The 54151-nt window shown below is 68.7% G+C and carries 55 protein-coding genes, 1 pseudogene and 1 riboswitch (1 of these 57 cut by a window edge); of the genes and pseudogenes, 23 read left to right on the top strand and 33 right to left on the bottom strand.

What is annotated here, in order from left to right:
- Positions 1 to 100: 100 nt before the first annotated feature.
- The 3 genes from tatC to tatA form a co-directional block, all read right to left on the bottom strand.
- Positions 101 to 1012, bottom strand: a complete 912-nt coding sequence (gene tatC, locus AC07YH_RS17365) for a twin-arginine translocase subunit TatC (protein ID WP_494748209.1) — start codon at positions 1010 to 1012, stop codon at positions 101 to 103.
- Positions 1009 to 1623, bottom strand: coding sequence for a Sec-independent protein translocase protein TatB (gene tatB / locus AC07YH_RS17370; protein ID WP_494748210.1), 615 nt, complete (start codon positions 1621 to 1623; stop codon positions 1009 to 1011). The genes tatC and tatB overlap by 4 nt, the downstream gene beginning before the upstream one ends.
- A gap of 86 nt (positions 1624 to 1709) precedes the next feature.
- Positions 1710 to 1934 carry a twin-arginine translocase TatA/TatE family subunit gene (tatA, locus tag AC07YH_RS17375; RefSeq protein WP_099579690.1) on the bottom strand — a complete coding sequence of 75 codons (225 nt, stop codon included), beginning with the start codon at positions 1932 to 1934 and terminating at the stop codon, positions 1710 to 1712.
- 282 nt (positions 1935 to 2216) lie between these two features.
- Here tatA and AC07YH_RS17380 point away from each other — a divergent pair, with 282 nt between their 5' ends.
- Positions 2217 to 2534, top strand: a complete 318-nt coding sequence (locus tag AC07YH_RS17380) for a hypothetical protein (RefSeq protein ID WP_494748211.1) — start codon at positions 2217 to 2219, stop codon at positions 2532 to 2534.
- Between the two features lie 7 nt (positions 2535 to 2541).
- Here the strand turns inward: AC07YH_RS17380 and scpB are convergent, their stop codons facing one another.
- The 5 genes from scpB to AC07YH_RS17405 all read right to left on the bottom strand — a co-directional run bounded on the left by scpB (position 2542) and on the right by AC07YH_RS17405 (position 7245).
- Positions 2542 to 3213, bottom strand: coding sequence for an SMC-Scp complex subunit ScpB (scpB, locus tag AC07YH_RS17385; RefSeq protein WP_494748212.1), 672 nt, complete (start codon positions 3211 to 3213; stop codon positions 2542 to 2544).
- On the bottom strand, positions 3210 to 4034 hold the full coding sequence (locus tag AC07YH_RS17390; RefSeq protein WP_494748213.1) for a segregation and condensation protein A: 825 nt from the start codon (positions 4032 to 4034) through the stop codon (positions 3210 to 3212). The genes scpB and AC07YH_RS17390 overlap by 4 nt, the downstream gene beginning before the upstream one ends.
- Positions 4031 to 5071, bottom strand: coding sequence for a beta-N-acetylhexosaminidase (nagZ, locus tag AC07YH_RS17395; RefSeq protein WP_494748214.1), 1041 nt, complete (start codon positions 5069 to 5071; stop codon positions 4031 to 4033). Before nagZ ends, AC07YH_RS17390 begins: the two co-directional genes overlap by 4 nt.
- The gene (gene ftsN, locus AC07YH_RS17400; protein WP_494748215.1) at positions 5068 to 5880 is read right to left on the bottom strand and encodes a cell division protein FtsN; all 813 of its coding nucleotides are present in this window, start codon (positions 5878 to 5880) and stop codon (positions 5068 to 5070) included. Before ftsN ends, nagZ begins: the two co-directional genes overlap by 4 nt.
- Before the next feature lie 180 nt (positions 5881 to 6060).
- The gene (locus tag AC07YH_RS17405) at positions 6061 to 7245 is read right to left on the bottom strand and encodes a deoxyguanosinetriphosphate triphosphohydrolase (protein ID WP_494748216.1); all 1185 of its coding nucleotides are present in this window, start codon (positions 7243 to 7245) and stop codon (positions 6061 to 6063) included.
- 88 nt (positions 7246 to 7333) lie between these two features.
- Between AC07YH_RS17405 and erpA the strand changes: the two genes are divergently transcribed.
- Positions 7334 to 7666 (top strand): iron-sulfur cluster insertion protein ErpA, encoded by a 333-nt coding sequence (gene erpA / locus AC07YH_RS17410; RefSeq protein ID WP_494748217.1) that lies wholly within the window; start codon positions 7334 to 7336, stop codon positions 7664 to 7666.
- Positions 7667 to 7671: 5 nt separating this feature from the next.
- Here erpA and AC07YH_RS17415 read toward each other — a convergent pair whose 3' ends face one another.
- Positions 7672 to 8046: a hypothetical protein gene (locus AC07YH_RS17415; RefSeq protein ID WP_494748218.1), complete on the bottom strand. Its 375-nt coding sequence runs from the start codon at positions 8044 to 8046 to the stop codon at positions 7672 to 7674.
- On the opposite strand from AC07YH_RS17415, the gene xth reads away from it, so the two are divergent.
- The 4 genes from xth to AC07YH_RS17435 all read left to right on the top strand — a co-directional run bounded on the left by xth (position 8046) and on the right by AC07YH_RS17435 (position 12484).
- Positions 8046 to 8834: an exodeoxyribonuclease III gene (gene xth, locus AC07YH_RS17420; protein WP_494748219.1), complete on the top strand. Its 789-nt coding sequence runs from the start codon at positions 8046 to 8048 to the stop codon at positions 8832 to 8834. The genes AC07YH_RS17415 and xth overlap by 1 nt on opposite strands.
- A 63-nt stretch (positions 8835 to 8897) precedes the next feature.
- Positions 8898 to 9413, top strand: coding sequence for a hypothetical protein (locus AC07YH_RS17425; protein WP_494748220.1), 516 nt, complete (start codon positions 8898 to 8900; stop codon positions 9411 to 9413).
- A 44-nt stretch (positions 9414 to 9457) separates the two neighbouring features.
- A complete protein-coding gene (locus AC07YH_RS17430) occupies positions 9458 to 10402 on the top strand; it encodes a hypothetical protein (RefSeq protein ID WP_494748221.1) in 945 nt (314 codons plus the stop codon).
- A 114-nt stretch (positions 10403 to 10516) separates the two neighbouring features.
- Positions 10517 to 12484, top strand: a complete 1968-nt coding sequence (locus AC07YH_RS17435; protein ID WP_494748222.1) for a potassium transporter Kup — start codon at positions 10517 to 10519, stop codon at positions 12482 to 12484.
- Positions 12485 to 12493: 9 nt separating this feature from the next.
- Here the strand turns inward: AC07YH_RS17435 and AC07YH_RS17440 are convergent, their stop codons facing one another.
- Positions 12494 to 13291 carry an SDR family NAD(P)-dependent oxidoreductase gene (locus tag AC07YH_RS17440; RefSeq protein ID WP_494748223.1) on the bottom strand — a complete coding sequence of 266 codons (798 nt, stop codon included), beginning with the start codon at positions 13289 to 13291 and terminating at the stop codon, positions 12494 to 12496.
- A gap of 126 nt (positions 13292 to 13417) precedes the next feature.
- Here AC07YH_RS17440 and AC07YH_RS17445 point away from each other — a divergent pair, with 126 nt between their 5' ends.
- Positions 13418 to 14344: a GlxA family transcriptional regulator gene (locus AC07YH_RS17445; protein ID WP_494748224.1), complete on the top strand. Its 927-nt coding sequence runs from the start codon at positions 13418 to 13420 to the stop codon at positions 14342 to 14344.
- On the opposite strand, the gene AC07YH_RS17450 is transcribed toward AC07YH_RS17445, so the two are convergent.
- Positions 14341 to 15186 carry an NmrA family NAD(P)-binding protein gene (locus tag AC07YH_RS17450; protein WP_494748225.1) on the bottom strand — a complete coding sequence of 282 codons (846 nt, stop codon included), beginning with the start codon at positions 15184 to 15186 and terminating at the stop codon, positions 14341 to 14343. The two genes, AC07YH_RS17445 and AC07YH_RS17450, sit on opposite strands and share 4 nt — an antisense overlap.
- A gap of 100 nt (positions 15187 to 15286) precedes the next feature.
- On the opposite strand from AC07YH_RS17450, the gene AC07YH_RS17455 reads away from it, so the two are divergent.
- Positions 15287 to 16198 (top strand): LysR family transcriptional regulator, encoded by a 912-nt coding sequence (locus AC07YH_RS17455; protein WP_494748226.1) that lies wholly within the window; start codon positions 15287 to 15289, stop codon positions 16196 to 16198.
- Here the strand turns inward: AC07YH_RS17455 and AC07YH_RS17460 are convergent.
- Entirely contained in the window at positions 16195 to 17112 is a 918-nt protein-coding gene (locus AC07YH_RS17460) for a Gfo/Idh/MocA family protein (protein WP_494748227.1), read from the bottom strand. The two genes, AC07YH_RS17455 and AC07YH_RS17460, sit on opposite strands and share 4 nt — an antisense overlap.
- Positions 17113 to 17227: 115 nt before the next feature.
- On the opposite strand from AC07YH_RS17460, the gene AC07YH_RS17465 reads away from it, so the two are divergent.
- From AC07YH_RS17465 to AC07YH_RS17480, 4 genes are all read left to right on the top strand, one after another.
- Complete coding sequence (locus AC07YH_RS17465; RefSeq protein WP_494748228.1) at positions 17228 to 18253, top strand: NADP-dependent oxidoreductase; 1026 nt, start codon at positions 17228 to 17230, stop codon at positions 18251 to 18253.
- 53 nt (positions 18254 to 18306) lie between these two features.
- Entirely contained in the window at positions 18307 to 19158 is an 852-nt protein-coding gene (kdsA, locus tag AC07YH_RS17470; RefSeq protein ID WP_494748229.1) for a 3-deoxy-8-phosphooctulonate synthase, read from the top strand.
- Positions 19159 to 19529: 371 nt separating this feature from the next.
- Complete coding sequence (gene mdoH, locus AC07YH_RS17475) at positions 19530 to 21521, top strand: glucans biosynthesis glucosyltransferase MdoH (protein ID WP_494748230.1); 1992 nt, start codon at positions 19530 to 19532, stop codon at positions 21519 to 21521.
- Positions 21522 to 21664: 143 nt separating this feature from the next.
- Positions 21665 to 22561, top strand: coding sequence for a cobalamin biosynthesis protein CbiG (locus tag AC07YH_RS17480; RefSeq protein WP_494748231.1), 897 nt, complete (start codon positions 21665 to 21667; stop codon positions 22559 to 22561).
- Here AC07YH_RS17480 and AC07YH_RS17485 read toward each other — a convergent pair.
- Positions 22558 to 23958, bottom strand: a complete 1401-nt coding sequence (locus AC07YH_RS17485) for an MATE family efflux transporter (RefSeq protein WP_494748232.1) — start codon at positions 23956 to 23958, stop codon at positions 22558 to 22560. The two genes, AC07YH_RS17480 and AC07YH_RS17485, sit on opposite strands and share 4 nt — an antisense overlap.
- Before the next feature lie 150 nt (positions 23959 to 24108).
- Here AC07YH_RS17485 and AC07YH_RS17490 point away from each other — a divergent pair, with 150 nt between their 5' ends.
- Positions 24109 to 25119 (top strand): SDR family oxidoreductase, encoded by a 1011-nt coding sequence (locus AC07YH_RS17490; RefSeq protein ID WP_494748233.1) that lies wholly within the window; start codon positions 24109 to 24111, stop codon positions 25117 to 25119.
- A 136-nt stretch (positions 25120 to 25255) separates the two neighbouring features.
- Here the strand turns inward: AC07YH_RS17490 and AC07YH_RS17495 are convergent, their stop codons facing one another.
- Entirely contained in the window at positions 25256 to 25693 is a 438-nt protein-coding gene (locus AC07YH_RS17495; RefSeq protein ID WP_494748300.1) for a hypothetical protein, read from the bottom strand.
- Positions 25694 to 25819: 126 nt separating this feature from the next.
- Between AC07YH_RS17495 and AC07YH_RS17500 the strand changes: the two genes are divergently transcribed.
- Together AC07YH_RS17500 and AC07YH_RS17505 are read left to right on the top strand one after the other, a co-directional pair.
- Positions 25820 to 26206 (top strand): VOC family protein, encoded by a 387-nt coding sequence (locus tag AC07YH_RS17500; RefSeq protein WP_494748234.1) that lies wholly within the window; start codon positions 25820 to 25822, stop codon positions 26204 to 26206.
- A gap of 7 nt (positions 26207 to 26213) precedes the next feature.
- Positions 26214 to 27269 (top strand): ThuA domain-containing protein, encoded by a 1056-nt coding sequence (locus AC07YH_RS17505; RefSeq protein ID WP_494748235.1) that lies wholly within the window; start codon positions 26214 to 26216, stop codon positions 27267 to 27269.
- On the opposite strand, the gene AC07YH_RS17510 is transcribed toward AC07YH_RS17505, so the two are convergent.
- The 3 genes from AC07YH_RS17510 to AC07YH_RS17520 form a co-directional block, all read right to left on the bottom strand.
- On the bottom strand, positions 27266 to 27829 hold the full coding sequence (locus AC07YH_RS17510; RefSeq protein WP_494748236.1) for a DUF2239 family protein: 564 nt from the start codon (positions 27827 to 27829) through the stop codon (positions 27266 to 27268). The two genes, AC07YH_RS17505 and AC07YH_RS17510, sit on opposite strands and share 4 nt — an antisense overlap.
- Positions 27829 to 28164, bottom strand: a complete 336-nt coding sequence (locus AC07YH_RS17515; protein ID WP_494748237.1) for a GIY-YIG nuclease family protein — start codon at positions 28162 to 28164, stop codon at positions 27829 to 27831. The genes AC07YH_RS17510 and AC07YH_RS17515 overlap by 1 nt, the downstream gene beginning before the upstream one ends.
- 78 nt (positions 28165 to 28242) lie before the next feature.
- On the bottom strand, positions 28243 to 28629 hold the full coding sequence (locus AC07YH_RS17520) for a hypothetical protein (protein ID WP_494748238.1): 387 nt from the start codon (positions 28627 to 28629) through the stop codon (positions 28243 to 28245).
- A 153-nt stretch (positions 28630 to 28782) separates the two neighbouring features.
- Here AC07YH_RS17520 and AC07YH_RS17525 point away from each other — a divergent pair, with 153 nt between their 5' ends.
- A complete protein-coding gene (locus tag AC07YH_RS17525) occupies positions 28783 to 29595 on the top strand; it encodes a tetratricopeptide repeat protein (protein WP_494748239.1) in 813 nt (270 codons plus the stop codon).
- Positions 29596 to 29598: 3 nt separating this feature from the next.
- Here AC07YH_RS17525 and AC07YH_RS17530 read toward each other — a convergent pair whose 3' ends face one another.
- The 5 genes from AC07YH_RS17530 to AC07YH_RS17550 all read right to left on the bottom strand — a co-directional run bounded on the left by AC07YH_RS17530 (position 29599) and on the right by AC07YH_RS17550 (position 37074).
- A complete protein-coding gene (locus AC07YH_RS17530; RefSeq protein ID WP_494748240.1) occupies positions 29599 to 32334 on the bottom strand; it encodes a TonB-dependent receptor in 2736 nt (911 codons plus the stop codon).
- Between the two features lie 332 nt (positions 32335 to 32666).
- Positions 32667 to 33023 (bottom strand): DUF1428 domain-containing protein, encoded by a 357-nt coding sequence (locus AC07YH_RS17535; protein WP_494748241.1) that lies wholly within the window; start codon positions 33021 to 33023, stop codon positions 32667 to 32669.
- A gap of 42 nt (positions 33024 to 33065) precedes the next feature.
- The gene (locus tag AC07YH_RS17540) at positions 33066 to 34454 is read right to left on the bottom strand and encodes a S41 family peptidase (protein ID WP_494748242.1); all 1389 of its coding nucleotides are present in this window, start codon (positions 34452 to 34454) and stop codon (positions 33066 to 33068) included.
- A 47-nt stretch (positions 34455 to 34501) separates the two neighbouring features.
- Positions 34502 to 36337, bottom strand: coding sequence for a phosphomethylpyrimidine synthase ThiC (gene thiC / locus AC07YH_RS17545; protein WP_494748243.1), 1836 nt, complete (start codon positions 36335 to 36337; stop codon positions 34502 to 34504).
- 74 nt (positions 36338 to 36411) lie between these two features.
- Positions 36412 to 36517, bottom strand: a riboswitch (TPP riboswitch).
- Positions 36518 to 36546: 29 nt separating this feature from the next.
- Positions 36547 to 37074: a hypothetical protein gene (locus tag AC07YH_RS17550; RefSeq protein WP_494748244.1), complete on the bottom strand. Its 528-nt coding sequence runs from the start codon at positions 37072 to 37074 to the stop codon at positions 36547 to 36549.
- Between the two features lie 100 nt (positions 37075 to 37174).
- Here AC07YH_RS17550 and AC07YH_RS17555 point away from each other — a divergent pair, with 100 nt between their 5' ends.
- Positions 37175 to 37696 carry a RidA family protein gene (locus AC07YH_RS17555; RefSeq protein ID WP_494748245.1) on the top strand — a complete coding sequence of 174 codons (522 nt, stop codon included), beginning with the start codon at positions 37175 to 37177 and terminating at the stop codon, positions 37694 to 37696.
- Between the two features lie 3 nt (positions 37697 to 37699).
- Here the strand turns inward: AC07YH_RS17555 and ypfJ are convergent, their stop codons facing one another.
- Genes ypfJ through AC07YH_RS17570 form a run of 3 tightly spaced genes read right to left on the bottom strand, consistent with a single transcriptional unit; the run spans position 37700 to position 39558 of the window.
- Positions 37700 to 38548 (bottom strand): KPN_02809 family neutral zinc metallopeptidase, encoded by an 849-nt coding sequence (ypfJ, locus tag AC07YH_RS17560; protein ID WP_494748246.1) that lies wholly within the window; start codon positions 38546 to 38548, stop codon positions 37700 to 37702.
- A 15-nt stretch (positions 38549 to 38563) separates the two neighbouring features.
- Positions 38564 to 38944 carry a hypothetical protein gene (locus AC07YH_RS17565; protein WP_494748247.1) on the bottom strand — a complete coding sequence of 127 codons (381 nt, stop codon included), beginning with the start codon at positions 38942 to 38944 and terminating at the stop codon, positions 38564 to 38566.
- A gap of 56 nt (positions 38945 to 39000) precedes the next feature.
- Complete coding sequence (locus AC07YH_RS17570; RefSeq protein WP_494748248.1) at positions 39001 to 39558, bottom strand: tetratricopeptide repeat protein; 558 nt, start codon at positions 39556 to 39558, stop codon at positions 39001 to 39003.
- Between the two features lie 148 nt (positions 39559 to 39706).
- Here AC07YH_RS17570 and cuyA point away from each other — a divergent pair, with 148 nt between their 5' ends.
- The 3 genes and pseudogenes from cuyA (at position 39707) to cuyB (ending at position 41547) form a co-directional block, all read left to right on the top strand.
- Entirely contained in the window at positions 39707 to 40708 is a 1002-nt protein-coding gene (gene cuyA / locus AC07YH_RS17575; protein ID WP_494748249.1) for a D-cysteate sulfo-lyase, read from the top strand.
- Positions 40709 to 40712: 4 nt separating this feature from the next.
- Positions 40713 to 40833: pseudogene (locus tag AC07YH_RS17580) on the top strand (hypothetical protein).
- Positions 40834 to 40878: 45 nt separating this feature from the next.
- Complete coding sequence (cuyB, locus tag AC07YH_RS17585) at positions 40879 to 41547, top strand: cysteate racemase (protein ID WP_494748250.1); 669 nt, start codon at positions 40879 to 40881, stop codon at positions 41545 to 41547.
- Here the strand turns inward: cuyB and AC07YH_RS17590 are convergent.
- Entirely contained in the window at positions 41537 to 41719 is a 183-nt protein-coding gene (locus AC07YH_RS17590) for a hypothetical protein (RefSeq protein ID WP_494748251.1), read from the bottom strand. The two genes, cuyB and AC07YH_RS17590, sit on opposite strands and share 11 nt — an antisense overlap.
- Positions 41720 to 42257: 538 nt before the next feature.
- Here AC07YH_RS17590 and AC07YH_RS17595 point away from each other — a divergent pair.
- Positions 42258 to 43895 carry a pectate lyase gene (locus AC07YH_RS17595; RefSeq protein ID WP_494748252.1) on the top strand — a complete coding sequence of 546 codons (1638 nt, stop codon included), beginning with the start codon at positions 42258 to 42260 and terminating at the stop codon, positions 43893 to 43895.
- Between the two features lie 3 nt (positions 43896 to 43898).
- On the opposite strand, the gene AC07YH_RS17600 is transcribed toward AC07YH_RS17595, so the two are convergent.
- The 4 genes from AC07YH_RS17600 to AC07YH_RS17615 all read right to left on the bottom strand — a co-directional run bounded on the left by AC07YH_RS17600 (position 43899) and on the right by AC07YH_RS17615 (position 48724).
- On the bottom strand, positions 43899 to 44474 hold the full coding sequence (locus tag AC07YH_RS17600; RefSeq protein WP_494748253.1) for an SRPBCC family protein: 576 nt from the start codon (positions 44472 to 44474) through the stop codon (positions 43899 to 43901).
- Positions 44475 to 44524: 50 nt separating this feature from the next.
- Positions 44525 to 44791, bottom strand: coding sequence for a helix-turn-helix domain-containing protein (locus AC07YH_RS17605; RefSeq protein WP_494748254.1), 267 nt, complete (start codon positions 44789 to 44791; stop codon positions 44525 to 44527).
- A gap of 89 nt (positions 44792 to 44880) precedes the next feature.
- On the bottom strand, positions 44881 to 47706 hold the full coding sequence (locus tag AC07YH_RS17610) for an ATP-dependent DNA helicase (protein ID WP_494748255.1): 2826 nt from the start codon (positions 47704 to 47706) through the stop codon (positions 44881 to 44883).
- 49 nt (positions 47707 to 47755) lie between these two features.
- Positions 47756 to 48724, bottom strand: coding sequence for an SEL1-like repeat protein (locus AC07YH_RS17615; protein WP_494748301.1), 969 nt, complete (start codon positions 48722 to 48724; stop codon positions 47756 to 47758).
- Positions 48725 to 48870: 146 nt separating this feature from the next.
- Here AC07YH_RS17615 and AC07YH_RS17620 point away from each other — a divergent pair, with 146 nt between their 5' ends.
- Positions 48871 to 51435, top strand: coding sequence for a ligase-associated DNA damage response DEXH box helicase (locus AC07YH_RS17620; protein ID WP_494748256.1), 2565 nt, complete (start codon positions 48871 to 48873; stop codon positions 51433 to 51435).
- Positions 51432 to 52139: a ligase-associated DNA damage response endonuclease PdeM gene (pdeM, locus tag AC07YH_RS17625; RefSeq protein WP_494748257.1), complete on the top strand. Its 708-nt coding sequence runs from the start codon at positions 51432 to 51434 to the stop codon at positions 52137 to 52139. Before AC07YH_RS17620 ends, pdeM begins: the two co-directional genes overlap by 4 nt.
- Positions 52140 to 52146: 7 nt before the next feature.
- Here pdeM and AC07YH_RS17630 read toward each other — a convergent pair whose 3' ends face one another.
- The 3 genes in view from AC07YH_RS17630 to AC07YH_RS17640 are tightly spaced (at most 3 nt apart) and all read right to left on the bottom strand, a layout consistent with a single transcriptional unit that may run on beyond the window.
- A complete protein-coding gene (locus AC07YH_RS17630; protein ID WP_494748258.1) occupies positions 52147 to 52608 on the bottom strand; it encodes a DUF3429 domain-containing protein in 462 nt (153 codons plus the stop codon).
- A gap of 3 nt (positions 52609 to 52611) precedes the next feature.
- Complete coding sequence (locus AC07YH_RS17635) at positions 52612 to 53388, bottom strand: TIGR02186 family protein (protein WP_494748259.1); 777 nt, start codon at positions 53386 to 53388, stop codon at positions 52612 to 52614.
- Positions 53385 to 54151, bottom strand: partial view of a sulfite exporter TauE/SafE family protein gene (locus tag AC07YH_RS17640; RefSeq protein WP_494748260.1) — the 3' portion only. Its footprint extends 157 nt past the window's final position; the window shows 767 of its 924 coding nt (coding positions 158–924); its start codon lies off the right edge, out of view; it ends in the stop codon at positions 53385 to 53387. Before AC07YH_RS17640 ends, AC07YH_RS17635 begins: the two co-directional genes overlap by 4 nt.

The following is a 54151-nucleotide window of genomic DNA, read 5'->3' on the forward strand; positions in this document are numbered from 1 at the left end:
GTTGGGGTGGGGTGAATACGGCGGCTGCCGCCGGACGCTGCGGCCATCTCAGCAGGTCACCCCCATCCCGACCTTCCCCCATCAAGGGGGAAGGAGAAGATCAGGTGGCCACGATGTCCTTGCCGGCTTCCTCGTCGTCGTCCTTCTTGCGGCGGCGCTCGATCAGCCACACGCACCAGATCGAGATCTCGTAGAGCAGGCACAGCGGCACCGCGAGGGTGATCTGGCTGATGGGATCCGGCGGGGTGACCACGGCGGCGACCACGAAGACGGCGACGATGGCGTAGCGACGGCCCGTGCGCAGCATCTGCGAGCTGACCAGACCCGCCAGGCCGCCCAGCGACAGCACCACCGGCAGCTGAAAGCTGAGGCCGAAGGCCAGCAGCAGGGTCGTGACCAGGGTCAGGTACTCCGAGACCTTGGTCTGCAGCACCACCTTCACGCCGTCGCCGACGATCTGCTGGCTCAGCGAGAACCACAGAACGAACGGCAGCATCACGTAATAGACCAGCGACGCGCCCAGCAGGAACAGCACCGGCGAAGCGATCAGGAACGGCAGGAACGCGTTGCGCTCCTTCTTGTACAGACCCGGCGCGACGAAGCGGTACAGCTGCCAGGCGATGATCGGGAAGGCAAGGACGATAGCCGCGAACGCCGACAGCTTGATGTTGGTGAAGAACTGCTCCAGCGGCGCTGTGGCCTGCAGGGTGATGTCCTTCAGCGCGCCCACCGGCACTTTCTTGACGCCGATCAGCGCCAGCACCAGGTCGAACGAGCCATGGTGGGCGCCGCCCGCGTCCTGAATGGCCTTCAGGCCCTCGGCCACGGTGAACGGGCGCACCAGGAACAGGAAGATCGGCTTCACGAAGGCGAAGCAGACGCCGAACGCGACGGCGATGGCGCCGACACAGATGATCAGGCGCGTGCGCAGCTCGATCAGGTGGTCGAGGAGCGGGGCGCGCGAGGACTCGATCTCGTCCTCGGGTTCGTATCCGATGGCCTTGTCGTTCACGAGACGATGTCCGAAGCGGTGGAGCCGCCGGCCTTGGCCGCGCGCTTACGCGGCGCGCGGGCGGCCTTGGGGGCCTCGACCGTGATGTCTTTCTTGGCGGCGGCGCGCTTGCGCGGAGCCCCCGTTGCTTTCTTTGGCGCCGTCTCGACCGGAGCCGGTTCGGCGACCGCGACGGCCTTCTTGCGCGGGGCGCGCTTGGGCTTCTCGACGATCTCGACGCTCGGCGCGGGGACCGAATTGTCGGTGCTCAGGGCCGGATTGTGGATCTCGGCCCCGGCATAGGGGTGCATCTGGGTCGCGCCGCTGGACAGCGAGGCGTCGATGTCGGCGAAGACCTGATCGACATGGGCGCTGCCCGCGTCGGTCGCGGCCTGGACAGGATTGCTGAACTGGCCCGAGCGCATGGCCTGCACTTCGCGGCGCAGCTCGTCCAGCTCCGACTGGCGGGCCATCTCGTCGAAGCTGGCGCGGAATTCCGAGGCCATGCCCCGCATCCGGCCCACGAATTGGCCGAGCTTGCGCAGCAGTGCGGGCAAATCCTTGGGACCAACCACGATCAAAGCGACGGCGGCGATGACAAGGAGTTCTGTGCCGCCGATATCAGGAAGCATGGACGCGCCTTAGAACGGCGGAGCCAGGAGCTCCCCGTGATTGGACAGACGCGCGCGAAGAACCCCTCCCCGCGCGCTTCAGGGTCTTACGACTTGCGGAGCTCTTCGGCTTCCTGCTCGGTGCGCGGCAGGGCGCCCTTGGACTTGTTGTCGGCGACTTCGCTGCTGGTGTCGTCCTTCAGGCCGTCCTTGAACGCGCGAATGCCCTTGGCCGCGTCGCCCATGATGCCCGACAGCTTGCCGCGGCCGCCGAACAGCAGCAGCACCACGACGGCGACGATGATCCAGTGGATCGGACCGAGACTTCCCATAACCGAGACTCCTTGCGACAGCGCCAGATAGCCGCTGAGACGCGTCGTTACAACATGCCGAAGACTATAGGCCCTCAAGGAGCCGGGGGCCATCGTCCACCCTAGGGACGCGAGGCCACAGGCGCCTAGCGCAGCTTGTGGGCAAGTTCTGCTCGGCGGAGTTGACCGACCGGTTCCGCTTCGCTCGCACCCAGGCCCGCTAAGGATTTGTAAAGCCTAGCTTCCTGCGGTTGGCGCGCGCCTTGCACATAGTGTCGCACCCTCAGGTGCGAGAGCGCGTCCATGTCCATTTCGTCGATCGGTTCGTCCAGCTACGCCGGCGCCTATAGCGGGATCACCGCCAGCACGTCGTCGCCTCCCGGCGTCGGCGAAATGTCGGCCAAGGACGAATTCCTGAAGTTCCAGGCCATGACGCCCGCCGAAAAGATGCGGGCCATGATGCTGGCGAAGCTGGGCGTGACCGAGGAGCAGCTCAAGGCGATGAGCCCCGAGGAGCGCGCCAAGATCGAGCAGAAGATGAAGGACATGATCAAGCAGCAGGTCCAGAACGATCCGGACAAGAAGGATCAGAAGGGTCTCGTCGCCGACATCATGGCGTAAGGCCGCCCTAGCTTTCCGCCTTCTCAGGCTCGCCCAGGAAGTCCTGGGCGAATTCCGGCTGTTCGCCGTCGTCCAGCTCCAGCGGATCCTCGTCGTCATTCCGGATGCCCAGCGGGTCGGGTACGCTGAAGCCCGGCGGCAGGTTCATTTCCAGCAGGCCCGCGGCCTTCATCTCGGCGATGCCCGGCAGGTCCGACAGCGTGGCCAGGCCGTAGTGCTCCAGGAACGCGTCCGTCGTCCCGAACGTCACCGGCCGGCCCGGCGTGCGCCGACGGCCGCGCATGCGGATCAGGCCCAGCTCCAGCAGGACGTCCAGCGTGCCCCGGCTGGCCTGCACGCCGCGCACCGCCTCGATCTCGGCCCGGGTGACGGGCTGGTGATAGGCGACGATGGCCAGGGTTTCCTGGGCGGCCTTGGACAGGCGGCGCGGCTCCTCGCGCTCCTCGGTCATCAGGAACGCCAGGTCGGTCGCGGTCTGGAAGCGCCAGCGGTCGGCGACGCAGACCAACTCGATCCCCCTGCCCTCATAGCGCGCCTGCAGGCCCGCCAGGCCGGCGGCGATATCCGCGCCCTCCGGCAGGCGCTTGGCCAGGTCGACGTCGCTGAGCGGCTCGGCCGCCGCGAACAGCAGCGCCTCGATGCAGCGTTCGACGAAGAGAGGTTCCAGCGGGGCGGTCATTCGCTGACCTCTAGCGGCTCCGCCCTGGTCCGCAAGTAGATGTCCTGGAAGTGCTCCATCTGGCGGGCCTCCAGGATGCCCTCCTTCACCAGCTCCAGCGAGGCCGATAGGGTCGAGGCCAGGTAGGAGGCGGGCGTGGGGCCGTCGTCGTCCTCCAGCGCCTTCTCGATCGGGGCGACGGTGGAGAGCACGGTCCAGTCGTCCATCTTCGGCAGCAGGCTGCGCAGGCGGTCGCGGGCGTCTTCCAGCGGATAGGCGGTCGGCGGACGCGGCGCGTAGTGGCGGCTGTGCTCGCGCTTGCGCTGGGTGATGTAGGCGCTCATCAGGCCGTAGAGGTCGCCCTCCAGCCGGGTCGAGGAGACGATCTTCACCGCGTCCGGGTCGCCGCGCATGAAGACGTCGCGGCCCAGGATCGGCCGCTCTTTCAGGGCCTCGACAGCCTTGCGCATGACATCAAGCTTGGCCAGGCGGAAGGCCAGCTGCGCGGCCATCTCCTCGGCGGGCGGCTCCTCGGCCTTGGCGCGTTCGGGCTTGGGCAGCAGCAGGCGAGACTTCAGATAGGCCAGCCAGGCGGCCATGACGAGATAGTCGGCCGCCAGCGAGAAGCGCACGCGGCGGGCCTGCTGGACGAAGGCCAGATATTGCTCGGCCAGCTTGGTGATCGACAGCTGCAGCAGGTCGACCTTCTGGCTGCGCGCCAAGGCGAGCAGCACGTGCAGCGGACCTTCATAGCCGTCGATGTCGATGACCAGCGCCGCGCCGTCTTCAGCCGCTTCATCGGCGGCGGCAAAGTCGAAGGTGGGCTGGAAGCCCGTGCTCAAGCGTACTTGCCGTCGAACGCCGCGTCGAAACGGGCCCGGGCCTCGGCCACGTCGAAGGGTTCTGGAACCTTGACCAGGCGGCCCATGACGGCCTGGGCGCGGCGGCGGGCTTCCTTGCCCAGCTTGCCGACGCCGGACATCACGGCCTTCATCTCGGCCATGTCGCCGTTGCAGTGCAGGACGACGTCGCAGCCGGCCGACAAGCTGTCCTTGGCGCGCTGCTTGAAGTCGCCGCTCAGCGCCTTCATCGACAGGTCGTCGCTCATCAGAAGTCCGTCGAAGCCGATGGATTCGCGGATGATCTTCTTGATGGCCTTCTTCGACGTCGTGGCCGGACGGTTGCGATCGATGGCCGTGTAGACGACGTGGGCGGTCATCGCCATCGGCATGTCGGACAGCACGCGGAACGGCGCGAAGTCGCGCGCGTCCAGCTCGGCCAGCTTGGCCTTCACGACCGGCAGCTCCAGGTGGCTGTCGGACATGGCGCGGCCGTGGCCGGGGATGTGCTTGATGATCGGCAGCACACCGCCGGCCAGCAGGCCCTCGGCGGCCGCGCGGCCCAGGGTCGCCACCTGCTCGGGCGTGTCGCCATAGGCGCGGTCGCCGATGATCTCGTGGCCCTTGGGATCGGGCACGTCCAACACCGGCACGCAGTCGACATTGACGCCGATCGAGCGCAGGTCGTGGGCGATCAGGCGCGAGCCCAGGCGGGTGATCTCGCGGGCGACCAGCGGATCGTTGGCGACCAGGGCGCCATAGGCCCGGCCCGGCGGATAGGTCCGCCAGTGCGGCGGCTGCAGGCGGGCGACACGGCCGCCCTCCTGGTCGATCAGGATCGGGGCGTCGTCACGGCCGACCGTGGCGCGCAGGGCGGCGGTCAGGGCGCGAACCTGCTCGGGATCGGCGATGTTGCGCTTGAACAGGATGAAGCCCCACGGCTTCACGTCCTTGAAGAAGGCGACCTCTTCGGCCGTCAGTGTGGTCCCGGCGCAGCCGAGGATGGCGGCGGAAGAGGAAGCGCCCATCAGCAGGCTCATTTGACGAAGCAGGACTTGCCCGAGGCCGAGATCGCCTCGCAGAAGGCCTTGGCCGCTTCACGCGAAGCAAAGCCCGTCACCGAGGTGCGGTAGAGCGTCGTGCCGTTCTTGTCGATCGCTTCGACCTTCTTGCCCTTGCCGGCGGCGAGGCCCGGCGCCAGGCGGGTGGCGTCGGCCCAGGCCTTGTCGGCCAGGGCGGGCGAGGACAGCGCGCCGATCTGCACGACGGCCGGACCGGAGGCCGTGGCGACGGGCTTGGGCGCGGCGGCGGCCGGCGCCGGCGTCGCGGCGGCGACCTGCACCGGCTTGGCGGCCGGCTTCTGGGTGGCGGCGGTGGCCAGGGATTCGATGGTCGGGGCCGGCTTGGCGGCGACCGGAGCGGTCGGGGCCGGGGTCGTCGGCGCGGGCTTGGCGGCCGGGATGGCGGCGGTCTGCACCGGCGCGGTGTTCAGCGGCACGGCCGGACGGGCTTGCGGCGCCTCGGGCGGCGCGGCGAAGGTCGCCGACGGCTGCGGGTCCTCGTTGTGATAGATTTGCAGGCCCGCGGCCGGGTCCTGCGGCTGGCTGCCGGCCGGCGGCGGGGTCTTCATCTGGGCCACTTCGGTCCCGACGGCCTGCGGCGGATCGTTCGGATTCCGCACGCCGCCGCGATAGACCAGGATCACGCCCACGACGAGCGTGACCAGCACCACCGCGCTGATGATCAGGGTCATGGGCAGCGGGCGCGCGCCCCGCACGGGCTGACGCGCATCGAACGACAACGGCGCGTCGGTGGGCGGCGTATAGGCCCCGCGGTGCGGATCGGACATCTCAGATAGGCTCCAGGTACGCTTGGGCGCCGAACAGGGGCGCACAGGTCGAACGCATCGAATCAGACGCGCGCGACCCTAGGTTACCCAACGGCGGCCCGTCCAAGAAGCGCCCGCCCCGTTCAGGTGGCAGACGATCGGCCGCTCGCGTCCCCGGTCTGAGTCTATCGGCCTTACGGCCTAGTTCCAGACGTCGAGGTGGAACAGCTTACGGTGTTCTTCTATCGCGAAGCGGTCGGTCATGCCTGCGATGTAATCGCACACCACGCGGGCGCGGCCGGCTTCGTCGCGGTTCTGCGACTTGGCGAACCAGACGGTCGGCAGGACCTCCGGCTCCTTCAGGAATAGAACGAACATTTCGCCCAGAATACGGCGAGCCTGGCTGCGGGTGCGGTTGACGCGCCAGTGACGGTACATCCGCTCGTGCAGGAAGGCGCGCAGGCGGGCCAGGTCCTCGGCCATGTCCGGCGAGAAGGCGACCAGAGCGTGGTCCAGGGCGCGGACGTCGTCGGCCGAGCCGACGCCGGTGGCCGCGGCGCGCTGCAGGGTCTCGCCCATCACGTCGTCGATCATCGCGCCGATCATCCGGCGGATGGCCTCCAGGTGGGTCAGGCGCGGCTCCAGATCGGGGCGCTCGCTCTTCACGGCCGCCAGGATCGGGCCGATCAGCGGCACGTCGATCAGCTCGTCCAGGGTGAACAGACCCGCGGTGACGCCATCGTCGACGTCGTGGTTGTTGTAGGCGATGTCGTCGGCCAGGGCCGCGACCTGCGCCTCGGCCGACGCCCAGGTGTTCAGGCCCAGGTCGTATTCGGCGTCGTACTTCTGGATCGCCTTCCAGGACGGCTTGCCCAGCTTGTTGGTCACCGGGCCGTTGTGCTTGATGATCCCTTCCAGGGTCTCCCAGGTCAGGTTCAGACCCAGGAAGTCCGGATAGCGGTGCTCCAGCTCGGTCACGACCCGGAAGGTCTGGACGTTGTGGTCGAAGCCGCCGAACTCCCTCATCTGCAGCTCAAGCTCGTCCTCGCCGGCATGGCCGAACGGCGGGTGGCCGATGTCGTGACCCAGCGCGATGGTCTCGGCCAGGTCGCTGTCGAGGCCCAGCGCGGTGGCCAGCGAGCGGGCCACCTGCGCCACTTCCAGCGAGTGGGTCAGGCGCGTGCGGAAGTTGTCGCCCTCGTGGGCCACGAAGACCTGGGTCTTTTCCTTCAGACGGCGAAAGGCCGAGGTGTGGATGATGCGGTCGCGATCACGCGCGAACGGCGTGCGCGTACGGCTCTCGTCCTCGTTGAACCGACGGCCCCGCGACTTGAACGGATCTTCGGCGTAAGGCGCGCGCGGGACGAAGTACGGGGTCGAGGTCATGAACCGCCTTTATCGCGTTGGACGATTTGACCCCTTCCTTAGAGGCCATGTCACCCTCATATAGGCTCAAGGTGACTTTTCCACAGCCATGACCCAAGTAGACTTAACGCTTTCCGAAAACGCCGCGCGTCGGATCAAGGCCATCGGCGAGACCGAGGGCCGCCCGCTCATGCTGCGCGTCGCCGTCGATGGCGGCGGCTGCTCCGGCTTCCAGTACCGCTTCGACCTGGTCGACGCCGTCGAGGACGACGACCTGAAGGTCGAGCGTGACGACGCCGTGGCCCTGGTCGACGTCGTCTCGATGGCCCTGCTGAAGGGTTCGGAGATCGACTTCGTCGACGAACTGGCCGGCGCGGAGTTCCGGGTCCGCAACCCCAACGCCAAGTCCAGCTGCGGCTGCGGCGTGAGTTTCTCGATCTAGTTCCGCTAGGCGGGCACGAACTGCAGCAGGGTCAGCGTCAGCGCGCCCCAGGCCAGGGGCGCGGCCATCGCGGCCCAGGCCAGTTGCGTCTGGCCCTTGCGCCACAGGATCCAGCCGGCCAGCGGGGCCAGCAGGCACACGACCCAGAACAGCGCCGCGAACGCGAAGCCCAGCCAGGCGATCGGGTTCAGCATGTTGCCCGCCCGGTCGAAGACCAGCGGCGTGAAGATGGCCAGGATCGCGCCGATGGCGGCGAACAGCAGGCATGCGCCGGTGGCCAGCACCATCAACGCCAGCTGTCTCCGATCGATAGGCTTCCTAGCTGACTTGAGCGCGACCTTCATGGGCTCTAGCCTCCCGCCGCAGTCTGGAGCCGTCAATGCGTATCGCCACATGGAACGTCAATTCGATCAACGCTCGCCTGGAAGGCGTGTTGGCGTGGTTCGAATCGGAAGCCCCGGACGTCGCGGTGCTGCAGGAAATCAAATGCGTCGATGAGAAGTTCCCGACCGAGGCCTTCGAGCGGCTGGGCTACAACGTCGTCGTCCACGGCCAGAAGACCTATAACGGCGTCGCCCTGCTCTCGAAGTTCCCGCTGGAAGACGTCCGCAAGGGCCTGCCGTTCCTGTCCGAGGACGAGGTCGACGAGCAGTCGCGCTATGTCGAGGCGGTGATCGGCGCGCCGGTCCCGTTCCGCGTGGTCGGCATCTACCTGCCCAATGGCAATCCGATCGGCACAGAGAAGTTCGACTACAAGCTCGCCTGGATGCGCCGGCTGCACGCCCACGCCCAAGGCCTGCTGGCCTTCGAGGAGCCCTTGGTCATCCTGGGCGACTACAACGTCATCCCCGAGGCCGAGGACGTGGCCAATCCCGAAGCCTGGCTGGGCGACGCCCTCTATCAGCCCGAAAGCCGAGGCGCGTTCCGGGCGCTGAAGAACCTGGGCTTCACCGACGCCTACATGCAGGTCGACGGCGCGCCGGGCGGCTACACGTTCTGGGACTACCAGGCCGGCGCCTGGCCCCGGAACCTGGGCATCCGCATCGACCACCTGCTGTGCTCGCCGCAAGCCGTCGATCGCCTGGAGACCGTGGTCATCCACCGCGACGAACGCGACAAGGAAAAGCCCTCGGACCACGTGCCGGTCGTCGGCCACTTCCGCGACTAGGATTCCACTCGACACACCTCCGGTTTAGCAGCAAGTGTGTGAACACTCACTTCGGAGGTTCGCATGCTTGTCGCCGCCGTTATGATCCTGGCCCTGGCCGCGCCCGCCAAGACCCCTGCCCCACCCCTGTCGGCCCTGGTCTCCCCGGTGGAAGCCACCCGCTACGCCTTGACCCAGGGCTGTCTGGCCGCCGCGCGCAAGCGAGTGAAGCTGGCCGATGTCCCCAACCCCTTCATCGTTCAGGTCGACAAGGCCCACGGCCTCTACATGATGAACGGCGCCGGCCAGGTCGTGCTGTCCGACAGTCCGCCCTATGTCGGCTGCTATCTCCGCGTCGGCCAAGGCAAGGCCGAGGACCTGCGCCGCATGAGCCTGGACCTGCTGGCCGCCGAGGGCCCGCTACGTCCGTTCCAGGACAGCGGTCGAGCCGCGCGCAATAGCCCAATGCGCCAGGAGGGGCATTGCGTGACCGTGGCCGGGCGGACGATGGTGGCGTTGCTGTCCACCTCGGACGAGGCAGGCCGCCCGCCGCTGCAGCTTTCGCTGATCGAGGCCAAGGACATGTGCCCGGCGAAATAGCCCCTCTGTCGGGGAATCAGAACTGCCGCTAGCCTGCCCGGACTATGAGCGAGCTTGCGCGTCTTTTGCTGTTCGTGGCCATCGCCGGCTCGGCGGTGACGTTCCTGGGCAGCCTGGCCATCTGGTACGGCGACGAGGACCGGCGCCTGCGCCGGGCTCTGCGCCATGTGCTGAAAAGCGACCCGGAAGGGTTCGTCGTGGCGCGCGGGCGGGGCCGGGGCGCGGGCTTCTCGTTCTCGACCAACCTGCTGGCCGTGGCCTGGGATCGCGGCGCGTGGTGCCTGATCTATCGGCTGGAGGAGCTGATGGGCGCCGAGCTGCTGGTCGACGGCCAGGTGATGGGCCGCGTGTTCCGGGGTGAGGGCCGCCGGGCCATCGACCACGTCGCGCCCCAGGCCCAGTCGGTCACCCTGCGCCTGATCTTCGACGACCCGCGCCATCCCGACTTCGCCCTGGAGCTCTGGTCGCCCGGCGACGAGCAGCGCCGCGAAAGCCGTTCCCCCGGCGAACTGATGCAGGAAGCCAACCGCTGGCTGGCCCGCTGCGAGGCCATCGTCCGCCGCCCGCTGCCGCCGCGCCCGACCAAGCCAGAGCCCAAGCCGGAAGCCGCGCCGGTCGTGGCCGCCCGTCCCGCGCCGCCGCCGCCGGAAGTGTTTGACGACGAAGAGGACGACGACGACTTCCACGCGCCGCCCCCGCCCCTGCCCGACACTCCGCCGCCGCTGGCCCGGCGCTCGTCGTTCGACGACGCCCCGCGCGCCGCCCCGGCTCGCCCGATCTCGCGCCCGACGACGCCTCCGCACGCCGCGCCGGCTGCCACTCCCAGGCCCGCGGCCGAACCCGACATGTTCGACGACCCGCCGTGGGACAACGAGATGGACGACGAGCCCTACGCGCCGCCCCCGGCCCCGACCTACAAGCCCGTCTCCAAGGCTCGCCGCGAAACGCCGACCGACCAGGACGAGCTACCGTTCGATCTGGACGACTGATCACGCTTCCGGGAACGGGAACGTCGGTCCGTCGTTTTCGATTGCTGCGACGCAGCGACGGGCGTAAAGCGCCGCCGCCGACCGCTCGTCGGCGCATCGGAGCCTCGAGCTTACATGGCGGGTAAAGAACCCCTCGCCGAAACCGCCTCCAGCACCCCCACAACTCAATCTTCCCACCACAGCCATGGCGCGTCGCGCTTCTGGCCGCTGGCGCTGGGCAGCGTGGGCGTCGTGTTCGGCGACATCGGCACCAGCCCCCTCTACGCCTTCCGCGACGCGCTGGCCGAAGCCGCGCGCGACGGCCTGGTGCGCGCCGAGATCATGGGCGTGCTGTCCCTGGCCCTGTGGGCGCTGATCCTGGTCGTGACGATCAAGTACGTCCTGTTCCTGATGCGCGCCTCCAACAAGGGCGAAGGCGGGGTGCTGTCGCTGATGGCCCTGGCCCAGCAGGGCGCCAAGGGCCGAACGGGCCTGATCTTCGCCCTCGGCGCCATCGGGGCTGCGCTGTTCTACGGCGACGGCGTCATCACGCCGGCGGTGTCGGTGCTGTCGGCGGTCGAGGGCCTGAAGTCGGTGCCCGGCTTCTCGCACTGGTTCGGCACGCAAGAGGTGATCGTCACCGCCCTGGTGATCCTGACCGCGCTCTTCTCGTTCCAGGCCAAGGGCACGGCCAAGATGGCCGGCGTGTTCGGCCCGGTCATGGTCTGCTGGTTCCTGTGCCTGGGCGCGATGGGCGTCTGGCACATCAAGGACGATCCCAGCGTGCTGGCGGCGATCTCGCCGACCTACGCCATCTATTTCCTGATGCACCACGGCCTGACCGGCTTTCTCGTGATGGGCGCGGTGTTCCTGACGGTGACCGGGGCCGAGGCCCTGACCGCGGACATGGGCCACTTCGGCCGCGGCCCGATCCAGATGTCGTGGTTCGGCCTGGCCCTGCCCATGCTGACCCTGAACTATTTCGGCCAGGCGGCCCTGGCGTCCAAGGCCCTGGCCGCCGCGACGGCCGCCGGGACCGCCCTGCCCAACGCCGACTGGTTCTTCCTGATGGCGCCGCACCAGTGGCGGCTCGGGCTGGTGCTGTTCTCGGGGCTGGCCACCGTCATCGCCAGCCAGGCGGTGATCACCGGCGCCTTCTCCCTGACCCAGCAGGCGATCCAGCTGGGCCTCTTGCCCCGCATGGACATCAAGATCACCTCGACCACCGAGGCTGGCCAGATCTATGTCGCGCCGATCAACTGGATGCTGTTCGTCGGCGTCGTGCTGGTGGTGCTGTCGTTCCGCTCGTCCTCGGCCCTGGCGCACGCCTACGGCATCTCGGTGACCGGCACGATGGTGGTGACCACCCTGCTGGCCTACATCGTCGTGCGCCACGTCTGGAAGTGGAGCCTGTGGGCGGCGCTGGCCCTGATCGTGCCGCTGTTCGCCCTGGACCTGACCTTCTTCACCGCCAACCTTTTGAAGGTGCTGACCGGCGGCTGGGCGCCGCTGGCCCTGGGCGCGGGCCTGTGCCTGCTGATGTCGATCTTCGTGACCGCCACCGAGCGCCTGCGCACCAAGCTGAACAAGGACGGCCTGCCGTTCGCCGACTTCCGCGAAATGATCGCCCGCCGCCCGGCCGCCTCGACGCCCGGCACGGCGGTCTATCTGACCTCGGACCCGGACACGACGCCGCCGGCCCTGATGCACAGCCTCAAGCACTTCAAGGTGCTGCACGAGCGCAACGTGCTGCTGAAGGTGGTCAACGAGACCACCCCCTACGTCCCCGCCGAGCATCGGATCGAGACCCAGGTGCTGGACGAGCGCTTCTGGCTGGTCACCCTGCGCTACGGCTACATGGAAAGCCCGAACATCCCGCAGGCGCTGGCGGTGTGCCGCAAGCAGGGCCTGAAGTTCGACATCATGAGCACGTCGTTCTTCGTCAGCCGCCGCACGATCGTGCCGTCGGTGGCGGCCGACGCCCTGCCCGCCTGGAAGCGCAAGCTGTTCACTTTCCTGACGCGCAACGCGGCCGACCCGACCACCTTCTTCCACCTGCCGCCGGGACGGGTGGTGGAACTGGGCGCCCAGGTCAGCCTGTAGCGCCCGCCCCTAGGCCGGCACGCCGTAGCGCGCGGCCGGCCAGTTGTGGGACAGGTTCGGGGTCAGCACGCCGCGCGCGGCCTCGAACGCGGTCCAGTCGGCCTGTTCCGGCAGGGCCGGGATGGTGGCGAACTCGCCCTGGTCGAGACCGGCGAGAGCCGCATCGACCATGGCGGTGGCCGGCATGACCCACTCGGTCGGCAGCTGGTGGATATCGACGCCGGCCGTTCCCCAGAAGTCGGTCGCCGTCGCGCCGGGCATCACCGCCTGGACGCGTACGCCCTTGTCGGCCAGCTCGTGCTTCAGGCTCTGGCTGAAGGCCAGGACATAGGCCTTGGTGCCCCCGTAGACGCCGTTGAGGATTTCCGGCGCCACCGCCACGATCGAGGCGATGTTGATGATCGTGCCGCCGCCGCGCGCCACGAAGCCCGGCAGGACCGCATAGGTCAGGCGGGTCAGCGACTCGACGTTCAGCGTGATCATCGCGCTCATCGCATCGACATCGGCCTGCAGGGCGGGCGTGGCCGAACCGACGCCGGCGTTGTTGACCAGCGTCGTGATGCGCGTGTCCGTCTTCAGCACCTGCTCGACCTTGGCCATGCCGGCCCGGTCGCCGAGGTCGGCGACGACCACCTCGACCTTGCGGCCCGTCTCGCCGGTGATCTTGGCCGCCAGGGCCTTGAGGCGGTCCCCGCTGCGGGCCACCAGGATCAGGTCGTGGCCACGCTTGGCCAGGCGGTCGGCATAAACCGCGCCAATGCCCGACGACGCGCCGGTGATCAGCGCGAAACCCTTGTCTTCGCTCATCTTATCTCTCGCTACCCAAGTCTTCAGGGCCTTGCTGGCCCGATGGCGAGAGGAATAGGCGCGGTTGCTTGCGTCTCAAATGTCGTTTATACCACCTTTTAAGACACGCAATTTCGGACATCCGTCATGCACCGCATCGGCTTCGTGGTTTCCTCCGACTTCCAGTTGATGAGCGTCGCGGCCCTGCCCGTGTTCGAGTTCGCCAACCTGACCACGCCCGCCCCGTTCTATGACGTCCAGGTGCTGTCCGAGACCGGCGGGCCGGTGCGGAGTTCCTTGGGGCTGGTCATGGAGACCGAGGCGCTGGACGGCGGGACCTGGGACACGGTGATCTTCGGCGGCGACCTGGATGGCTCGGACGTCTCCGAGAGCATGGTCGCGGCCGCGCGACGCGCCGCCGGCGCGGCCCGGCGGACGGCCTCGATCTGCACCGGGGCCTTCGTCCTGGCCCAGGCGGGCCTGCTGGACGACCGTTCGGTCACCACCCACTGGGCCCAGGCTCGCGAACTGGCGGCGCGCTATCCGACCATCAAGCTCGACTCCGACCGCATTTTCACCGTCGATGGCCCGATCTGGACCTCGGCCGGGGCCAGCGCCGGCATCGACCTGGCCCTCGGGATGGTCGAGAACGACCTTGGCCCCGAGATCGCCCGCCTGGTGGCCCGCAAGCTGGTGATCCACCACCGCCGGGCCGGCGGCCAGTCGCAGCACTCGGTGCTGCTGGAGATGGACGCCAAGTCCGACCGCATCCAGACCGCCCTCGACTACGCCCGCAACAACCTGACCGCCGAGCTGTCGGTGGAGGACCTGGCCGAGGCCGCCCACCTGTCGCCCCGCCAGTTCAGCCGCGCCTTCCGCGCCGAGACCGGCCAGTCGCCGGCCAAGGCCGTGGAGAACCTGCGCGTCGAGGCCGCGCGGCTGATGATGGAACAGACCCGCCACCCGATCGAGGTCATCGCCGACCAGACGGGCTTTGCCGACCGCGAGCGGATGCGGCGGGCCTTCATCCGCGCCTACGGCCAGCCGCCGCAGGCGATCCGCCGCAGCGCCTAGACCAGGGCGCGGAGCACCGCGTCCAGGCCGGTCATGCCAGCGCGGGGCGTCCCTTCGAAGGTCAGCCAGCCTTCGTTGAAGCCGTCCAGCATCTGGATGCGCGGCAGCGGATCGGCCATGCCCTGATCGCGGAACAGCCCGCCCCACGTCTCGCGCGGCACGATCTGAGCCTCGACCGGACGCTCCAGCACCCGCGCGAAGGCGGCGGCGAGGTCGTTAGGACTGACTGGCGCAGGGCCTTCCAGTTCCACGATCCGCTTGCCGGTCCAGGTCTCACGCAGCAGACCGGCGGCGGTGTCGCCGACGTCCTTGGAGGCCACCATCGGGATCGCGCGGTCCAGGGGGGCCAGGAAGCTGCGCAGCACGCCTTCATCGCGCGCGGCGGGGACGTCCCACATCGCGTTGTCCATGAACCAGGCCGGCCGCAAGATCGTCAGCGGCAGGGCGAGGTCCGTGATCGCCGCCTCCATCAGGGTGTGCTGGCTCAGCAGGTTCGGCTGACCGGCCTGGGCGCCGACCGTGGAGAGCCAGAGGACCTTGCCGGGCTGAGCGGCCTCCAGCGCCTGACGCACGGCGGCGACGGTCGCCCGCGCTTCCGGGAAGCCCGGCTGAGGATCGAACACCGGCGGCGGCACGATGAAGACGCCCTCGGCGCCGGCGAACGCCTTGGTTAGCGCCTCGGCGTCGTCCATGGCCGCCAGGGCGATCTCGCAACCCCGCTCGGCCCAGGCCGCGCCCTTGGCGGCGTCGCGGACGACGCCCCGCACCGGCAGGCCGGCCTCCAGAAGACGGCGGGCGGCGGCCCCGCCCACCCGACCAGTGATCCCTGTGACGACATACATGGCGCGCTCCCTTGTTCGATGACGCGCCGAGATATCTACGCTCACGACCTCATTGCCTTAATCGCCATTGAGTCACATCATTGATGACTGGAAATCACGGATGGCGCCTATGGGCTTCGACGGACGGCTGGTGGCCAATATCGGCGTGCTGGCGGCGATCGTGGAGTGCGGCAGCTTCGCCCGCGCCGCCGACGCCCTGGGCCTGACCCCGTCGGGCGTCAGCCGCGCCCTGGCCCGGCTGGAGCAGCGGATCGGCGTGCGCCTGCTGGAACGCACCACCCGCTCCCTCTCGCTGACCGACGAGGGCCGCCGGCTCTATGCCGAGATCGGGCCGCTGCTGAACGGCATCGAGGACGTGGTGGCCGGAACCGCCGGCGCGGCCGCCGCCGTGCGGGGGCGCCTGCGGGTCAATGTCGACGCCTTCTTCTCGCGCCTGTTGCTGGCCCCGCATCTGGCGAGCTTCCTCGACCGCTATCCGGAGATCAGCCTGGAGCTGGTCGCCCGCGACCAGTTGGGCGATCTGATCGGCGACGGCTTCGACCTGGCCATCCGCTTCGGCGATCCGCCGGCCTCGTCGCTGGTGTCGCGGAAGCTCCTGGAGACCCGCACCGCCACCCTCGCCTCCCCCGCCTATCTGGACCGCGCCGGCCACCCGACGCATCCGAGCGAGCTATCGGCCCACGCCTGCATCCAGATGCGCAACGCCCAGACCGGCGAGCCCCTGGCCTGGACCTTCCGGCGCGGCGAAGAGACCCTGACCGTCCCCACCACCGGTCGCCTGGCCGTCAACGAGGTCGGCGCCCTGATGGGCGCGTGCCTGTCGGGCGTCGGCATCGCGCGGGTCAAGGTGATCGGCGTGCAGGACCTGATCGACCGCGGCGAGCTGGTCGATCTCTTCCCCGACTGGACCGGCGAGACCTTCCCGCTTTACGCCCTCTACCCGTCCCGTCACCTGCCGGCGGCCAAGACCCGGGCGTTCGTCGACTTCGTGGCGGAGGTGGTGAGAGCCTAGCCCTCGACCGCCTGCTCGACCGCCAGCGCCAGGTCCAGCGCCCGCGAAGCTTCCTCGCCGGTCACCACCGGACGCGGCGCTTCACCACGCACGGCCTTCAGGAAGCCGGCGACCGACAGGCCCAGCGGGTCCTTGCCGGCCGGGGTCTCGGTGAAGTTCTCGATCAGCGGGAACGGGGTGGTGTTGCGGAAGGTGCGCGCCAGGAAGTCGATCTCGACCTCGCCCGAGGGGTAGACGACCTTCATGGTCCGCTCGCGGGCCTCGGCGACGCGGGAGCTGTCGAACACGGCGATGAAGCCGTTCTCGAACATCGCCTCGACCTTGACCCAATCCAGCGACGACGAGCGGGTGATCGCGCCCTCGCCGTCCACCGTCATCGGCTGGGCCTCGCATAGGGCCAGGGCCAGGTCGATGTCATGGATCATCAGGTCCAGCACAACCGAGACGTCGAGATTACGATCTGACGGCGTGCCCCGGCGTACGGCTTCCAGGCGCAGCGGCTGCTCGGGGATGTCCAGCAGGCCCATGGCCTGGAACACCACGCGCTCCTGGTGCCCGCAGGCCAGCGGCACGCCGGCCTTGGCGGCGGCGGCAACCAGGCGGTCGGCGTCTTCCGGCGTCACGGCAAGGGGTTTTTCGGAATAGACCGGCTTGCCCGCCTTCAGCGCCTTCAGCGCCGCTTCGGCATGGTGGACGGCGGGCGTGGCGACCGTGACCACGTCGACGGCGGCCAGGAAGGCGTCCATGTCGTCGAAGCCTTCCGCGCCCAGCGGTTCGGCCAAAGCTTTGGCGCGCGACAGGTCGATGTCGAACACGCCGACCAGGGTCACGCCCTCCAGCTCGGCGTACTTCTTGGCGTGGTAGCCGCCGAACACTCCGGCGCCGACGACGCCCGCTTTCAGAGTCTGGGTCATGGCGGCTGTCTACTCCGCTTCGGTGACGCATAGAAGCACTGGAGCCTTGCGTAAGGGCGCGCTAAACATCCGTTTAAATTAGCAACGCTCATCAAGAGCCGCCGGAGGAAAGCCCATGACCACCTCGCGTGAGATCCGCCTGAAGAGCCGTCCTGTGGGCGTGCCGCAGGTTTCCGACTTCGACCTGGCCACGGTCGAGCTGGCCGCACCGGGCGATGGCGAGGTCCAGGTCAAGAACCTGTGGATGTCGGTCGATCCCTATATGCGCGGCCGCATGTACGATCGTCCCAGCTATGTGCCGCCATTCCAGATCGGCCAGGCCCTGCAGGGCGGCGCGATCGGCGAGGTGATCGCCTCCAACGACCCCGACTTCAAGCGGGGCGACATCGTCAACTCGATGTTCGGCTGGCGCGAGGCGTTCAACGCCCACCCCAAGTCTCTGGCCGCCGCCGGCATGGGCGCGATCACCAAGGTCGATACGCAAGGCGTCCCGCCCCAGGCCTTCCTGGGCGTGGCCGGCATGCCGGGCCTGACCGCCTATGTCGGCCTGCTGCGCGTCGCGGCGCTGAAGGACGGCGACGTGGTGTTCGTCTCGGCCGCCGCCGGCGCCGTGGGCTCGATCGTCTGCCAGATCGCCAAGCTGAAGGGCCACACCGTCATCGGCTCGGCGGGCGGGCCTGAAAAGGTCGCGTTCCTGAAGTCGATCGGCGTCGACCACGTCATCGACTACAAGGCCACGCCCGACGTGGTCGCCGAGCTGGCCAAGGTCGCCCCCAAGGGCATCGACGTCTATTTCGAGAACGTCGGCGGCATCCACCTGGAAGCGGCCATCAACTCGGCCCGTCCGTTCGCCCGCTTCGCCCTGTGCGGGATGATCTCGCAATATAACGAGACTGGTAAGGCCGAGGGTCCGTCCAACATCATCCTGGCCGTGGGCAAGAGCCTGCGCCTGGAGGGCTTCATCGTCTCCAACCACTACGACCTCTATCCGCAGTTCGCCAAGGACATCGGCGCGTGGATCAAGGAGGGAAAGATCACCTGGAAGGAGACCGTCGAGGACGGCGTCGAGCGCGCCCCCGACGCCTTCATCAAGCTGTTCTCGGGCGAGAACATGGGCAAGATGCTGGTGAAGCTGGGCTAGTTCTCGCCATCGCCTGGGGGTAGATGACGCTCGTCTACCCCCAGGAGAATCCCATGCCCGTCGCCCACCTCAAGCGCTGGAACATCTCGATCGGCGACGGCCAGCCGCTGGCGGTGATCGCCGGCCTGAACGTGCTGGAGAACCTGGACCTGGCGCTGGAAGTCGGGACCGAGCTGAAGGCCATCTGCGCCGACCTCGGCCTGCCCTATGTCTTCAAGGCCAGCTTCGACAAGGCCAACCGCTCGTCGATCAAGAGCTATCGCGGCCCGGGCCTGGCCGAAGGCCTGAAGATGCTGGCCGAGGTCAAGCGCCAGCTGAACGTGCCGATCTGCACCGACCTGCACGAGGTCGAGCAGGCCGAGCCTGTCGCCGCCGTCGCCGACCTCGTCCAGGTGCCCGCCTTCCTGGTGCGCCAGACCGACCTGATCGTCGCCACCGCCAAGGCCACGGCCGCCCAGCAAGGGATCATGCACGCCAAGAAGGCGCAGTTCATCGCGCCCTGGGACTGCAAGAACATCATCAGCAAGGCCCGCGAGGCCGCGCCGGACCTGGAGATCGTGCTGTGCGAGCGCGGCGCTTCGTTCGGCTACAACAACTTGGTGGTCGACATGCTGGGCATCGCCGAGATGCAGGCCCTGGGCGTGCCGGTGTCGATCGACGCCACCCACGCCGTGCAGCTGCCCGGCGCCGACCCGCGCACCGGCGGGGCCTCGACCGGCGGCCGTCGCGCCGGCGTGCCGATCATCGCCAAGGCGGCGATCGCCGCCGGGGCGGACGCGATCTTCCTGGAATTCCATCCGGACCCGGACAAGGCCCTGTGCGACGGCCCCAGCTGCCTGCCGCTGGACGGCGCCGCGCCCTTGCTGGCGATTCTTAAGAACCTGCATCAGGCGGTGCGGGCCTAGGCTCGCGGCTCCGTGATCGCGCGTGAGAATTCGGTCCTCGCGGGTCGAAATCACGCGCGACGAGTCGCCGTTCGGTGGCGAAACCAGGCTAAAAAGCGCTCCCGCAGCGCGCGAACGTGATGTGCCGTATAGCTCAGCTCGATGGCCGATTTCGAATGGCATAGCTTTCCAGTAGCGCTTGGAATGCAATTAATTCAGCGCCTTATTGGAATTCCCCAAACTGGCGAGCGTCCGTAACGGAAAGCGCTGCCAACGTTTTTTCTCGCAACTGCGAAATCCACGTGATTTCTGGTAGCGAATTCGTGATCGAAGTTTTACTCTAGGCGAAACCGGCGACCTTCCACGCCGGAACAGCCCCGAGATTTCAAGACATGAGCGATCGCTCCAGCCTCTTCGACGTGCGCTCCTCCACGAGCGTGACCCTCGATCAGGTCGTTCGCCGTGATACGATAGAGATCCCGGCCGAAGTGCCCCTGGCCATGCCGGTCCAGCCGCTGGGCTTCTGGCAAGGCGGCTCGCGCCGCGCCTCGGCCGTCGTCGCCAACATGACCATGCGCCGCTGGATCGTCGCCCTGGCGACCATCGTCATGGGCTTCGCCGGCTGGAAGGCCACCTTCGACACCATCGCGCTCGGTGGCGTGACCCGTCTGGAAGGCGTGGTCCTGACCCTGCTGGCCCCGCTGTTCCTGGCCCTGTCGCTGTGGTTCTGCACGGCCGTGGCCGGCTTCATCATCCTGCTGGGCAAGCCCAAGGATCCGCTGGGCATCGACGGCGAGGCCCCGATGCCCAAGCTGCACACCCGCACGGCCATCCTGATGCCGGTGCACAACGAGGACGCCGCCGCCGTCTTCGCCCGCCTGCGCGCCATGGACGCCTCGCTGGCCGAGACTGGCCTGAGCCGCCACTTCGACATCTTCGTGCTCAGCGACACCCGCGACGCCCAGGTGGCCCTGGCCGAGCAGGCCTGCTTCGCCCGCTTCCGCCGCGAAGCCCACAGCAGCGTCTACTACCGCGTCCGCAAGGAAAACACGGGCCGCAAGGCCGGCAACGTCGCCGACTGGGTGCGCCGCTGGGGCAGCGCCTACGAGCACATGCTGGTGCTGGACGCCGACAGCCTGATGACCGGCGAGGCCATGGTCCGCCTGGCCGACGCCATGGAGCGTCACCCGGGCGCCGGCCTGATCCAGACCATGCCGATGATCATCAACGGCCAGACGATCTTCGCCCGCACCCTGCAGTTCGCCACGCGCCTGTACGGCCGCGTCGCCTGGACGGGCCTGGCCTGGTGGTCGGGCACCGAAAGCTCCTTCTGGGGCCACAACGCCATCGTCCGCACCCGCGCCTTCGCCGAGACCTGCGGCCTGCCGCACCTCTCCGGCCCCAAGCCGTTCGGCGGCGAGGTGATGAGCCACGACGCCCTGGAAAGCGCCCTGCTGCGCCGCGGCGGCTGGAGCGTCCACCTGGCCCCGTATCTGGAAGGCTCGTACGAGGAGAGCCCCTCGAACCTGCTGGACTTCGCCACCCGCGACCGTCGCTGGTGCCGGGGCAACGTCCAGCACGTGCCGCTGGTCGCCCTGCCCGGCCTGCACTGGATGAGCCGCATGCACCTGGTGATCGGCGTGCTGAGCTACGCCCTGTCGCCGCTGTGGTTCATCGCCCTGTCGGCCGGCATCACCTCGCGCGCCCTGATGCCCGAGCTGAAGAAGGCGGCCTTCACCATGGCCGACCTGCAGGCCGCCGCCCACGCCCTGATCGACTGGCGCGAGATCCAGGCCACCGCCTGGGCCATGATCATCACCTTCCTGCTGCTGTTCGGGCCCAAGATCATGGGTTCGATCCTGGTCTTCAGCCGCAAGGCCGAGATCAAGGGCTTCGGCGGCAAGCGCCGCGTGGCCGCCGGCCTGGCCGTCGAGATGCTGCTCTCGGCCCTGGTCGCCCCGATGCTGATGTTCACCCAGACCCGCGCGATCGTCGAGATCATGGCCGGCAAGGTCGGCGGCTGGGCCACCCAGCGCCGCGACGCCGACAAGGTCGCCTTCAAGGAAGCCTGCGCCGCCATGGGCTGGATCAGCGCCACGGGCCTGGTCCTGGGCGGGGTCTTCTGGTTCACGCCGGACCTGTTCACCTCGACCGCCCCGATCCTGCTGGGCCTCGTCCTGGCCGTGCCGCTGACCATGCTGGGCGCCAACAAGATCGCCGGCCTGAAGGTCAAGACCAACGGCCTGTTCATGACCCCGGAAGAGCGCCGCCCGCCGGCCATCGTCCGCGCGGCCCTGGGCTCGGCCGCCGAGCCGCCGATCCGCTGGTTCGCCCGCGACGGTCGCCCGATCGGCCCGACCACCAAGATCCGCGACGCGGCCTGATCCCGTCGCCGAAACGCTGCTGAAACGCTATAGGGCCCGTCCGCAAGGACGGGCTCTTTTCGTTTGCGAGCCTCGCGTGGGCTGGCCGTGAGGTTCGCGCCGGAGTAGAAGCGCGGCTCCTGTCCTTCCCGGAGCCGCGTATCGTGTCGCGTCTGTTCAGCGCCTATGTGATCGTCGACTGGAGCGCCGCGGCCAAGCCGACGACGGGCGCCGACTCCATCTGGATCGGCGTGCTCAAGCGCGACGTGCGCTTCCGCCTGACCTTCGAGAGCTTCAACCCCGCGACGCGCGGCGAGGCCGAGACCAAGCTGGCCGCCATCCTCGACGACCTGAAGAAGCGCGGCGAGCGGGCCCTGGTCGGCTTCGACTTCCCGCTGGGCTTCCCGCGCGGGCTCTCGGCGGCGCTGTCGCTGCCGGGCGAGACGCCCTGGCGCGCGGTCTGGGACCAGCTGGCCAAGATGGTCAAGGACAAGGCCGACAACACCAACAACCGCTTCGGCGTCGGCTCGGAGATCAACCGTCGCCTGACCGGCGGCCCCTTCCCGTTCTGGGGATGCCCGCCCAAGGACGCGCTGACCACGCTGCAGCCCAAGCGCCCACGTGAGCATGGGGCCGACGACCTGCCCGAGTTCCGCTACGCGGATGAGGCGGCCAAGGGCGCGCACTCGATCTGGAAGCTCTACTACAACGGCTCGGTCGGCGGTCAGGCGATCATGGGCATCCCGGCCGTGCGCCGCCTGAAGGACGCGCGCGGCGACGCCGTCCGCGTGTGGCCGTTCGAGACCGGCTTCAAGACCCTGACCGAGGCCGACCTCGAGGGCGTCGCCGTGGTGGCCGCTGAGGTCTATCCCTCGCTGCTGAAGATCACGGCCACGGCCGGCGAGATCAAGGACCTGACCCAGGTGCGCACCCTGGCCGAGCACTTCGCCAAGCTGGACGAAGCCGGCAAGCTGGGCGCGGTGTTCGATGCCCCCAAGGGGCTGTCGGAGGAAGCGCTGGAAGCGGCCGCGACCGAAGAAGGCTGGATTCTGGGGGCCTAAGCCCCCTTCTCTTCCGCCAGCTTCCGATCCCGCCAGTCCAGCATCCGGAACCTGAACAACAGGAATCCCGCCGCCAGGAAGCTGGTGATGATGATCGAGATCAGCACCCCGTTCAGGCCCATGCCGCGCGGGATCGCCAGCCACCAGGCCAGCGGTCCCATGACCAGGGCGTAGCTGATCAGGTGGGTCACGGTCGGGATCCACACCTCGCCGCGCGCCCGTAGCGCCTGGGCGGCCACCACCTGCACCGCGTCGGGCGCGAAGAACAGGCAGGACAGCGCCATGGCCGGCAGGATCAGCGTCATCGCCGCTGGGTCGGTGGTGTAGGCCAGCGCCACCCAGTGCTTGGCCGGATAGAGCAGCACGCCAAACAGCGTCCCGATCACCGCGATCACGGCGAAGGCGATCCAGCCGGCCCGCTTCATGCCTTCCGGATCACGCGCGCCATAGGCCCGGCCGACCTGCACGGCGGTGGCCGTGGCCACGCCCAGCGGGACCATGAAGACGATGGCCGAGACGTTCAGCACCACGGTGTAGGCGGCCACGGCCAGGCTGCCGATCCAGCCGCAGATCAGGTTCATGCCGGCGAAGGCCGAGACCTCGAAGAAGTTGGACGCGCCGGCGCCGTAGCCGATCTTGCGCTGCTCGATCTCGGCGGCCTTGTTGCGGGCGGGCTTGTCGAAGACGCCCAGCTCTCGGGAGTCCTTCATGCGCAGGACGTAGATCGCCAGCGCGATCGCCAGAGCGGTGCGAGCCACGAAGGTCGACCACGCGCCGCCGACAGCGCCCATGGCCGGCAGGCCGAGGGTCCCGGGCACGAACAGCAGGTTGGCCGCCAGATTCACGACATTGGCCAGCCACATCATCACCGCCCCCGGCGTCGGTCGCGCCAGGCCCTCCAGCCAGAAGGTCAGCACCACCGAGATCGCATAGACCGGCAGCGACAACGAGAAGACGATCAACGGCGCGGTCGCCCCGTCGGCCAGGCCGTCCTTCAGGCCCATGGCGTGCAGGAACAAAGGCCCGAACAGCGCCAGCAGCGCCGCCGAGCCGACGCCCAGCCACGCGCCGTAGCTGAGGCCGCGCCGCAGCACCGCTCCGGTCTCGTGCGGATTGCCGGCCCCGATGGCGCGAGCGGTCATCACCTGCACCCCGACCAGCAGGCCGACCGTGGCGGTGACGAACACCGAGGTCGGCGCCCAGGCCATGGCGTGGAAGCCCAGCTGGCGCGCGGAGAAGTGGCCGACGACGATGGCGTCGGTCAGACCCATGACCATGATGCCCAGGCGCGACAGCACGACCGGCCCCGCCAGGCGGAGCAGTTCGAGCAGATCGGTCATGATGGGGCCGCGCGGCCGCTCCGAGGGGAGCGCCGTTCCGGCCGCGTCGCGCGGCATGGTGGTCACCCCAAGAAGCTAAAAAGAAGGGGGTCAAAGAAGGACGGGCAACCTGACCGATGCCCGTTTTCGAGGCAACCCGCTTTCGGCGAGGCTTGGAACATCGCGAGCGGCCAGCGGTTCTTCGGGTCAGCCCTCCAGGAGCGCCCGATGTCCGAGACCCAGACCCCCGAGTTCGAGCACACCGGCGACCGCGTCGCCGAAGCCTATCGCGACATCCAGGCGCCGCTGGACGCCAAGGAAAAGCGGTCCTTCGAGCCGAAGGAAGACTCCAAGAAGAGCCACGCCATGCAGGCCGGCGCCCGCCCCTACCCGGCCCCGCCCTACCCCGAACAGCACCAGGCCAAGCCGGGCAACGAGGCCGCGCTTGACCCCGCACCGATGTACGACGCGCCGTTCTACAAGGGCTCGGGCAAGCTGGCGCACAAGGTCGCCCTGATCACCGGCGCCGACAGCGGCATCGGCCGGGCCGTGGCGGTGCTGTTCGCCCGCGAGGGCGCCGACGTGGCCATCGGCTATCTGAACGAGGATCACGACGCCAACCTGACCCGCATGGCCGTCGAGGCCGAGGGCCGCCGCGCCATCCTGCTGCCCGGCGACGTCGCCGATCCGGCCTACGCCAAGGCCGCGGTCGAGAAGACGGTGGCGGAGTTCGGCCGACTGGACATCCTCGTGAACAACGCCGCCTTCCAGGAGCACGTGCTCGACTTCGAGGACCTGACCGAAGAGCACTTCGACCGCACCCTGCGCACCAACCTCTACGGCTATTTCCACATGGCCAAGGCGGCGGTGAAGCACCTGCCCAACGGCGGCTCGATCATCAACACCGGCTCGGTCACCGGCCTGCTCGGCAACAAGGACCTGCTGGACTACTCGATGACCAAGGGCGGCATCCACGCCTTCACCCGCTCGCTGGCCACCCACCTGATCGAGAAGGGCATCCGCGTGAACGCCGTCGCGCCGGGCCCGGTCTGGACCCCGCTGAACCCGGCCGACAAGCTGGGCCCGGACGTCGCCCAGTTCGGCGCCAAGACCCCGATGAAGCGCGCCGCCCAGCCCGAAGAGATCGCCCCGGCCTACGTGTTTTTGGCCTCGCCCCAGACGGCCAGCTACATCACGGGTGAGATCCTGCCGATCATTGGGGGGTATGCGGGCGGGTAAACCCCTCTTCCCAAATCCCAATTCTTGTCATCCCGGAAGCGCGTAGCGCTGTCCGGGACCCAGGGGCCAAGCCCAGTGCGGTTGCCCCTGGGTCCCGGCTCTCCGCTTCGCTGCGGCCGGGATGACAAGTTTTGATTCAGTGCGGCCACACCTCCGCCAGCACCTTGGCCTGGCCGTCCTTGAGGCTGACCTCCATCGACGGCTCCTCGGGCTTGCCGGCCGCGAACAGTTCGTAGATCAGCATGCCGTCGGCCTGCTTGCTCTCGATCACCCGCACCGGCTTGATCGCCTTACCCGAGGCGGCGGCCGCATCGCGCACGATCTTCGGCGCATCGGCCCAGGCGACGTCACGCTGGGTCTCGACGATCTCCCAGCCGCCGTTCTTCTCCAGCAGGTCGAACTCGATCTCCGAGCCGTCGGGCATGTGGCCCTCGACGTCGTAGTAGCGGCGATCCTCGCGTTCCTTGAACTCGGCCTCCTTGATGGTCAGGCCGGGCGCGGCCGCCTTGACTAGGGAGACCACGGCGACCGGCAGGTCCTTGGCGGCGACGGGCGTGATCTTGGTCTCGGCCATGGCGCCCAGCGCGAAGGACAGGACCCAGAGGACGGGGTGGCTCATGGCGATCTCCTTGCAGGGACGTCCGACCCTAAACCAACCGCGGCGTGCTATGCACTCGACTCAATCCAGGGAGTCGAAAAAATGGCCCGCCGCGTCGCGCTCGTGTCCTTGCTGGTCGCCGACTATGACGAGGCCATCGGCTTCTATGTCGGCAAGCTGGGCTTCACCCTGGTCGAGAACACCGACATGGGTCATGGCAAGCGCTGGGTCGTGGTCTCGCCCGGCAGCGACGGCACGAACTTCCTGCTGGCCCAAGCCAAGGGCGATCAGGCCCAGGCGATCGGCAATCAGGGCGGCGGACGCGTCTGGCTGTTCCTGCACACGGACGACTTCGCCGGCGACCACGCCCGCATGAGCGCCGCCGGCGTCACCTTCCTGGAAGAACCCCGCCACGAGGCCTACGGGACCGTCGCCGTGTTCGAGGACCTTTCCGGCAATCGCTGGGACCTGCTGCAACCCAAGAGCTGAGACGATGATGCGCCGACTGTTGACCCTGTTCGCGGCGGTCGCCGCGCTCTCCGCTCCCCTGGCTGTCGAGGCCGCGCCGGCTAAAATCCGCGTGCTCTATCTCGATCAGTCGGTGGGCTTCCGGCACAAGCCGGTCACACGTCCGGCCAACAGCAACGGCCCGACCCAGTCCGAGATCGCCCTGGCCGAGATCGGGGCCAAGACCGGCGCCTTCACCGTCGAGTCCACCCAGGACGCCCGCGTGATCACGCCGGCCAAGCTGAAGGACATCGATGTCCTGATCTTCTACACGACCGGCGAACTGCCGATCTCGGCCGAGAACTGGGCGGCGGTGCAGAAGTGGGTCGAGAGCGGCAAGGGCGGCTTCGTGGGCCTGCACAGCGCCACCGACACCCACTGGGACTACAGCGGCCCCGGCCAGACCTACACCGCCTTCATCAACGGCAAGTTCGCCGGTCACCCCTGGACCCAAGGCACGCCGATCACAGTCCAGGCGCTTGGCCAAAAAACGGGGGGCGGCAAGGATCCGGTCAACACCGCCTGGCCGGCCCGCTTCCCCTATGCCGAGGAGATCTATCAGTACTCGGACTATGACCCCACCAAGGTCCGCGCGCTGCAGGCCCTGGACTTCACCGACATGGCCCTGAAGCGCCCGTGGTTCGTGCCGGTCACCTGGACCCGCCAGATCGGCCAGGGCCGGCTGTTCCAGACCAGCATCGGCCACACGCCCAGCACCTGGGACGACCCGCTGTACCGCGCCCAGATCCTGGAAGCCGTGCGCTGGACCGCCCACCGCAAGCCCGGCGCGGCCAAGCCCAATCCGGACGAACAGAACCTGTGGGCCCTGCGCTCGCTGCTGGCCTATGACGGCCGCCCCAAGGCCGAGGTCGAGGCGCGTCTGGCCAAGCTGGCTAAGGTCGATAAGACCTGGCTGCGCGACGCCGCCGCCCGCACCGCCGACTTGCGCGCGCTGTGGCCCGCCAAGCCCGACAGCGACAAGGCCCCGTTCGAGGCGGCCTACAAGGCGGTGCTGGACGACGTCGTGGCGAAGTCGGGCGGCTAAGCCTCCCCGAACGCCTCGGCCGCATAGGTCCGCAATTGGGCGGCGATGTCCGCCGGCCAGGCCTGGATCCGCGCCTCGAACCCGGCGTCGTCGCCAGCGAACAGGGCGCGCATAGCCTCCTCGAAGTCCGGCAGGTCGCCGCCAATCGCCGAGGCGAAACGGTAGGTCGCCTCGCGGGCGGCGCGGATGCGGTCAGGACCTTCGCTGGCCCGGCGCGCGGCCTCGACCAGCTTGCGCAGGGCCACCGAGGCTCCGCCGGGCTGGCTGGCCAGCCAGTCCCAATGGCGCGGGAGCAGAGTCACTTCGCGCGCCACCACGCCCAGCTTGGGCCGCCCACGTCCGCGCGGAGCTTCCTCCGGCGGCGCCAGGCGCGCGGTCAGGGCCTCTGAACCGCCGCTGAGATCGAAGTCCACGCCACGGCCGTCCGGGCCAAAGATCAGCACCCCCGCCTCGCCGACCAGCCTCTGGGCCGCCAGGGCCGCGTCGAGGCGCGAGCCGACCGCCACGCGGGCCTGGCCGTGGAACACGACGTACAGCTCTTCGCCTTCGGCAATTGGCATCAGTTCAGCCCCGTGGCGTTCAGCGTTTCGATCCAATGGGCGCGGCGGTCCTTCAGCCGCGAGGCCCGCATGGAGCCCTCCAGACCCTCGGTGTCGACCACCTCGACGGCCTCGAACACGAAGGCGTCCGCGCCATACGTGTTCCAGGCGGCCTGCAGGGTCTTCTCGCGATGCGAGCCCAGCCGCAGCGAGAACCACACCCCGTTCTGGCGGTTGGACAGGTCCGGCGCCACGCCGACCCACGCCTGGCCCGTCGGGACGCAGCGTACGGCGTAGATGCCGACCTCGACCTTGCGCTCCTTGTATTCGCGCAGCAGCGCCTTGCGTCCGGACATGCTCATCTCCTCGGAGACGCGCCTTTTACCCGGATAAAACTCGAAGTCAATATTGCCCGGGTATTATCCTCCAGACACCTATCCCTCCGCGGCGCGGAAGGCCACATAGCCGCGCTCGACCAGGCGTCGCGTCGCCTCGTAGGCCGCCGCCAGCTCCTCGTAGGTCGTGCGCAGGTGCGCCAGGCGCGCGACCTGGGCCTCGGAGAGCGTGGCGCCGGCGTCGGTCATCGAGGCCGCCTCGGCCACCCACTTGGCGCGAGCGGTCGCGGTGGCCACGGCCAGGCGCTGGAAGCGGGCAGCATCGGCGTGCGGCACGGTAGCGCCCAGCACCGCCTTGTTCGAGGCGAAGGCGGTGTAGTCGATCTGCTCCAGATAGCCGCGCAGGCGGCGCTGGACCTGCGGGTCGACATCGTTGGGCTCGAAGTGGTCGCCGGTGCGGCGGGTGCTGGAAGTCATGATCGCCATGACGGTCTCCATCCGGCCGATAGCGGCCGTTCTGACCGGAAGCGTGCGCCTGACAGTTTAAGGACGGGTTGAGGCGCGATGCGGCGTATCGACTGACGCGGAGGTTGATTTATTACAAATGTAGCATAGGCTGCGGACAACCAAGGAGCCCCCATGCGTTGGATCGCCGCCGTCTCCGCCATCGTCCTGGCGATCGCGCCCCTGCCCGCCTTGGCTGGAGCGACGCAGATCGTCACCCAGTTCAAGGTTTCCCAACAGGAAGCCCAGGACCAGGAGGTCCTGAAGAAGGCCTACCAGGCCGGCTCGCTGCAGGCCGCCAAAGCGTTCGAGAAGGACCTGGCTACGGTGCTAAGCCACGCCCCGGCCAGCTATCCACAGATCGAGCGTCAGGGCGACACGACGATCATCCGTTCGCGCTCGGGCACGGCGGCCATGAGCGGCGCGATCCTGATCAGCGCGCTCAATGGCAAGGAGGGCAAGGCCGGGACCGTCGCCACCAGCCTCAATACCTACGCCATGGCCGCCCTGCTGCTGGGCTCGATCGCCAACGAGCGGCGCGACCCGCGCGCGGCCATCGCCTATCTGGACAAGGGCCTGGCCTTTCAGCCCGACAATCTGGCCCTGATCACCGAAAAGGGCGGCGCGCTGGTGGTGCTCAAGCGCTTCTCCGACGCCCTCGATCTCTACGAGAGCGCCGAGAAGATCGACTTCATCACCAAGCTGCTGGAGCCCGACGGCGAGGCGCGGGTGCTGCGCGGCAAGGGCTTTGCCTTGATCGAGCTGAAACGCCTGGACGAGGCCCAGGCCGCCTATGAGGCGGCGCTGAAGCTGGAGCCCAACCACGCCGGGGCCAAGGCCGAGCTGGAGTACATCCAGAAGCAGCGCCGCGGCGGCCCCCAGGCCGATATCGGCCTGGTCACCGGCGACAAGGCCAAGGACGGCGAGGCCGCCCCGGCCAAGCCGTAACCGCTACAGCAGCTTGCGGAAGCCCAGGCGCACCGTCCGGCCCAGCGGGTCCAGATAGTCGCGCTGATAGGCCTGCGGCGTCACGCCGTTCTGGTCATGCACCGACTGCTTGGCGTCGAAGACGTTCTCGAAGTTCAGCGACATCTGGGCGCCCTTCAGGAACGGATACTTGTCGACCAACGCCTTGCGCGCGGGGCTGTTGAAGGTGGCGAAGAAGTTCACGCCCAGCGTCGCCAGGTCCGAGAAGTACAGGGTCTGGCCGCCGGTCGCGCCGCCATCGACCCAGGTCGAGGCCTTCCAGCTCCCGCTGAAGCGCATGCCCAGGCCGTCCTTGAAGTAGCCGCCCTGGACCTGCACCTCCTGGCGCGCCTGGCCGTTGCGGGCGCTGATCGCCGCGCCGTCCAGTTGGTCCAGCACCGGCATGCCCTTGCGGACGGTGATCTCGTCGCTGAGACGCCAGGTGTGGTAGACCGACAGCTGGAAGAGCCCTTGCCCCGGACGCATCATGCCGGGAGGCGGGCCGGCCATGCCGCCGCCGGGACCGCCGCCGCCCGGAGGACCGCCACCGCCCATGCGCATCATGCCGCCGCCGGGAGGTCCACCGCCCGGACCGCCGCCAAAGCGCGCCCCCGGATTGGCCGCGCCCGGCGTCGGCGTGCCGATCGCCTTGAACAGGTTGAAGCCCCAGCGGATGTTCTCGGTCTGGGCGCTGGCGAAGTTCACCGGCCGGGCGTCGATCGACAGCAGGCGGCCCGAGGCGTCGCGCACGAAGCGGTCCGGGAAGGCCCGCTCCAGGTCCGGCGTGATGGCCGGGAAGCTGGCGATCATGTCCTTGGTCTCGGACCGCGTGTACGTGCCGTTGAAGGTCAACTCGATCTTCTCGAACGGCTTGTAGTTGACGCCGAACTTGGCGACCTGGCGGTTGTCGTTGAGCAGGTTGGCGTTGCCGCCGTCCGTGCGGTTGATGATCACCGTCTGGCCGGTCGTGAAGTCGAACACCGAGACGTTCGGGGTCACCACCGTTGGATCGTTGATCTGGTTGGTGGTCGGCGCGCCCTCTTCGTCGGTGTAGCTGGCGATGAAGCCGAGCTTCTTGTTCGGCGCCCAGTTGAAACCACCGCCCAGGGTGGTCAGCCCGCCCAGGTCCGACAGCTCGTCGTAGCCGGCGTTGAAGTTGGCCGACAGGTCGCCCAGCTTGGCCAGGACGTTCTGGCGGGTGCTGGTGAGCGGCAGGTTGAAGCTGCTCTGGAAGCTCTCGGTCGTGCGCGTGATGTCGCGCTTGGTGGTCACGCCCGAGCGGACGGTCTCCGAGTCCAGGCCCTTGCTGTTGGCCCCGACCTTGAACGTCGTCTGCAGGCCGCCGGCCGGCAGCATGAAGAGGTTGCCGTTCAGCACCAGCTCGGCGCTGGCCGCGGTCGAGATCGAATGGGCCGTGTCGGGCGCCATGGCCTTGTAGAGCGAGGGCGAGATGACGCCGAACGGATTGACGGTCGGGTCGCCCGCCGCCACCGCCGCCTGGAAGGCCGACGCGTCCAGGCCCCGGCCGGTCTCGGTGTCGGTCTTGGTGCGGTCGAAGTCGCCGGTGACGTTCCAGCGCCAGTCCTTCACGCGGCCGTTGGCGGCCATGCTGACCTGGGTGCGCAGCGTGTCGACGTCGCGCGACAGGGCGCCCGGCGCGTCGATATAGCGATAGCCGGTCACGGCCTGCGAGAACGGCGAGAACGGGCTGCCGCCCGGCAGGGCGAAGGCCACGCCCGGCAGGCCCAGCAGCGCGTGGCTGCTGGAGTCTTCCAGGTTGCCGCTGAGGGTCAGCTGCGTCTGCTTGTTCAGGTCGCGGCTGATCGAGCCCTTGAACGTGCCCTTATCCGACTTCGAGATCAGCGACCGGCTGGCCGTCAGGTCGCCGGTGTTGTAGCGGCCGGCCAGCGGACCGAAGTCGGCCAGCGGCGCGCGGCCGTTCACCGCCGAGTCCGGCACGCCCGCGAAGCTGGCGGCGACCGTCGGATCCAGATTGCTCCCGTTCAGGCTGGCGACATTGCCCACCAGGTCGAACGGCTGGCCGTTGGGCGAGCGGACGATGTTGCGGTCGGTCTCCAGCAGGTACGGGTCGTGCGACAGCTGGACGTCGACGTTCCAGCGCTTGTCGCCGTTGATGTTGACGCGGTTGCCGCCGACGTTCGGCGCAGTCCGGCCGCCGTCGGTGGCCACGGTCACCGCCCCCTGCACCTGCAGGGCGTTGTAGTTCTTCTTGAGGATGATGTTCACGACCCGCTGATCGGCCTTGTAGCCGTAGCTGAGCGCGACCTCCTCGGGCAGCACCTGGAAGCGCTCGATGGCTTCGGGCGGGATGCCCTGGATCTCCTGGAAGCCCGAGATGCGGCGACCATTGATCAGCAGAACCGGCCCGCCGCCGCCATCGCGGCCGCGCGTGCTGGTGGTCTGCGGGGTGAGCATGGTCAAAAGCTCGCCGATCGAGCCGGCTCCGAAGCTCTTGATCTCTTCCTCGTTCAGCTCGATCTCGGGCTCGATATTGCCCTCGACCTTGCCGCGCGGGTCGGCCTGGATGACCAGCCCCTCGACCTCGGTGGGACCATCGTCCTTGACCTGAGGTTTCTTCGGGTCGGCTTCGGCGACCGCCTCCGGCGGCGTCGAGGTGATCGCCGGCATGGCCGAGGCGGCGGTCACGGGGTCGAGCGCGGCCGAGGCCAGCCCGTAGAACAGGATCGTCGAAAGGGTCATCAGGCCCACAGAACACGAGTGACAGGGGACGTCGTCGCTCGGCCGCGCCAACGCTGGGTTGCCGCTCCTTACGGGGGTGCGACGCCCTCCGCAACGCCCCCCGGCGTTAAGAAAAAGCAATGCGCTATAAAGCGCACACTCGTGTGTCTTCCAGCGCCTAAACGGCGCTCAGCCATTGAAATATGGTCACATTTTCGGCTGCCGCGTGTTGCACGCGAAACGATGTTGCGGTGCAGAAACAAACTGCGCCGTTGTGCCGCGGCGGCGCCCAAACAGGGTATGGGAAGCGTCGCCCGGCGGCGTCTCCGCGCGAGCGACGCAACTTCCGCGTGCTACTTTTCCAGGAAGGCCTGGAAGCCGCCATAGATCATCCGCTTGCCGTCGAACGGCATGGTGTCGGGCTGATAGGCCTTCATGCGCTCGTCGGCCATGACCTTGGCGTTGATCGCGTCGCGGCTGGCGCGGTCCTTATAGGTGATCCACGAAAACACCACGACCTCGTCGTCCTTGGCCTGGACGGCGCGCGGGAACGAGGTCAGCTCGCCATAGGGCACGTCGTCGCCGAAGCATTCGACGTAGGACAGCGCGCCGTACTCCATCCAGACCTCGGCCCCCAGCTGGGCCATCGCCTTGTAGGCGTCCAGCTTGTCCTTGGGCACCGCGAGCACGAAACCATCGACATAGGCCATGACGTTCTCCCTGGGTTGTCGTCGTTGACGACACAAGGACGTTCAGTGTCCGGGTGTTCCGACACTCCCGTCGCGAATTTTCGTGATCAGGCCCGAGATGGCCTTGGCGTGGCCGCCCGACAGGTCCGAATCCGGGAAGATCGCCAGGGGGACATCGGGGACCAGCCCCCTGCCCTCCAGGTCCTCGCCGTTCGGGCCCTTGTAGAGTTCGGCCGGCAGGGCCAGGGTCCAGCCGTTGGGCAGAGGCTTGGGCAGCTGGTCCGAGAACGCCCCGCGCGTCGTCCCGCCCACCTGGGTGACATTGGGCAAGGCCTTCATCATCAGGGTGAAGGTCTCGCCGGCGCTGACGGTGATGTCGCTGGTGACCAGATAGACCGGCCCGGTGAAGCTGACCGCGCTGGCCGGCTCGACCTTGACCGGCTGCGGCGGCGCCTTGGCCCCGACCGGGACCTTGGCGTAGGCGGCGCGCAGCTGGCCCGCGAAGCGGCCGGCGATCCGCTGGCCGATGACGTCGTAGCCGCCCCGGTTGTTGCTGACGTCGACGATCACCGCCTTGGCCCCGGAGAAAGCCGTGAGGGCCTCGTCCAGCACGGCGTCCAGCGGTCGGGGATCATCCGGCGCGGCGTTGCGGGCGAAGGCGCCCATGGTGACGATGTTCAGGTAGCCGATGTCATCGACCCGCCCCCAGAAGACGCGGTTGTTGGCCGCCTGTCGCCCCTTGCCTTGCAGAATCCCGGTCAGGATGCCTTCGCGATAGGCCTGCAGCCAGGCCTTCTCCTCGCCCTGCGGGTCGGCGGCGTGGACGCGGTTCAGGGTCGGGGACTCGCCCGGCTCCAGGTCGCGCCGAGACCCGCCGACCATGCCGTGCAGCTCGACATGCGGATCGTCCAGGCCGGCCAGCAGGCCCGACAGCGCCGTCCACAGCTGCGCGTCGGTGGCGGTCGGGCTGACTTGGGCCAGGGCCGCGGCCTTGCGCGCCGGCCAGTCCAGCTTGCGCTCGGCCGAGCGCGGATAGTAGGCGGCGAAGGTGTCGGCGGCGAAGGCCACGATGCGGTCGGGCGTCCAGGCCGCCGCCGCGATGCAGGGCGTCGGCAGGTTCGGGAGCTTGTCGAACAGATAGCGCGTGCTATCGGCGCCGCCGGTCAGCGAGATCGTCCCCTGCCCCTCGGCCCGCCACAGGCTCATGACCCCGTCGGGATCGGGCTCGCGGCGCGGATCGGGATAGCAGGCCTCGCCGGCGGTCTGGAACAGCTGAGCCCCGTCCGGCCCGAACTGCACGATCCAGCCATAGCCCCGCGACTTCCAGGCCCCGCGCAGCTCGGCCGCTACGGGCTGACCCTTGGCCTGCACGGGCCAGAACGGGCTATCGGCCAACGCCGGCCCGGCGACAGCAAGAACGGCGACGGCCGCCAGGAGACTCAGACTTTTCATGGCCGCGACGGTGGAGATGTCTCCACCGCCGCGCCAGTGAAATCGGCCTATTCGGTCTTCAGATAGATCTCAGACCCCTGCTCTTTGAACTTCTCGCTCATCTGCGCCATGCCCAGTTCGGCGTTCGGCGCGAGACCGGCGGCGAAGTCGCGGACCTCGTGGCTGATCTTCATCGAGCAGAACTTGGGACCGCACATCGAGCAGAAGTGGGCGGTCTTGTGCGCTTCCTTCGGCAGGGTCTCATCGTGGAACTTGCGGGCGGTCTCGGGGTCCAGGCCCAGGTTGAACTGGTCCTCCCAGCGGAACTCGAAGCGCGCGCGGCTGATGGCGTCGTCCCACATGGCCGCGCCGGGGTGACCCTTGGCGAGGTCGGCGGCGTGGGCGGCCAGCTTGTAGGTGATGACGCCGGTCTTGACGTCGTCGCGGTCCGGCAGGCCCAGGTGCTCCTTGGGCGTGACGTAGCAGAGCATCGCCGTGCCGAACCAGCCGATCATCGCCGCCCCGATAGCCGAGGTGATGTGGTCGTAGCCAGGCGCGATGTCCGTGGTCAACGGGCCCAAGGTGTAGAAGGGGGCCTCGTGGCAGTGCTTCAGCTGCTCGTCCATGTTGGCCTTGATCTTGTGCATAGCCACGTGGCCCGGCCCCTCGATCATCACCTGGACGCCGTGGTTCCAGGCCACCTTGGTCAGCTCGCCCAGGGTGCGCAGCTCCGAGAACTGGGCCTCGTCATTGGCGTCGGCGGTCGAGCCTGGACGCAGGCCGTCGCCGAGGCTGAACGACACGTCGTAGGCGCGCATGATCTCGCAGATGTCCTCGAAGCGCTCGTAGAGGAAGTTCTCCTTGTGGTGGGCCAGGCACCACTTGGCCATGATCGAGCCGCCGCGCGAGACGATGCCGGTGACGCGCTTGGCGGTCATCGGGATGAACGGCAGGCGCACGCCGGCGTGGATGGTGAAGTAGTCGACGCCCTGCTCGCACTGCTCGATCAGGGTGTCGCGGAAGACCTCCCAGTTCAGGTCCTCGGCCACGCCGTTGACCTTCTCCAGCGCCTGGTAGATCGGCACCGTGCCGATCGGGACGCTCGAGTTGCGGATGATCCAGTCGCGGATGTTGTGGATGTTGCGCCCGGTCGACAGGTCCATGACCGTGTCGGCGCCCCAGCGCGTGGCCCAGACCAGCTTGTCGACCTCGTCGGCGACGGTGGAGAGCACCGCCGAATTGCCGATGTTGGCGTTGATCTTGACCAGGAAGTTGCGGCCGATCGCCATCGGCTCCAGCTCGCCGTGGTTGATGTTGGCCGGGATGATGGCGCGGCCGCGGGCGATTTCCTGGCGCACGAACTCGGGCGTCACGAAGTCGGGGATCGAGGCGCCGAAGTCCTCGCCGTCGCGCACGCACGGGCGGTCCTGCTCGCGGCGCAGGTTCTCGCGGATGGCGACATATTCCATCTCGGCGGTGATGATGCCTGCGCGAGCGTATTCCAGCTGGGTGACCAGTTTGCCGGGCTTGGCGCGGTAGATCGTGCGGCTGTTGTCCGGGAACTCGGGGGCCAGGTGCTTGCCTTGGGCGAAGCCGTTGTCCTCGGGCTTCACCAGGCGCGGCGTGGTGACGATTTCGACGTCGCCGCGCGCCACGACCATGGCCTCGCGGGTGCGCGGCAGGCCCTTCTCGATGTCGATGGCCACGCTCGGGTCGCTGTAGGGACCGGACGGGTCATAGATCGTCACCGGCGGCTCGTTGGCCGACGGGTGGACGGCCACCTCGCGGAACGGCACGCGGATGTCGGGGAACAGCTCGCCGGCCTGGTAGACCTTGCGCGAGCCGGGGATGGGGCCGGTCGAGATGGTCTCGGCCACGGATTTGATGGTGGTCTGGATATTCATAGTCGGGCGCTCCTTCGGCTTTAAGGAGACCCGGACGTGTCGCGCTTGAGTCGGTTTACGGGCGGGCTACGAGGGCTCCGACCGCGTTCCCTCCCTTCGCCGGCATGACCCGGATCAGGTTCTACGGGTCAGGGCCAAAGCCCAATCTCAGCCGCGCGAGCGACCCCCCGGTGAACAACGGCCGGACACTAAGCCGAGTTTGATATGGGTCAAGAGCGGAAGGCGCGTCCCGCCGTCCAAGAGGTCAAGCCGGCCAATGCTCCAGACACAGCGCCGGCAACCAGGGAGGAAATCCGGTGATTTGGCGCGAAACCCCAGGACCAGGCGAAACTCCAGCCCAGAAACAATCCAAACAATGCCCCCGCAATCAGGAACCATCCGACGTTCTTAGCCCTTGATCGGCGGGAGACGACGGTCAGTAGGCGTGCGCCCACCAAAGCCGCGCCCCAAAATATCCAGCCGACCAAGAAGGCAAGGCCGATCAGGCTGATCGCCAAACCATTTAGGATGCACTCCAGGATCCAAGCCGCGCCTTTGCTGGCAATGCGGACACCGACCGGGTCCAGCAAATCGCCAGCGGCTATCCAGGTTATGCAGAAGCTGAAATACCCGGCGCTCGCCGCCAACGCCGCGTCGCGCCAAGGACGACCTTCTCTACACGCATTGCCACTGTCTTTCGCCATAAGTGATGGTATCTGAACGGCAAGCTCAACCTCAATACGGTACAGGGCCGGCACGCCAGGAAAGGTGTCGCGACCCGCCGGGTGACGGTTAATTCACTTGCCGCCGGTGGCAGGTCACGCGATCCGGAGACCCACGTTCTTCCGGAGAGCCGCCATGACCTTCCGCCGCCTGGCCCTGCCTGTCCTCTGCGCCCTGATCGCCACGCCCGCCCTGGCGCAGGAGACCTATCCGAAGATGATCCCCACGCCCGGCGGCGAGGTGATCATCCCGTCGGAGCGCAATCAGAAGGCCTATGACGAGTTCAAATACGCCCCCGCCCGCCGGGCCGGCGACATGCTCTACGTCTCGGGCGCCGTCGCCGGGCGCGGCAAGGACGAAGGCACGGACCCGGAGTCGTTCAAGCGCCAGGTCCGCCGCGCCTTCGTCGCCCTGGACAATACGCTGAAGGCCTCGGGCGCGACCTTCGACGACGTGGTGATGATCAACAGCTTCCACGTCTGGGAAGGCCCCGACCAGCCCGCCCCGCGCTGGGAACAGCTGGCCATGGTCAACGCGGTCAAGAGCGAGTTCATCAAGGGCGCACATCCGGCCTGGACCGCCGTTGGCACCACCGGCCTGCTTCCGGCCGGCGGCATCGTCGAGATCCAGCTGATCGCCTACGCCCCGAAGAAGTAGCCCCTAGAGCCGGCGCGCCGAGAAGGTGTCGCAGGCCGCCGGGTCGCCCTGGTCGTAACCGCGCGTGAACCAGCGCATGCGCTGGGCGCTGGAGCCGTGGGTGAAGCTGTCGGGCACGACCTGGCCCTGGCTCTGCTTCTGGATGGTGTCGTCGCCGACCGCGGCGGCGGCGCCCAGGCCGTCCTTGATGTCTTCGCGATTGATGACGATCTTGCCGCCCGAGGCCGGGCCCGCGTGAGCCGCCCAGACGCCGGCATAGCAGTCGGCCTGCAGCTCCAGCCGCACCGAACCGCTCTCCTCGCCGCGCGCGCCCAGTCGGCGGGCCTGCTGGTCGGCGCCCAGCAGGTGCTGCACGTGGTGGCCGATCTCGTGGCTGACGACATAGGCGCGAGCGAACTCGCCCTTGGCCCCGAAGCGGCTTTCCAGCTCCTGCCAGAACGACAGGTCCAGATAGACCTTCTGGTCTGCCGGACAATAGAACGGCCCCATGGCCGACTGGCCCGTGCCGCAGCCAGTGCCGGTGGCCTGATCATAGAGCACGATGGCCTTGGGCGGACGGTAGTCGACGCCCTGGTCGCGCAGCATCGGCGTCCAGACGTCACGGTTGGAGGTCTCGACCACGTCGATGAACTGGCCCTCGCGGTCGGAGACCTGACCGCGCGTACCCTCTTGAGCAGCGGGCTGCTGGAGACCTTGCGTGGCCTCCATCGTCGTGCGCGGATCGATGCCGAACACGAAATAGCCGATGGCCGCCAGGACCACCGCGCCGATGCCGCCGCCGGCGACGCCCACAGGCCCAATGCCGCGCCGATCCTCGATATTGCCGGACCGGCGACCGCCTTCCCACTCCATGCGTAGTCCTCGTCTTTAGCGCTGCTGCTTGGGTTCGCTGGCCGGCCGGATGGCCCGCATGCGCGCATTGCTCTCGTCCAGCGCCGCCTGCGTCAAGCGCTCAAGCTGCAGCGACGACGCGGTGAGGTCGGAGTTGCCCGGGGGCAGCGCGTCCGTCGGCGCCGGCCGCAGGCTCGGCTCGGCGCGCTGCGCCTCCAGGCCGCGCAGCCGGATGGCCGTGTCGGCCCGGGTCTGGGCGTTGGACATCTCGGTCTGGCTGGCCGACTGCGCGCGCCGGGCGTCCTGCAGGGCGTGTTCGGTCATGAAGCGATCCTGCAGCGCGGTCTGCCCCCAGGCGAGCTCGGAATAGGCCGCGCCGCCCAGGGTCGCCAGGCCGGCCGTCAACAAGAGAAACATGCGCGTCATCGAACCTACTCCCGGATACGGAGGCGGCCGACGACGCGCCGGACGCGTCAGGGCCGCTTGACCGTGAAACGCGCGAGTTCGGTCTTCGGCGCCGGCCAGTCGGGCTTCAGCTCGGCCGCCCGCGAATAGTCCTTGTAGGCGGCGGTCAGGTCGCCGAGGCCCTCATTGGCCAGGCCGCGATTGAAGAATGCCTTCTCCGGCGCCTTCACGCCCATGCCCAGGCCCTTGTCGATCTGCTCGACGCCTTCACGATAGCGCTCCTCGCCGACGAAGGTCGCACCGCGGTTCACATAGGCCTCGCCCAGGTTGGGATCGATGTTGGACGCCTGGTCGAAGTCGGCGCGGGCGGCGCCGAACTGCCGCTGGCGCATCTGCAGCACGCCCCGGTTCACCAGGGTGCGGGCCCGGTCGCGGAAGTTCAGGGTCTCGACCTCCAGCGCCGTGGTGCAGGCCAGGACGGCGCGGTTGTCGGTGCGACCCTTTTCGGCCGCGTCGGAACATTCCTGGGCCGAGCCGCCGCCGATCACCATGTTCGAAGCGCCGGCGGCTCCGGCGACGGCCAGCATGGCCGTGGCGCAGAGGGCGGCGAGAGGGATTGCTCGCATGTGTCTTCCTCCCATCGGGCCGGTCTCGATGGCCGGCCGCTTATGGCGCGCGATCATAGCACCGTCGTGTCGCCCATCTAAGCGCCGCCATAGCTTCCCGCGCCGGTCGTGCTAACAGAGGCGGCGAGTCCCCTCAGGAACACGCGTCATGCACCTCGCCCGCTTCCCCCGCGCCCGCTTCGCCCACCTGCCCACGCCGCTGGAGCCCCTGCCCCGCCTGGGCGCCGAGCTCGGTATCGACCTTTGGGTCAAGCGCGACGACTGCACGGGCCTGGCCGGCGGCGGCAACAAGACCCGCAAGCTGGAATTCCTGCTCGGTGAAGCCCTGGAACAAGGCGCCGACACCCTGGTGACCCAGGGCGCGGTGCAGTCCAACCACGTGCGCCAGACCATCGCCGCCGGTGCCCGCTTCGGCCTGAAGACCGAGGTGATCCTGGAAGAGCGCACTGGCTCCAAGGCCAGCGACTACATGGGCAACGGCAACGTCCTGCTCGACAAGCTGATGGGCGCGGCGATCCGCTACGTGCCGGGCGGCACCGACATGGTCGCCGAGCTGGAAGCCACCGCCGACAGCGTCCGCCAGCGCGGCGGCAAGCCCTATGTCATCCCCGGCGGCGGCTCGAACACGGTCGGCGCCCTGGGCTATGTCGACTGCGCCCGCGAGTTCGTGGTCCAGGCCGACCAGATGGACCTGAAATTCGACCGCTTCGTCACCGCCACCGGCAGCGCCGGCACCCACGCGGGTCTGGTGGCGGGCTTCGCGGCTCTGTCGCTGGATATCCCCATCCTTGGCTTCGGCGTCCGCGCGCCCAAGGCCAAGCAGGAAGAGAACGTCTTCAACCTGGCCGTCGCCACCGCCGAGAAGATCGGCGCGGCCGGCCGCGTGACCCGCGACATGGTCGTGGCCGACTGCGACTATGTCGGCGAGGGCTATGGCCTGGTGGACCAGGGCGTGATCGACGCCCTGGCCCTGGCCGCCCGCACCGAGGGCCTACTGTTCGACCCGGTCTATTCGGGCAAGGCGCTGAAGGGCCTGATCGACCAGGCCAAGAAGGGCGCGTTCAAGGGCGAGCGGGTCGTGTTCCTGCACACCGGCGGCGCCCAGGGCCTGTTCGGCTATCAGTCGGTGTTGGAGCCGTCGCTAGGCTGACAGCGTGATTGAGCGCCCCCTCCGTCTCGATGCGTATCCGCATCGATCCACCTCCCCCGCTTTGCGGGTGAGGAGAAGCTGCTCCTCCTGCCCCGCTTGCGGGGGAGGTGGCGCGGCGCCGATAGGCGACGTGACGGAGGGGGCGCAGCCTTGATCGAAGGATTTACCTCATGAGCAAGATCCTCGGCGTCCTCGGCGGCATGGGTCCGGCGGCGACCCTGGACTTCCTGGCGAAGCTCCAGGCCGCCACCCCGGTCAAGCGCGAGCAGGATCATCTGCGGGTGCTGGTCGACATCAATCCGAAGGTGCCGGACCGCAACCTCGCCAGCTCGGATCCCGGTCCGGTGCTGGCGGCGATGGCGACGGGCTTGCGCGATGGCGGGGCCCAGGTCCTGGCCATCGCCTGCAACACCGCCCATGCCTATGCCGAGGAGGTCCGCGCGTCGGGTCTGCCGCTGGTCGACATGCTGGAGACGGCGGGTCTAGCCGCCCAGGCCAAGGGCGCCAGCGTCGTCGGCGTGCTGGGCACCAGCCTGGCGCTCAGCCTCTATCGCGACCGCTTCTCGCACATGGGGCTGGAGGTGGTGATGCTGGACGACCACGAGCAGGTCGAGTTCATGGCCCTGCTCTATCGCATCAAGCAGGGCGATGTCGGCCCGGCCTCGCGCGAGACCATGGCCGCCCTGGCCCACCGCCTGGTCGGCAAGGGCGCGCAGGGCGTGGTGGCGGGCTGTACGGAAGTGCCGTTGGTGCTGGACGCGGCCGACCTGTCGGTGCCGTTCCTGGATGCGACGGAAGAGCTGGCGAAGCGCTGTGTCGAGGTCTGCCTCAGCGCGTGAGCGACTGGCGGCTGTCCTCGTAAGAAGCCTCGAACATGCCCAGCAGGGCCGCCGCGCCGCGCGAGGCCTGGGCCATGCGCAGCAGCGCCGCGCGGGCGTGGGCGTTGTCGGCGATCTCGGCTTGACGCTCGAGACGCTCCGCTTCGCTCAGATGGTCGTTTCGGTTCCCCATGCCGCAAACGTTTACAGGACCTAAACGACACGACCATGCGACCGCTGGACGCACACCGTTCGTTAACCAAGGTTTGGCGTGCGCCCGATTGTCACAGAATGTTAAATCGCAAGCATAGCGCGCAAATGAAAACACCCCCGGACCGCGAGGTCCGGGGGTGTTGTCCTGTTCCCCAACAGGACGGCGTCGGCGGCGCTAGAACCAGCGCGGCGGCGTCGCCTCAAAACTGATGGGCGTTGTTTCGCCGAACGAGGGTCCACAGGCAACGTGTCGCCCTGTCGCACCCCCCATTATGGGGACGAAGCGACGCTTGAAATCCTTTGCATACAGAGACTTGCCCGCATGTGCGGCGCGCTGACGCAGCAATCCCATAATGAGGGAACCCGTCGCAAAAAGTGGGTAGCCAAATCTATGACACCGGTAGCAAGGTGTTGCCAACCGTCGCAGCAGACGACGGGGCCGTTCACGGCCGGGAGGAACGCTTAAAGCCCTAGCGGCTTCCCGACGTCTGACGGCTCCGCCTCACCCGGAGTCCCGCATGCCGCTCAGCCCCATTTCCCGCCGCCGCCTGATGGCCACCACGGCCGCCGCCTTCGCCGCCGCCGGCCTGCCGCTGAAGGCCCTGGCCGCGCCGACCAAGGCCGACGCGCTGGGCACGATGAAGAAGGCCGCCAAGTTCATGGTCGAGAAGGCCGCCTACAAGGGCGGCTATGTCTGGTCCTACTCGGCCGACCTGTCGCGCCGCTGGGGCGAGATGGAAGCCTTCCCGACGATGATCTGGGTGCAGCCGCCCGGCACCGGCACGGTCGGCCACCTGTTCCTGGACGCCTACCACGCCACCAAGGACGAGTATTACTACGACGCCGCCTGCAAGGCCGCCGACGCCCTGATCGCCATCCAGAACCCGGCCGGCGGCTGGAACTATATCGGCGACTTCGCCGGCGAGGCCTCGCTGAAGAAGTGGTACGACACCATCGGCAAGAACGGCTGGCGCCTCGAGGAATTCCAGCACTACTACGGCAACTGCACCTTCGACGACGAAGGCACCGCCGAGTGCTGCAAGTTCATGCTGCGCATGTACGTCGAGAAGAAGGATCCCAAGTACAAGGCCGCCTTCGAGAAGGCCCTGAAGTTCGTGCTGGAGAGCCAGTATCCGGTCGGCGGCTGGCCGCAGCGCTATCCGTTGAAGGACGAGTTCCACCATCACGGCAACCCGGACTATACCAGCTTCATCACCTTCAACGACGACGTGGTCGGCGAGAACATCGAGTTCCTGATCATGGTCTACCAGGCCCTGGGCGACAAAACCGTCCTGGAGCCGATCCGCCGCGCCATGGACTGCTATGTCGCCTGCCAGCAGCCGGCGCCGCAGCCGGCCTGGGGCCTGCAGCACACCGTGGCCGACCTGAAGCCGGCCGGCGCCCGCACCTATGAGCCCAAGGCCTTCGCCACCCACGCCACGGCCAGCTGCCTGTCGCAGATGCTGACCTTCTACCAGCTGACCGGCGATCCGAAATACATCGCCCGCGTGCCGGAAGCCCTGGACTGGCTGGACTCGGTGCGCCTGCCCGACGACGTCATGCCGGGCAAGCCGCGCTATCCGACCTTCATCCAGATCGGCAACGGCCGTCCGCTGTACGTGCACCGCACGGGCTCGAACGTGGTCAGCGGCCGCTACTTCACCGACGAGAACCCGCACAACACGGTCACCCACTACTCGTCGTTCCGGAACGTGGACGTCAAAGGCCTGCGCGCCCGCTACGAGAAGCTGAAGGCCACCCCGCCGGAAGAGGCCAGCAAGCACTCGCCGCTGAAGGGCCAGCGCCCGCTGCCCAAGTACTTCATGGTCAAGGACATCTCGGTCGAGGACCTGTCGGTTGGCGGCGACCTGTCCAGCTCGGCCCCCAAGGCCGTGTCGGCCGACGCCGAGAAGGTCACCAAGCTGACCATGGAGCTGAACGGCGAAGGCTGGTGGCCCACGCCCCTGACCTCGACCAGCCAGCCCTATGCCGGCGAGCCTCCGGCCGAGCCGACGCCGGGCGACTTCTCGGAGACCAAGGTCGGCGACAAGTACGACACCTCGCCCTATCCCGATCCGCACCCGAAGATCGGCATCTCGACCGGCGCGTTCATCGCCAACATGGCGACGCTGATCAAATATATCGACGTGGCTTAAAGCCTACTCGCAGGCGCGCCGGAGGTTCATCAGGACCTTCGGCGTGTCCTTGCGCAGCGCCTCGCGCATCATGCCCTTGGGCACAGGCCAGTCGACCGCCAGGCGGTTGTCGTAGAACACCCGCGTGCCGCGCCCGCCGTCCAGCGGCTGCAGGCGCCACTCGCCCTGCTCGACCTTCAGGTCGCCCTCCACCAGGTGGAAGCGTATGCGGCTGACCGGCTCGTAGTCGGAGCGGAACACGATCCTCATGCCCGGAAACACGAAGGTGCGCCGGGTGACGTGCTCGCGGATGTCCCAACCCTTGCGCTGGTCGCCGGAGACGATGCGGCAGCTGGCCAGGTTGGTGATCATCCTGCCCGCCGTGGCGCAGTCGGTCATGATCGCCCAGACCTTCTCCGGCGGCGCGGCGATGTCGACCACCGCCCGCACGCGTCCGGAAATGCCGTCGGGATCGGGCGCGACCTCGGCATAGGCCTCTCCCCTGGCCAGGGCGGTCTGGGCCTTGGGCGACAGTTCGACGGCCTGGGCGGGGCCGCTGAAGGCCCACAAAATCCCCGCCGTCACGATCCATCGCCGCATGCGTCTGCTCCTTGCCTGGAGCAGCTACGACGAGGACCCGTGAATAGACGCTAGGGTCGTGCTTGGGCCAACGCTTCCCGCACCACGTCCGGCGCGTGGTCGATCACCCGCAGATAGGCGGTCAGGGCCGCGTCGGGGCGGGCGTCGCCATGCTCCAGGTCTTCCAGCAGCATCAGGTCGATGTGGAAGATGCGGGCGAAGTCGGCTTGGCTGAGGCCCGTGCGCCAGCGCACAGCCTGGACCAGGGCCCGCGCCGAGCGCGAACGCGAGGGGGCGGCGGTTTCGTCGATCGCGGGGTCGGCGCTGCGGGTCATCATCGGGTACGCTCCTACTGCCTATCCCCGAGGACGGCTTCTAGGCCCGCTCGATTGCAGAAATTCGACGGCTTTGAGTCAGGCCCGCGTTATCAATCGGTCGTCTTGGCCAGGAAGGCCTTCGTGGCCTCGATCGCCTCGACCAGGGTGACCCGCTCCAGCGTCACGCCCTCGGGCAGGCTGGAGAACAATCGCGTCGGCGCGGCGGCGTCCAGCATCACGAACACGCCCCGGTCGTCGGCGCGGCGGATCAGTCGGCCGAAGGCCTGGCTGATGCGGGCGCGGGCCACGGCGTCATCATAGCCCTTGCCGCCGAAGCGCAGGCGGCGAGCCTTGTGCAGCACGTCCGGACGCGGCCACGGCACACGATCGAAGACCAGCAGGCGCAGGGACCTGCCCGGCACGTCCACCCCGTCGCGGATCGCGTCGGTGCCCAGCAGGCACGCGTCCTCCTCGGCCCGGAAGATGTCGACCAGCGCGCCCACCTCCAGCGGATCGACGTGCTGGGCGTAGAGGGCCAGGCCGTTGTCCGCGAGCGGCGCGGCGATACGCTCATGTACGGCCTTCAGCCGGCGGATGGCGGTGAACAGGCCAAGGCCCCCGCCCCCGGCGGCCAGGAACAGCTCGCGCATGGCCGCCGAGACCTGGCGCGGGTCTTCCTTGTTCACGTCGGTGACCACATAGGCCTTGGCGTGGTGCTCGTAGTCGAACGGCGAGACCAGCCGCAGCACCTTGGGCGCGGACGGCAGGCGGGCGGCGCCGGTGCGCATCTCGGCCAGGGCGAATGGGTCCTCCAGGGCCGGATCGACCAGGGTGGCGCTGGTCACCAGCACCCCGTGGGCGGGCGACAGCACCGCCGCGCGCAGCGGCTCGGTCGGGTCCACCCAGTGGCGGCGGCAGGCGGCGTCGACCACGCGGCCGTACAGGAACGTGGCCTCGAACCAGTCGACGAAATCCGGATCGCTCTCGGTCGGCTCGACGTCGTCGTCCTCGATCGCCTTCAGGATCGAGCGCCAGGCCGGCAGGGTCATGCGGGCGCGACGGTCCAGGCCCCGCAGCGCGCCCTCGATCCGGGCGCGTTCGGACGCGCCCAGGTGCTCGGCGTCCTCGTCCAGCACGTCTTCCAGGGCGCGGGCCAGGGCCAGCAGCGGCGCTTCGATGGCGGCCAGGGCCTTGGCGGCCTCCGGCGCGCGTTCGCGGACGAGGTCGGTGGCGGGCCTCGCGTCGCATTGCAGGCCAAGGTCCGCTCCGCCGCGCTCGCTGGTGCGGGCGCGCAGCTGCTCGATCACCGCGACCAGGAAGTTCTCGATCGGCCCGATCGGATTGATCTGCCCGTCCGGCGGCGCGACCCGGCCCGACCAGCCCTCGCCCGGCAAGGCGGCGGCGGCCTGGAGCACCTGGTTCATCGCGCCCCGCGCGCCCTCGCGATCGCCGAGAATGTCGAGCAGCCGCGCCTCAAGGCCTCGACCACGACGGCCACGGCCTTCGGGACCTCGGATCCAGCGGCGCAGTTCGGCCGCCTCGGCGCCGGACAGGGCAGCGGAGAACGCGCTGTCGGCGGCCTCGAACAGGTGGTGGCCTTCGTCGAAGACGATGCGCTTCAGGCTCGTCGTCTCATTGTCGCCCTTCAGCCCCCGCGCCGTCCGGGCGCCGTCGAAGGCGGCTTGCGTGAGGACCAGGGCGTGGTTGGCGATGACGATGTCGGCGCGCTTGGACGCCCGCACGGCCTTCTCGATGAAGCAGATGCGATAGTGCTGGCAGCCGGCGTGGATGCACTCGCCGCGCCGATCGACGAGGTTCGACGGGCTGGCCTGGGCCGAAGGTGGAACAGCGGAAAGCGTCGGCAGCCAGGCCGGGAAGTCGCCGCCGGTCATGTCGCCGTCGCGGCTGGCGCGGGTCCAGCGGGCGGTCAAGGCCAGGCCGATCAGGTCGCCATTGCCCAGCTGGGCGCCGTTGATCTGCTCCTGGAAGTTCAGCAGGCAGAGATAGTTCTCACGCCCCTTGCGGACGACGGCCTTCCTGGCCCGCTCCTTGGGGTCGGGATAGATCGACCGGCTCTCGCGCTCGATCTGGCGCTGGAGAGCGCGAGTATAGGTGCTGACCCAGACCGACGGGCCGTTGGCTTCGGCCCACAGCGAGGCCGGGGCCAGATAGCCCAGGGTCTTGCCGACGCCGGTGCCGGCCTCGGCCAACATCATGTGCGGCTCGCCCTCGCGCTCGCGCGGCTGGAAGGCGAACGTGGCCTCCTTGGCGAAGGTTACCTGCGCCTCGCGCACCTCCTCCAGCCCGGAGCGCTGCAAGAGCTGGGTCAGCCGTTCGGCCGCCCGTTCGGGATCGATCGGCCGCGAGCCGGGCTCGCCGGGCGGGGCCTGGTCTTCCCACTCGACCATGCGCGCCCAGACGTCGAGGCCCGAGCCTCGGAAGTGGTTGCCGGCCTGCACCGAGCGCAGCGCGCCGATCACGGCCGGGCCCCAGGACCAGCCGGCCTTGGCCAGGGTCTCGGCCACGGCCAGGGCCTCTTCGCGCGAAGGGACCGGGGCCACCATCAGATCGCGCAGCAGGGCGTCGGCGGCCTCGCGCAGGGTCTGGGCCTGTTCGGCCGCGCCGTGCGGCTCGCGCAGGCCCAGCGCCATGGCCAGGCCCACGGCCGAGGGGGCGCAGAAGGTCGCCGGCCGGACGAAGGCGTAGAGCTCCAGCACGTCGAACAGGCGCGGATGGCGCGAGGGCGGCGACAGGTTCAGGCGGCGGGCGGTCATGGCCGCGTGGGCCACCAGTACCGGGCCGTGTTCGAACAGATCGCGGGCGTCCGGCGGCCGCAGCATCCGCCCCTCGCCCGCCCCATCGGCCACGGCCGCGCGCGGCCCCGGCAGCACGACGAGCGCGGGGGCGAGATCCAGAGTCGGCGGGAAAGCGGTCACGCGACTCCGTTAGCAGAAACCGCCTTGAAACAGAATAAGAACAGATGCTTCAGACGACCGGGACCTCGTCATCGTCGAAGCCTTCCAGTCGGGCGATCGCCTTCTGGGCCTTCTGGCGCAGGTCGGCGTCCTTGCTCTCGGCCGCCTTGCGGTACATGCGCAAAGCCAGGTCGTCGTCGGCCTTGATGCCCTGGCCGCGCTCGCACATGACGCCCAGATCGTACCAGGCCTCCAGATAGCCGCGATCGGCGGCCAGCTGGAACCAGTGCATGGCCTGGGTGTAGTTGACCGGCACGCCCTCGCCGTTGTGGTGCACGACGCCCAGGTTCGACATCCCCGCTGGCAGGTCGTTGGCGGCGGCGGCGCTGTAGAATTTCAGGGCCTCGTCATGGTCCAGGCGCACGCCCGTCCCTTCCGAATGCAGCCGGCCCATCTCGTTCATGGCGTCGGGCGAGCCCATCTCGATCGCCTTGCGCAGCAGCGCCACGCCCTTGGCCGTGTCGACCCGCGTCCCGGAGCCGTCCAGATAGGCCTCGCCCGCGCTATAATAGCCGCGCGAGGAGCCGGCGGCGGCGGCCTTCAGGTACCAGGACAACGCCAGGCGCGGGTTCTCGGGAAGCCCCTCGCCACCCTCATAGGCGACGCCCAGATTGTACATGCCGTTGGGATCGCCCAGCCGGGCGGCTTGCGTGTAGAGCTTCATGGCCGTGCGGCGGTCGATCTTCACCCCGTCCGCGCCGTCGAAATAGACATTGCCCAGTTCGACCATGGCGTCGGTGTCGCCGCCGGCCACGCCCTTGCGCAGCCATGCCAGGGCCTGGGGCACGTCGCGCTCGACGCCCTCGCCGTCCAGATACAGCTTGGCCAGATCGACGTAGCGCGTGGGGTCGCCGCCCTGGGCGCCCTTCAAGGTGGCCGCGAAGGTCGCCCTGGCCTGGCCAGCGTCGGGCCGCGCCGAGGCCGCGCCGCCAAATGACAGCGCCAAGGCCAACACCACGGGCAGCACTCTGGTCCGCATCACGTCCCCACCGTCCCCGGATCGTCGCATCGACCGCGAGGGCGTCAAGGCAGACAACCGTCCGCTCGGCCCCGTGCAACCGGACTCGCCCGATACGGGTTCAAAAGACGGATGAAACAGAAGGGGAACATGCTATATCGCGGTCAATGCTCGCAGGCGATGCCCTCCCCCAACGTTTCCAGGACTGGTTCGCCGCCCGCGGCTGGAGCCCGCGCGAACACCAGCTGGCCATGCTGGACAAGGCCCGCCAAGGGCGCGGCGCCCTGCTGATCGCCCCCACCGGCGGCGGCAAGACCCTGGCCGGCTTCCTGCCCAGCCTGATCGAGCTGTCCGAGCGTCCGCCGCGCAATACGCCCGCCGGCGTCCACACCCTCTACATCTCGCCGCTGAAGGCCCTGGCCGTCGATGTCGAGCGCAACCTGCTCACTCCCATCCGCGAGATGGGCCTGAAGATCGTCGCCGAGAGCCGTACCGGCGACACCGGCGAGGCCCGCAAGGCGCGCCAGCGCGTGAAGCCGCCGGACATCCTGCTGACGACGCCCGAGCAGCTGGCGCTGTTCTGCGCCTGGGAAGGCGCGCGGGAGTACTTCGCCGACCTGCGCTGCGTGATCATCGACGAGGCCCACGCGATCTGGCCGTCCAAGCGCGGCGACCTGCTGGCTCTGGACCTGGCGCGCCTGCAGCAGTTCGCGCCGTCGATGCGGCGGGTGGGGCTGTCGGCGACGGTCGACGACCCGGACCTGGTGCGCAAGTGGCTGGGCGTGAACAAAGATCCTCCCCCTCCGGGGGAGGTGGCCCAGAGGGCCGGAGGGGGCCAGCTCGGCGACGGCGGTGCTGCCCCCTCCGTCGCTCCGCGACACCTCCCCCAAGAGGGGAGGATCCCTGAGCCCGACATCGACCTCGTCCTCGGCTCCGGCGGCGCGCAGCCGGTCGTCGAGGTCCTGGTCTCCGGCGGCCGCGTCCCCTGGGCCGGCCACACGGCCGAGCACGCCATGGCCGAGGTCTATGAGATCATCAAGTCGTCCCAGACCGCGCTGATCTTCGTCAACACCCGCTTCCAGGCCGAGTTCGCGTTCCAGCGCCTGTGGGAGCTGAACGAGGACGACCTGCCGATCGCCTTGCACCATGGCAGCCTGTCGGCCGAGCAGCGCCGCAAGGTCGAGGCGGCCATGACGCGCGGCGCGCTGCGGGCCGTGGTCTGCACCTCGACGCTGGACATGGGCATCGACTGGGGCGACGTCGATCTGGTCATCCAGCTGGCCGCGCCCAAGGGGGCCTCGCGGATGGTTCAGCGGATCGGTCGCGCCAACCATCGCCTGGACGAGCCCAGCCGCGCCCTCTTCGTGCCCGCCAGCCGCTTCGAGATGCTGGAATGCCGCGCCGCCGCCGACGCCATCCTGGAGAACCACCTGGACGGCGACCCGCCCCGGGTCGGCGCGCTGGACGTCCTGGCCCAGCACATCATGGGCTGCGCGTGCTCGGAGCTCTTCAAGCTGACCGATCTCTATGACGAGGTCCGCTCGTCAGGCCCCTATGCCGAGCTGTCGTGGGAGGACTTCGAGACCGTCGTCGATTTCGTCTCCACCGGCGGCTACGCGCTGCGCACCTACGACAAGTTCCGCCGCATCGTGCAGACGCCCGAAGGCCTGTGGACCGCCCGCAACGCCCAGGCCAGGCAGCAGCACCGGATGAACGTCGGGGTCATCGTCTCGCCCGGCATGATCAACATCCGCATCGGCGGCGGCAAAAGGCCCATGGGCGGCCGCAAGATCGGCGAGGCGGAAGAAGGCTATTTCGAACAGCTGACGCCCGGCGACACCTTCGTCTTCGCCGGCCAGGTCTGGCGCTACAACAGCCTGGTCGGCGCCGACGCCTTCGTCTCGCCCGCGCCGAACGACGATCCGAAGATGCCGAGCTGGGGTGGCTCGAAGTTCCCGCTCTCGACCTATCTGGCCAGCCGCGTGCGCCAGATGATGCACGACGAGCGCGAATGGACCGCCCTGCCCCCGGACGTCCAGGAGTGGCTCTCCTGGCAGAAGGTCCGCTCGGCGATCCCGGGCGACGGCGAGATGCTGCTGGAGACCTTCCAGCGCGGCAAGCGCTTCCACCTGGTCTGCTATCCGTTCGACGGGCGCCTGGCCCACACCACCCTGGCCATGCTGCTGACCCGCCGACTGGACCGCCTGGGCGTCGGACCGCTGGGCTTCGTCTGCAACGACTACGCGCTGAACATCTGGTCGCTGCGGCCGATGGATGGCCTCGATCTCGACGAACTGTTCGCCCAGGACATGCTGGGCGACGACCTGGAGGCCTGGCTCGACGAGAGCTTCATGATGAAGCGGGCCTTCAAGCACTGCGCCCTGATCGCCGGGCTGATCGAGCGCCGCCACCCCGGCGCCGAGAAGTCCGGGCGGCAAGTGACCTTCTCCACCGACCTGATCTACGACGTGCTGCGCAAACACCAACCCGACCACCTGATGCTGCGCTGCGCCCGCCACGACGCGGCCACCGGCCTGCTGGACATCGCCCGGCTGGGCGACATGCTGACCCGCGTTCAGGGCCGCATCCGCCACGTCCGGCTAGACCGCGTCTCGCCGTTCGCCGTGCCGATCATGCTGGAGATCGGCCGCGAACGCGCCCCGGGCGACGCGGCCGGCGAGGCGATCCTGGCCGAGGCGGAGGAAGACCTGATCGCCGAGGCCATGTCGTGACGCGTTTCGAAGCTTCAACCTGCGGCGGCCTGCGGGTCGCCCTAGCCAATGTCGAGGTCATGCTGCGCTGGTCCGGCGCGATGTGGCTGGAGCGCGAGCGCACCCTGGTGGTCGCCGACCTGCACTTCGAGAAAGGCAGCAGCTACGCCGCGCGCTTTGGCCAGATGCTGCCGCCCTACGACACGCGCGAGACCCTGGACCGCCTGGACCGTGAGCTGGCCCTGCTGTCGCCAGCGCGGCTGATCTTCCTCGGCGACAGCTTCCACGACGGCGGCGGCGAGTCGCGCCTGGCGGCCGACGACTACAAGCGCCTGGAAGGCCTGGCCCTGGGCCGCGAGCTGGTTTGGGCGGTCGGCAACCACGACGCCGACGGCCCCAAGGTCCTGCCCGGCGAGATCATCGACGAGGCGGCGATCGCCGGCCTCACCCTGCGCCACGAGCCCGTCGCCGGCGTCCAACTAGGCGAAGTCGCCGGTCACCTGCACCCCGCCGCCAAGGTCGCCAGCGGCCGCGCCACGACGCGCCGCCGCTGCTTTGTCACCGACGGCCAGCGGCTGGTGCTGCCAGCGTTCGGCGCGTTCACCGGCGGGCTCAATATCCTGGACGAGGCGTTCTCGAACCTGTTCGCCGGCCCGCTGCTGGCGGGGGCGCTAGGGCCGAGCCGCGTCCACGCGGTGGGACGGAAATCGCTGCGGCCGGACTAGGCCGCCGCTACATATGCAGCGCCTGCTCCAGGGCGAACGCCAGCGAGATCGCCGCGCCGGCCGTCATCAACGTCCGCATCCGTGGCCGCCAGCTGGGGCCGTCGTGATCCGTCACGTCCCAGACCCATTGCAGCAGGAACACCAGCAGGAAGCCCGACAGCTGCCAGGCGGCCTCGAACTTCAGCTCGCCCAGCAGCAGACCGAAACCGGCCAGCGGGAACAGCAGCGAGATGCCCAGGACCGACCAGCGCGGACTGGGGTTCTCGATCTCCAGCCCCGTGCGTACGCCGCCGAAGTACGAGACCATCGCGGCCGAATAGGCCAGCAGCGCGACCAGGGCCGGCTTCTGAATGGCGTCGGGGCCATAGCAGAACAGCACCGACGAGATGAAAAAGGGAATGAGGGTCGATAGACCAAAGACCCATACCGCCGGAGGAACCGGCATCCGCCCGCCCGCGGATTCATTCATGACTCAACTCCTTCGGAAGGCGACCGAAGCCGCCCACCCTGCCCCGAGCGCGACTATTACCGACACGAGCCCATAGGTCCACGGACGATCTTTGGCGAAGACGTAGAGCGCCCGCTCCGCGCCGGCCTTCTCGACCACGAAGGCGCGGTCGCGGATCGACACCGGCTTGCCGTCCTGGAACAGGACGATGCGGGCCGAGTACTGGCCGATCGGGGCCTCGGCGGGCAGGTCCAGTTGGGCGCGGAACAGGCCCTTGTCCACGAAACGGACGCCTTGCGGATCGGCGGCGTAGAGGCCGGCCTTCTCCTTCAGGCGCAGCACGGCGCGGCGCCAGTCGAGATAGTCGGCGCCCAGGCGGCTGACCACCACGTCGCGGACGCCGTAGGTGGTCTCGACCCGCTGCTCCAGCGGCGCGGCGATGGCCAGGTGCTCCAGCCCCGCCCCCAGGTGGCGCAAGGGCGCGAAGCCGGCGACGTCCTGCAGCTTGCGGGTCGAGGCCACGCGGTAGAAACCCGGCGCGCCTCGGAACACCACGGGACGGCTGTTCAGCCACAGGCCGGCGACCTGGGTCTTGCGGGCGATGCGCAGCGGCGTGTCGGGACCGCGCACGATGACGACGATGTCGCTGGGCCGGTCCTTGGGATCGAAGACCGCGCCGTAGAGCACGATCCGCGCGCCCCGGAAGCCGGAGCTGACGCGGATCTCGGTGTCGGTCAGGGCGGCGGAAACCGCCGGCGCCGGAGGGGCTTCGACCAATGGGATTGCAGGGGGCGGGATCATCGCGCCGTCCCTGTCATGATGACGAAGGCCTCGGTGGGCTTGATGAACAGATCCGCGCCCATGCGCAGGCCCACGACCAGCACCAGCAGGGCCAGCAGCGCCCGCAGCTCCTCGGCGCGGAAACGGCCGGAAGCCCGCGCGCCCAGCTGCGCGCCGATCACCCCGCCGATCAGCAGCAGGGTCGCCAGCACGATGTCCACCGTCTGGTTGCGGCCGGCCTGCAGCACGCTGGTCAGCGAGGTGGTGATGACGATCTGGAACAGGCTGGTGCCGACGACCACCGGCGCGGGCATCCGCAGCAGATAGATCATGGCCGGCACCAGGATGAAGCCGCCGCCGACGCCCATCACCGCCGACAGGATGCCGACAAACACGCCCAGCAGGATCGGCGGGATGACGCTGATATAGAGCCGCGAGCGCGGGAAGCGGACCTTGAACGGCAGGGCGTACAGCAGCGCGGGCCGGCGATCGCGACGCGGCTTGGGCGGCTGGCCGCTGCGGCGGCGCAGGATCGTGCCGACCGACTCGGTCAGCATCAGGCCGCCGATCACGCCCAGGAACAGCAGATAGGACAGCGACACGGCGAAGTCGGCCTGGCCGATCAGGCGCAGCCAGCGGAACACCTCGACCCCGATGAACGAGCCGATCGCCCCGCCGCAGGCCAGCACCCCGCCCATGCGGAAATCGACCGAGCGCTTCTTGCTGTAGGCGATGACGCTGGAGACCGACGAGGCGGCGACGTGGTTGGCCTCGCTGGCCACGG

The organism is Caulobacter sp. GW456-12-1-14-TSB4, from assembly GCF_059424195.1.

Bases quoted from the DNA above. Each gene is read 5' to 3' on its own strand.
- AC07YH_RS17380 (WP_494748211.1), top strand. From the start codon at position 2,217: ATGTCCATTTCGTCGATCGGTTCGTCCAGCTACGCCGGCGCCTATAGC.
- AC07YH_RS17540 (WP_494748242.1), bottom strand. From the start codon at position 34,454: ATGAAAAGTCTGAGTCTCCTGGCGGCCGTCGCCGTTCTTGCTGTCGCC.
- AC07YH_RS17620 (WP_494748256.1), top strand. From the start codon at position 48,871: ATGCTCGCAGGCGATGCCCTCCCCCAACGTTTCCAGGACTGGTTCGCC.
- AC07YH_RS17485 (WP_494748232.1), bottom strand. From the start codon at position 23,958: ATGCCGCGCGACGCGGCCGGAACGGCGCTCCCCTCGGAGCGGCCGCGC.
- AC07YH_RS17630 (WP_494748258.1), bottom strand. From the start codon at position 52,608: ATGAATGAATCCGCGGGCGGGCGGATGCCGGTTCCTCCGGCGGTATGG.
- ftsN (WP_494748215.1), bottom strand. From the start codon at position 5,880: ATGTCCGATCCGCACCGCGGGGCCTATACGCCGCCCACCGACGCGCCG.
- AC07YH_RS17500 (WP_494748234.1), top strand. From the start codon at position 25,820: ATGGCCCGCCGCGTCGCGCTCGTGTCCTTGCTGGTCGCCGACTATGAC.
- AC07YH_RS17495 (WP_494748300.1), bottom strand. From the start codon at position 25,693: ATGGCCGAGACCAAGATCACGCCCGTCGCCGCCAAGGACCTGCCGGTC.
- AC07YH_RS17490 (WP_494748233.1), top strand. From the start codon at position 24,109: ATGTCCGAGACCCAGACCCCCGAGTTCGAGCACACCGGCGACCGCGTC.
- AC07YH_RS17605 (WP_494748254.1), bottom strand. From the start codon at position 44,791: ATGATGACCCGCAGCGCCGACCCCGCGATCGACGAAACCGCCGCCCCC.
- tatB (WP_494748210.1), bottom strand. From the start codon at position 1,623: ATGCTTCCTGATATCGGCGGCACAGAACTCCTTGTCATCGCCGCCGTC.
- AC07YH_RS17570 (WP_494748248.1), bottom strand. From the start codon at position 39,558: ATGCGAGCAATCCCTCTCGCCGCCCTCTGCGCCACGGCCATGCTGGCC.
- AC07YH_RS17590 (WP_494748251.1), bottom strand. From the start codon at position 41,719: ATGGGGAACCGAAACGACCATCTGAGCGAAGCGGAGCGTCTCGAGCGT.
- AC07YH_RS17600 (WP_494748253.1), bottom strand. From the start codon at position 44,474: ATGCGGCGATGGATCGTGACGGCGGGGATTTTGTGGGCCTTCAGCGGC.
- AC07YH_RS17565 (WP_494748247.1), bottom strand. From the start codon at position 38,944: ATGTTTCTCTTGTTGACGGCCGGCCTGGCGACCCTGGGCGGCGCGGCC.
- mdoH (WP_494748230.1), top strand. From the start codon at position 19,530: ATGAGCGATCGCTCCAGCCTCTTCGACGTGCGCTCCTCCACGAGCGTG.
- AC07YH_RS17505 (WP_494748235.1), top strand. From the start codon at position 26,214: ATGCGCCGACTGTTGACCCTGTTCGCGGCGGTCGCCGCGCTCTCCGCT.
- thiC (WP_494748243.1), bottom strand. From the start codon at position 36,337: ATGAATATCCAGACCACCATCAAATCCGTGGCCGAGACCATCTCGACC.
- AC07YH_RS17535 (WP_494748241.1), bottom strand. From the start codon at position 33,023: ATGGCCTATGTCGATGGTTTCGTGCTCGCGGTGCCCAAGGACAAGCTG.
- ypfJ (WP_494748246.1), bottom strand. From the start codon at position 38,548: ATGGAGTGGGAAGGCGGTCGCCGGTCCGGCAATATCGAGGATCGGCGC.
- AC07YH_RS17450 (WP_494748225.1), bottom strand. From the start codon at position 15,186: ATGTATGTCGTCACAGGGATCACTGGTCGGGTGGGCGGGGCCGCCGCC.
- AC07YH_RS17615 (WP_494748301.1), bottom strand. From the start codon at position 48,724: ATGCGGACCAGAGTGCTGCCCGTGGTGTTGGCCTTGGCGCTGTCATTT.
- AC07YH_RS17455 (WP_494748226.1), top strand. From the start codon at position 15,287: ATGGCGCCTATGGGCTTCGACGGACGGCTGGTGGCCAATATCGGCGTG.
- AC07YH_RS17445 (WP_494748224.1), top strand. From the start codon at position 13,418: ATGCACCGCATCGGCTTCGTGGTTTCCTCCGACTTCCAGTTGATGAGC.
- AC07YH_RS17510 (WP_494748236.1), bottom strand. From the start codon at position 27,829: ATGCCAATTGCCGAAGGCGAAGAGCTGTACGTCGTGTTCCACGGCCAG.
- AC07YH_RS17405 (WP_494748216.1), bottom strand. From the start codon at position 7,245: ATGACCTCGACCCCGTACTTCGTCCCGCGCGCGCCTTACGCCGAAGAT.
- kdsA (WP_494748229.1), top strand. From the start codon at position 18,307: ATGCCCGTCGCCCACCTCAAGCGCTGGAACATCTCGATCGGCGACGGC.
- xth (WP_494748219.1), top strand. From the start codon at position 8,046: ATGCGTATCGCCACATGGAACGTCAATTCGATCAACGCTCGCCTGGAA.
- scpB (WP_494748212.1), bottom strand. From the start codon at position 3,213: ATGACCGCCCCGCTGGAACCTCTCTTCGTCGAACGCTGCATCGAGGCG.
- AC07YH_RS17465 (WP_494748228.1), top strand. From the start codon at position 17,228: ATGACCACCTCGCGTGAGATCCGCCTGAAGAGCCGTCCTGTGGGCGTG.
- AC07YH_RS17635 (WP_494748259.1), bottom strand. From the start codon at position 53,388: ATGATCCCGCCCCCTGCAATCCCATTGGTCGAAGCCCCTCCGGCGCCG.
- AC07YH_RS17460 (WP_494748227.1), bottom strand. From the start codon at position 17,112: ATGACCCAGACTCTGAAAGCGGGCGTCGTCGGCGCCGGAGTGTTCGGC.
- tatA (WP_099579690.1), bottom strand. From the start codon at position 1,934: ATGGGAAGTCTCGGTCCGATCCACTGGATCATCGTCGCCGTCGTGGTG.
- erpA (WP_494748217.1), top strand. From the start codon at position 7,334: ATGACCCAAGTAGACTTAACGCTTTCCGAAAACGCCGCGCGTCGGATC.
- cuyA (WP_494748249.1), top strand. From the start codon at position 39,707: ATGCACCTCGCCCGCTTCCCCCGCGCCCGCTTCGCCCACCTGCCCACG.
- AC07YH_RS17430 (WP_494748221.1), top strand. From the start codon at position 9,458: ATGAGCGAGCTTGCGCGTCTTTTGCTGTTCGTGGCCATCGCCGGCTCG.
- nagZ (WP_494748214.1), bottom strand. From the start codon at position 5,071: ATGAGCCTGCTGATGGGCGCTTCCTCTTCCGCCGCCATCCTCGGCTGC.
- AC07YH_RS17435 (WP_494748222.1), top strand. From the start codon at position 10,517: ATGGCGGGTAAAGAACCCCTCGCCGAAACCGCCTCCAGCACCCCCACA.
- AC07YH_RS17555 (WP_494748245.1), top strand. From the start codon at position 37,175: ATGACCTTCCGCCGCCTGGCCCTGCCTGTCCTCTGCGCCCTGATCGCC.
- AC07YH_RS17595 (WP_494748252.1), top strand. From the start codon at position 42,258: ATGCCGCTCAGCCCCATTTCCCGCCGCCGCCTGATGGCCACCACGGCC.
- AC07YH_RS17520 (WP_494748238.1), bottom strand. From the start codon at position 28,629: ATGGCGATCATGACTTCCAGCACCCGCCGCACCGGCGACCACTTCGAG.
- AC07YH_RS17425 (WP_494748220.1), top strand. From the start codon at position 8,898: ATGCTTGTCGCCGCCGTTATGATCCTGGCCCTGGCCGCGCCCGCCAAG.
- AC07YH_RS17440 (WP_494748223.1), bottom strand. From the start codon at position 13,291: ATGAGCGAAGACAAGGGTTTCGCGCTGATCACCGGCGCGTCGTCGGGC.
- cuyB (WP_494748250.1), top strand. From the start codon at position 40,879: ATGAGCAAGATCCTCGGCGTCCTCGGCGGCATGGGTCCGGCGGCGACC.
- AC07YH_RS17525 (WP_494748239.1), top strand. From the start codon at position 28,783: ATGCGTTGGATCGCCGCCGTCTCCGCCATCGTCCTGGCGATCGCGCCC.
- AC07YH_RS17530 (WP_494748240.1), bottom strand. From the start codon at position 32,334: ATGACCCTTTCGACGATCCTGTTCTACGGGCTGGCCTCGGCCGCGCTC.
- AC07YH_RS17515 (WP_494748237.1), bottom strand. From the start codon at position 28,164: ATGTCCGGACGCAAGGCGCTGCTGCGCGAATACAAGGAGCGCAAGGTC.